This window comes from Dendronalium sp. ChiSLP03b (assembly GCF_034531165.2).
Classification (GTDB): domain Bacteria; phylum Cyanobacteriota; class Cyanobacteriia; order Cyanobacteriales; family Nostocaceae; genus Dendronalium; species Dendronalium minutum.
This window is the reverse complement of sequence record NZ_JAVRBR020000102.1, coordinates 1-51313: the sequence shown is the minus strand read 5'-3', so window position 1 is coordinate 51313 and position 51313 is coordinate 1. Positions and strand designations below refer to the sequence as shown.

The 51313-nt window shown below is 42.7% G+C and carries 37 protein-coding genes, 1 pseudogene and 1 other annotated feature; of the genes and pseudogenes, 15 read left to right on the top strand and 23 right to left on the bottom strand.

Annotated features, from left to right (window positions below):
- Positions 1-101: 101 nt before the first annotated feature.
- The 4 genes from RMY31_RS23940 to RMY31_RS23925 form a co-directional block, all read right to left on the bottom strand.
- Positions 102-1148 carry a PAS domain S-box protein gene (locus RMY31_RS23940; RefSeq protein WP_409878284.1) on the bottom strand — a complete coding sequence of 349 codons (1047 nt, stop codon included), beginning with the start codon at positions 1146-1148 and terminating at the stop codon, positions 102-104.
- A gap of 410 nt (positions 1149-1558) precedes the next feature.
- The gene (locus tag RMY31_RS23935) at positions 1559-1729 is read right to left on the bottom strand and encodes a hypothetical protein (protein WP_409878282.1); all 171 of its coding nucleotides are present in this window, start codon (positions 1727-1729) and stop codon (positions 1559-1561) included.
- A gap of 21 nt (positions 1730-1750) precedes the next feature.
- Positions 1751-2446, bottom strand: a complete 696-nt coding sequence (fabG, locus tag RMY31_RS23930; protein ID WP_409878281.1) for a 3-oxoacyl-ACP reductase FabG — start codon at positions 2444-2446, stop codon at positions 1751-1753.
- Between the two features lie 198 nt (positions 2447-2644).
- Positions 2645-2863 (bottom strand): hypothetical protein, encoded by a 219-nt coding sequence (locus RMY31_RS23925; protein WP_409878280.1) that lies wholly within the window; start codon positions 2861-2863, stop codon positions 2645-2647.
- Between the two features lie 232 nt (positions 2864-3095).
- On the opposite strand from RMY31_RS23925, the gene RMY31_RS23920 reads away from it, so the two are divergent.
- The 3 genes from RMY31_RS23920 (at position 3096) to RMY31_RS23910 (ending at position 4233) form a co-directional block, all read left to right on the top strand.
- Positions 3096-3476 (top strand): CsbD family protein, encoded by a 381-nt coding sequence (locus RMY31_RS23920; RefSeq protein ID WP_409878279.1) that lies wholly within the window; start codon positions 3096-3098, stop codon positions 3474-3476.
- A gap of 41 nt (positions 3477-3517) precedes the next feature.
- A complete protein-coding gene (locus tag RMY31_RS23915; protein WP_409878278.1) occupies positions 3518-3802 on the top strand; it encodes a hypothetical protein in 285 nt (94 codons plus the stop codon).
- A 71-nt stretch (positions 3803-3873) separates the two neighbouring features.
- Positions 3874-4233: a hypothetical protein gene (locus RMY31_RS23910; RefSeq protein ID WP_409878277.1), complete on the top strand. Its 360-nt coding sequence runs from the start codon at positions 3874-3876 to the stop codon at positions 4231-4233.
- A 162-nt stretch (positions 4234-4395) separates the two neighbouring features.
- Here the strand turns inward: RMY31_RS23910 and RMY31_RS23905 are convergent, their stop codons facing one another.
- Positions 4396-5751 (bottom strand): (Fe-S)-binding protein, encoded by a 1356-nt coding sequence (locus RMY31_RS23905; RefSeq protein WP_409878276.1) that lies wholly within the window; start codon positions 5749-5751, stop codon positions 4396-4398.
- Positions 5752-5855: 104 nt separating this feature from the next.
- On the bottom strand, positions 5856-7142 hold the full coding sequence (locus tag RMY31_RS23900; protein WP_409878275.1) for an FAD-binding oxidoreductase: 1287 nt from the start codon (positions 7140-7142) through the stop codon (positions 5856-5858).
- A gap of 896 nt (positions 7143-8038) precedes the next feature.
- On the opposite strand from RMY31_RS23900, the gene RMY31_RS23895 reads away from it, so the two are divergent.
- Both RMY31_RS23895 and RMY31_RS23890 read left to right on the top strand, forming a co-directional pair.
- Positions 8039-9250 carry a histidine kinase dimerization/phosphoacceptor domain -containing protein gene (locus RMY31_RS23895; RefSeq protein WP_409878274.1) on the top strand — a complete coding sequence of 404 codons (1212 nt, stop codon included), beginning with the start codon at positions 8039-8041 and terminating at the stop codon, positions 9248-9250.
- Positions 9251-9258: 8 nt separating this feature from the next.
- On the top strand, positions 9259-10416 hold the full coding sequence (locus RMY31_RS23890; protein WP_409878273.1) for an ATP-binding protein: 1158 nt from the start codon (positions 9259-9261) through the stop codon (positions 10414-10416).
- A 78-nt stretch (positions 10417-10494) separates the two neighbouring features.
- Here the strand turns inward: RMY31_RS23890 and RMY31_RS23885 are convergent, their stop codons facing one another.
- From RMY31_RS23885 to RMY31_RS23875, 3 genes are all read right to left on the bottom strand, one after another.
- Positions 10495-11856 carry an NAD(P)/FAD-dependent oxidoreductase gene (locus tag RMY31_RS23885; protein WP_409878272.1) on the bottom strand — a complete coding sequence of 454 codons (1362 nt, stop codon included), beginning with the start codon at positions 11854-11856 and terminating at the stop codon, positions 10495-10497.
- A gap of 349 nt (positions 11857-12205) precedes the next feature.
- A complete protein-coding gene (locus RMY31_RS23880; protein ID WP_409878270.1) occupies positions 12206-13162 on the bottom strand; it encodes a hypothetical protein in 957 nt (318 codons plus the stop codon).
- A gap of 25 nt (positions 13163-13187) precedes the next feature.
- Positions 13188-13823, bottom strand: coding sequence for a hypothetical protein (locus RMY31_RS23875; RefSeq protein WP_409878269.1), 636 nt, complete (start codon positions 13821-13823; stop codon positions 13188-13190).
- 32 nt (positions 13824-13855) lie between these two features.
- Here RMY31_RS23875 and RMY31_RS23870 point away from each other — a divergent pair, with 32 nt between their 5' ends.
- Entirely contained in the window at positions 13856-13990 is a 135-nt protein-coding gene (locus RMY31_RS23870; RefSeq protein WP_409878268.1) for a hypothetical protein, read from the top strand.
- A gap of 47 nt (positions 13991-14037) precedes the next feature.
- Here the strand turns inward: RMY31_RS23870 and RMY31_RS23865 are convergent, their stop codons facing one another.
- Positions 14038-19776, bottom strand: coding sequence for an Ig-like domain-containing protein (locus tag RMY31_RS23865; RefSeq protein WP_409878267.1), 5739 nt, complete (start codon positions 19774-19776; stop codon positions 14038-14040).
- A gap of 437 nt (positions 19777-20213) precedes the next feature.
- Here RMY31_RS23865 and RMY31_RS23860 point away from each other — a divergent pair, with 437 nt between their 5' ends.
- A complete protein-coding gene (locus RMY31_RS23860; RefSeq protein ID WP_409878265.1) occupies positions 20214-21086 on the top strand; it encodes a 6-carboxytetrahydropterin synthase in 873 nt (290 codons plus the stop codon).
- A gap of 180 nt (positions 21087-21266) precedes the next feature.
- Here RMY31_RS23860 and RMY31_RS23855 read toward each other — a convergent pair whose 3' ends face one another.
- The 8 genes from RMY31_RS23855 to RMY31_RS23820 all read right to left on the bottom strand — a co-directional run bounded on the left by RMY31_RS23855 (position 21267) and on the right by RMY31_RS23820 (position 30501).
- Complete coding sequence (locus RMY31_RS23855; RefSeq protein WP_409878264.1) at positions 21267-22064, bottom strand: pentapeptide repeat-containing protein; 798 nt, start codon at positions 22062-22064, stop codon at positions 21267-21269.
- Positions 22065-22074: 10 nt separating this feature from the next.
- Positions 22075-22713 carry a hypothetical protein gene (locus tag RMY31_RS23850; protein WP_409878263.1) on the bottom strand — a complete coding sequence of 213 codons (639 nt, stop codon included), beginning with the start codon at positions 22711-22713 and terminating at the stop codon, positions 22075-22077.
- Between the two features lie 146 nt (positions 22714-22859).
- The gene (gene xylB, locus RMY31_RS23845) at positions 22860-24326 is read right to left on the bottom strand and encodes a xylulokinase (RefSeq protein WP_409878262.1); all 1467 of its coding nucleotides are present in this window, start codon (positions 24324-24326) and stop codon (positions 22860-22862) included.
- A 124-nt stretch (positions 24327-24450) separates the two neighbouring features.
- Complete coding sequence (locus RMY31_RS23840) at positions 24451-25938, bottom strand: mannitol dehydrogenase family protein (RefSeq protein WP_409878261.1); 1488 nt, start codon at positions 25936-25938, stop codon at positions 24451-24453.
- Complete coding sequence (locus tag RMY31_RS23835; protein WP_409878260.1) at positions 25895-27052, bottom strand: ABC transporter ATP-binding protein; 1158 nt, start codon at positions 27050-27052, stop codon at positions 25895-25897. Before RMY31_RS23835 ends, RMY31_RS23840 begins: the two co-directional genes overlap by 44 nt.
- A 189-nt stretch (positions 27053-27241) precedes the next feature.
- Positions 27242-28063, bottom strand: a complete 822-nt coding sequence (locus RMY31_RS23830) for a carbohydrate ABC transporter permease (protein WP_409878259.1) — start codon at positions 28061-28063, stop codon at positions 27242-27244.
- Positions 28064-28124: 61 nt separating this feature from the next.
- Positions 28125-29048: a carbohydrate ABC transporter permease gene (locus RMY31_RS23825; RefSeq protein WP_409878258.1), complete on the bottom strand. Its 924-nt coding sequence runs from the start codon at positions 29046-29048 to the stop codon at positions 28125-28127.
- A 106-nt stretch (positions 29049-29154) separates the two neighbouring features.
- Positions 29155-30501, bottom strand: a complete 1347-nt coding sequence (locus RMY31_RS23820) for an ABC transporter substrate-binding protein (RefSeq protein WP_409878257.1) — start codon at positions 30499-30501, stop codon at positions 29155-29157.
- Between the two features lie 148 nt (positions 30502-30649).
- Here RMY31_RS23820 and RMY31_RS23815 point away from each other — a divergent pair, with 148 nt between their 5' ends.
- Positions 30650-31453, top strand: coding sequence for an SDR family NAD(P)-dependent oxidoreductase (locus RMY31_RS23815; protein WP_409878256.1), 804 nt, complete (start codon positions 30650-30652; stop codon positions 31451-31453).
- Between the two features lie 209 nt (positions 31454-31662).
- Positions 31663-32649 carry a sugar-binding transcriptional regulator gene (locus RMY31_RS23810; protein ID WP_409878255.1) on the top strand — a complete coding sequence of 329 codons (987 nt, stop codon included), beginning with the start codon at positions 31663-31665 and terminating at the stop codon, positions 32647-32649.
- A gap of 409 nt (positions 32650-33058) precedes the next feature.
- Here RMY31_RS23810 and RMY31_RS23805 read toward each other — a convergent pair.
- Positions 33059-33328, bottom strand: a pseudogene (locus RMY31_RS23805) (hypothetical protein); the annotation flags it as partial.
- Positions 33329-33564: 236 nt separating this feature from the next.
- Positions 33565-33620: a sequence feature (23S ribosomal RNA rRNA prediction is too short), on the top strand.
- 155 nt (positions 33621-33775) lie between these two features.
- Between RMY31_RS23805 and RMY31_RS23800 the strand changes: the two are divergent.
- Both RMY31_RS23800 and RMY31_RS23795 read left to right on the top strand, forming a co-directional pair.
- Complete coding sequence (locus RMY31_RS23800; protein ID WP_409878254.1) at positions 33776-34606, top strand: hypothetical protein; 831 nt, start codon at positions 33776-33778, stop codon at positions 34604-34606.
- Positions 34607-34643: 37 nt separating this feature from the next.
- The gene (locus RMY31_RS23795; RefSeq protein ID WP_409878253.1) at positions 34644-35279 is read left to right on the top strand and encodes a ThiF family adenylyltransferase; all 636 of its coding nucleotides are present in this window, start codon (positions 34644-34646) and stop codon (positions 35277-35279) included.
- Here RMY31_RS23795 and RMY31_RS23790 read toward each other — a convergent pair.
- The 3 genes from RMY31_RS23790 to RMY31_RS23780 form a co-directional block, all read right to left on the bottom strand.
- Positions 35242-36537, bottom strand: coding sequence for a flavin monoamine oxidase family protein (locus RMY31_RS23790; RefSeq protein ID WP_409878252.1), 1296 nt, complete (start codon positions 36535-36537; stop codon positions 35242-35244). The genes RMY31_RS23795 and RMY31_RS23790 overlap by 38 nt on opposite strands.
- Positions 36538-36767: 230 nt before the next feature.
- Complete coding sequence (locus RMY31_RS23785; RefSeq protein WP_409878250.1) at positions 36768-41309, bottom strand: PAS domain S-box protein; 4542 nt, start codon at positions 41307-41309, stop codon at positions 36768-36770.
- Between the two features lie 238 nt (positions 41310-41547).
- Positions 41548-42360, bottom strand: coding sequence for a class I SAM-dependent methyltransferase (locus RMY31_RS23780; RefSeq protein WP_409878249.1), 813 nt, complete (start codon positions 42358-42360; stop codon positions 41548-41550).
- A 174-nt stretch (positions 42361-42534) separates the two neighbouring features.
- Here RMY31_RS23780 and RMY31_RS23775 point away from each other — a divergent pair, with 174 nt between their 5' ends.
- From RMY31_RS23775 to RMY31_RS23765, 3 genes are all read left to right on the top strand, one after another.
- Complete coding sequence (locus RMY31_RS23775; protein ID WP_409878248.1) at positions 42535-42825, top strand: Nif11-like leader peptide family natural product precursor; 291 nt, start codon at positions 42535-42537, stop codon at positions 42823-42825.
- Positions 42826-43054: 229 nt separating this feature from the next.
- A complete protein-coding gene (locus RMY31_RS23770) occupies positions 43055-43345 on the top strand; it encodes a Nif11-like leader peptide family natural product precursor (RefSeq protein WP_409878246.1) in 291 nt (96 codons plus the stop codon).
- A gap of 123 nt (positions 43346-43468) precedes the next feature.
- Positions 43469-46774: a type 2 lanthipeptide synthetase LanM family protein gene (locus tag RMY31_RS23765; RefSeq protein ID WP_409878244.1), complete on the top strand. Its 3306-nt coding sequence runs from the start codon at positions 43469-43471 to the stop codon at positions 46772-46774.
- Positions 46775-46843: 69 nt separating this feature from the next.
- On the opposite strand, the gene RMY31_RS23760 is transcribed toward RMY31_RS23765, so the two are convergent.
- The gene (locus RMY31_RS23760) at positions 46844-47026 is read right to left on the bottom strand and encodes a hypothetical protein (protein ID WP_409878243.1); all 183 of its coding nucleotides are present in this window, start codon (positions 47024-47026) and stop codon (positions 46844-46846) included.
- Between the two features lie 643 nt (positions 47027-47669).
- Here RMY31_RS23760 and RMY31_RS23755 point away from each other — a divergent pair.
- Positions 47670-50870: a GAF domain-containing protein gene (locus RMY31_RS23755; RefSeq protein ID WP_409878242.1), complete on the top strand. Its 3201-nt coding sequence runs from the start codon at positions 47670-47672 to the stop codon at positions 50868-50870.
- Positions 50871-51313 lie beyond the last annotated feature (443 nt).

The window sequence follows — 51313 nt, the reverse complement described above, 5'->3', positions numbered from 1 at the left end:
CACACGAAGTAGGGCAATAGTACTACTTTTACAATGACTCTACCATCAAAGTTTGAATGCTTACTTATATGTCACCCACTATCACTACTTTTTTTCTGCATTTAGTATTCTTGTACTATATTTAGATGCGTTCGCCCTGATCCCAAGACTGTTTGCCATGCCCGATTAACATATAAAAATTGCCCATAAACATTAACAGATTGAATCAAGACATTAGCATTTTCTAACAAATCTCGACATATTTTTTCGCTTTCTATTAGAGCTTCTTCTGCTTGCTTACGTTTGAGAAAGTAGGTAATTTGGCTACCAATAGAAACCATCATTTGCAGGAGGTTTACATCTTTTGATTGCACTTCCCGACTAAAAAAAGTCATTACTCCTAAGATGTCATTGCCATCTAGGATGGGAAAGCCAAATCCTGCGTGCAATTCTGCTTTAGCGGCGGGTTGCGATCGCCGTTGGTCGGCATCATCTAAAATATCTCTAATCCATAGAGGAGAACGTCTTGACCAAATTCGCCCAGGCAAACCAGCACCAGGAGTATACGTAGTTTGCCAAGTGATTGCTTTGAACTCTCGGACAGAAACAACTCGACTCGACCAAATTTCTACGCACCTAAGTACTATATCTACGCTGTCTTGTTGTACCGTTGCGCTTAAGTATTCATTTGGAGTCCAAAGTTCACCTAAATCCCATTCCAAGCTTTGACAAATTGCCTGTAAAACTTGTGGAATTGCCTGCTTAACATTTTGGGATTCTGATAAGATACGAGTTATGGCGTACTGGGCATTGTTACGCTGTTCTCGGCGCTGGCGAGCAGTAATATCCCGACCAATGTAAATAACTTCTTCTAAATCTCTTCCCTTTTTCTGAATCACCGAACAAGAAAAAGCAACTAATATTTTTTCTCTTGTCTTTGTTCTACAAACTACCTCTATATCTTGGGATTGTTGCTGCAATATAGTATGTTGATAAAATATTTGGGAAGTTAAATCATTATCATCAAATATTAGAGAAATTGGCTGATTAATTAATTCTTCTTCAGTAAAGCCAAATAATCTCTGAGCAGCAAGATTAACTTTTTTAATTTTTCCCGAATAACTTGTTACCAGCAATGCAGCGGCCATTGAAATGATAACTTTATCCATATAATTTTTGTATGCTATTAAGGCACTTGATAGCAGACTAGCTTTGATTGAAGCTTTGTACTAATTTGCATTTAATTTCTTTTTGAATTACTTAACACATGATTGTTCGATAAAATTTACACTTATACCGGTTATTAATTCTATGTATGTAATACGCTCTCATGGGGGTAGTCACAGATCGAAAGCTAAGAGACTAAAAAGGGAATTCCAAGAAATAAATTACCTTGCAGCATAGGTTGTTATCAGTCATCAGGAGCCAGTGGGTTGCGGAGCCAGCGCTGTGGTTTTAGCGCAGCATAGCGACGTACTCCTAGGTCGAAGCAAGCTAGCTATGCGTAGGTCTCACGCCACTTGCTCCATTTGGGGAAACCCCAAGACCCACAAGGGGTGACGCTCCTGCGTCGCTAACGCTACGCTAACGGCAGTTCCTCTTTGGGGAAACCACCATCGCTCTTAGCGTCTCCCCTTGGGAGAAGACCGGACTGCCTCACCGCAGTGGCTCCCCTTGGGAGAAGGAGCGTCACTCGAAGGGCTTTGCGTTCGCCTTTGGCGTTCCCCCCGTTGTAGCAACTGGCGTTCATCAGTCAACTGTTAACGTCTAACTAAATATTGCCGTATATCGGAATTGCTGCGCCGCGAATATCTCTAGCAACTTCAGAGGCTAAAAAGCAAATTAATTGCGCGAGGGATTCAGGTTTTACCCACTTATCAGCATTTTCTGTACCCATTGCTTCGCGGTTAGTGGGGGTATCAATCACAGCGGGAAGAACAACATTAGCAGTGATATTAGTGCCTTTAGTTTCATCAGCGATCGCTTTTGTCAAAGCCACCACACCAGCTTTAGCAGCAGAATATGCAGCTAATTGCCCAGATGGTTCTAGAGCAGCTTTGGAACTTACGGTGACAATGCGTCCATAGCCATGTTCCAACATACTTTTGAGGCTATATTTGCAAGTCAAGAAAGTTGTATTCAGGTTGATATCAAATTCGCGTTTCCAATCGGAAAAACTGTATTCGTGGGTTTTTCCCATTGAAAAACCACCTACCAGATGAATTAACACATCTACTCTTCCTATGCGGTGGATGAGATTTTCTACCGAGGCTTCCTCCTCCAGATTAGCGGGGATAAAGTGAAGTCTCTCAAAATCCGTGGGTAGAAAAGTGTTTTTGAGGCGTTCGACTTCTTTGGGATTGCGATAAGAAATTGTCACTTCTGCACCTTGGGCGAGAACCGCCGGTGTCACACCTGAACCTAGTCCACCAGTGCCGCCTGTGATTAAAACTTGTTTGCCTTTCATGAAAGATATACTCCTGAAAGCTCACTTTTCAAGATAGCGCGATGAGAGGCATCTGGTGAAAATTACCTAATTAAGAAGGGTAAAAGTTAAAGGGGAAAGCTTACAAAGTACAGCTTGTTCCCTTCTAACCTTTATCTTTACGCTTCTTAACATAGTTCTGTTAACTGATGACTCCTTTAAAGTGATACTCCTACGTCGTTAGCGCAGCGAAGCGCCATTCTTCTCCCAAGTAGCGTGAACCCTAGGCGACCGAGCGTCCGGAGAACTGTCGCGCATGGTTTCCCGACTTGTAAACGCTTTGCGGTGAGGAGGGCGCAGTCTTGGCGGTTCCCGTCGATTGCGAACCCCCGAACCCGAAGGGCTTCCCACAGGGTGGGGAGTGGCGTGAAACCCTAAGACCGCACTGGACTGACTCACCGCGCCGACTCACTGTTGACTGGGAAAGAGATATTTTTGCTAGTGGGCACATCTTTAACTAAATACATATTCTATCTGAAGGATTAACTTCAAAAAATAGAATAGCTTCTACAGATAGGTAGATTTTATCCTCCAGGTTGATTTTTATATCTGTGCTTTTAAAGTACAAATTGAGTATTACGAAATTTCGTAATAATTCCAGATTAAAACAAATAAACACACTAATACAATCATGAGTCTAAAAAATTATTGTTTGTCATTTTTTTGTGGTTTGATTGCTTTTATTTCTGTCTGGTCTGGTGCTTTTTGTAATGGCGATTTAGTTGCGATCGCAACACCCTTAGAAAATAACTATAGCCTCATTGCATTCCATAATACCTTGGGTGCAGGCACTAGCGACAAGGTCGAAGGTAAAGCCAAGCAAGCTTTAGGTTCTGCTCAACGTAATTTAGGAAAAGTAACCGGACAAGCTGAAGGTACTGCCAAACAAGCTGAAGGTAAAGCCAAGGAAGATATCGGCACTACTAAAAATGTAGTTAAAGAAACTTACAATAATGTAGAAAAGTCTACAGAAAAAGCCATTGATAACGTCAAATCTTTATTTGGAAATTAAGACAAATCAACTTTGTCCACTATGCTAATGGAGAGCCACTCGTGAAGACAAAAGAAGAATATCAAGTAGAGATGGAAGCACAAATTGCCAAACTGCAAACTAAAATTGATGAGTTGAAAGTTCAAGCTTATCTTGCTAAGGCAGATGCTAAAGATAAATATCACGAGCAAATTGAAGTTTTAAATGACAAGTCTGAAGTTGCTCGTATAAAACTTCAAGAACTCAAAGCATCTAGTGGTAATGCTTGGGAAGATATCAAAGCAGGTTTGGAAAGTGCTTGGGATGAATTACAAATTGCCTTTAAGCGTGCTTCCAATCATTTCTAGCAGGTAGTATATTCAACTACTACAATTAACTCAAATTTTCTGTTCAATTCTGATTATCTAGGAGAAAAAGCATGAGTTTTATTCGTTTCATTCAACCCATTGTCCGTCATTTGCGTTTTGTAATTGCAGCTGCTTTATGTTTAACTTTAGTAGTCTCTAATTCCTTTCCTGCTGCTGCAATTGGTAGTTCAAAAAGCTCTCCTACTGAGGGAACTACACAATTAAATAAAATTCAAAAGAAAACAGATGAAGTAGCTCGCTCTGCACCTCCTAACCTAAAAGAAGTACAATCTGAATCAGAGAGAGGCCTCAATGAAGTTCAAGGGGATGCTGATAAAAATAAAATGAAGCGCCCTGAAAATTCTCAAAATGCTACTAGTGTAATAGACAAAGTTGAAGATTACCTAGGAAAGGTAACAGGGGATAAGTAATTTTCTCTGATTGTTCAACAATTAATCTCTAACAAGTAGTTCAATACAGTTTGATGGTCAAGCTAGTTTTCTAGCTTGACCATCAATTTTTCAAATGAATTAACTCAAATCTCGCACCTAATCTCGTGCTAAAAAATTTATTGGCTAATAGCTCAAGTTCACCTATAATTTCAACTTCACACCCCGAATCGAATAATCTAACAACTCCATTGGGTGCATCACTGAAATTTCCTGACCTTGTAACCGCAAATACTTAGTAATTTGCAACGTACAACCTGGATTAGCAGAAGCAATTAAATCAGCACTAGTGTTCAACAAGTTTTGTACTTTTTGCTTACCTAATTCTTCCGCCACTTCTGGTTGCAACATATTATAGACTCCAGCACTGCCACAACACAAAGCCGCGTCTATGGGTTCTGTTAACTTTACCCCTGGAATTTGCCGCAATAGTAGACGTGGTTGCACGCTAATTTTTTGTCCATGCAATAAATGACATGCGTCCTGATAAACCAAATTCAAGGGTTTCTCTGTCAAAGGTGATAATTGCGTTGTTAATCCAACTGTTGCTAAAAACTCTTGAGCATCTCTTACCTTAGCAGCAAAATCCTTTGCCTTTTGCCGATATTCTGGGTCATCTTCTAAAATGTGACCATATTCTTTCAAAGTATGACCACAACCAGCAGCGTTGATAATTACAAAATCCACATCAGTCTTGGCAAAACTATCAATCATTTGCCTAGCTAAAGCTTTCGCCTGTTCTGTTTGTCCTTGGTGTTCGGGAAGGGCTGCACAACAACCTTGCGATCGCGGAATTACAACTTCACATCCATTTGCTGTTAAAACTCTCACCGTGGCTTCGTTTACTGGTGAAAAGAACAACCGTTGCACGCATCCCAAAATTACACCAACGCGGTAACGCTTTTGCCCTTGGGCTGGAATGACTGTAGGTAAATTACTTTGAAAAGATTCAAAAGTAACTTCTGGCAAAATTGATTCCATTGCTGCCAAACGGGGCGATATATTTTTAAGTAACCCGGTGGCGCGAAAGAATTTAGAAAAACCCAACTTTTGATAAACAAATACTGGAACCAGCAAAACTCGTAAAAGGTTGGGATAAGGAAACAGAGAAAATATCAGTTGTCGAAAAAGTTTATCTGGCAGACTACGAGGATAATTTCGTTCAACTTGGTGGCGAGTCGCAGAAATTAACTTGTCATATTGCACACCAGAAGGACAAGTCGTCACACAAGCAAGACACCCCAAACAAGAATCAAAATGTTCGGTTGTTGCCGTATTTAGAGCGATTTCACCCTCATTAATTGCATCCATTAAATAGATGCGTCCTCTAGGAGAATCCATCTCCTTGCCAATCACTCGATAACTGGGACAAGTCGAGAGACAAAAGCCACAATGCACACAACTATCAATCAACTTTGGGTCAGGTGGATGGTTAGCATCAAATCCTTTCAAATTCTTTAAACTAGCCGTATTATTAACAGAATTATCTGAAACTTGCATATTAATTCTTTTTCCCTCTTTCTTCGCGTCCTACTCTTCGATCGGCCACTTCGCGTCTATGCGTCCTTCTCTGCGAGACGCTTCGCGAACGCGGTTCGTTTAAATTAAATCCCACCCACAAACCGACCAGGACTTAAAATATTCTTGCCATCAAACTGTTCTTTAATGCGACGCATCAGTGGTAAAGCATTGCCCTTGTAACCCCAAACATCTATTTGTTGTTTAACCACCGCTGGAGCTTCGAGAATTGTTAAAAAACCATTATTAGCTTGACAGCGATCGCGTATTTGCAAAACTCGATCTTGATTCTCCAGTCGCAACCATCCCAAACCACTAGCAATGTGAATCAAACCCCATTCCGCTTGAGTCAAAACTTCCACCGCAGCAGTAGGTAACACTCCTATTTTGCAAGTAATTGCCGAATCTGTGGCAGCAGAATGCATTTGTTCTTGTAATCTCTGCCATAAATTAGCTTCATCCCCATCTGTATAAATTGCTCCAGCTAATCCCAACTTTTGCCCTACTTCTAAAAGTCGGTTTGACTGTTCTTTAACACTCTCACTAATACTTTGAAAACGAGCAATTAATCCCAGTCCTTTACCCAACCCCAAGCTAGAAATTAGTTGAGTTGATAGTAAATCGGCTGCGGTTGGTGTTAATGCCGAACCTCGGAGAGTCTCAACAGCTTGGGATATAGCCTCAGCTGTGCCAGTCAGTACCACCGTACTGGATAATTCCGGTAGTGGGTATACTCGAAAAGTTACTTGACTAATAATTCCTAATGTGCCGTATGACCCAGTAAATAACTTCATCAAGTCATATCCGGCAACATTTTTCACTACTCGTCCCCCTGCCTTGGCGATTTGTCCGTCGGCACGCACAAAAGTAATGCCCAAAAGCTGGTCGCGCACACTACCATAACGTTGTCGTAGGGAACCTGTATCGCCTGTCGCTACGATGCCGCCGATGGTTGCCGACTCAACAGCTGTAGGATCAAGAGCAAGAAATTGGCGTGAGTCTGCCAAAATTGCCTGGAGGCGAGAGAATTTCATCCCAGCTTCTACTGTCACAGTCAAATCGCCAACAGCGTGTTCAATGAGTTGGTTAATGCGTTCTGTACTGACTACGACATCAGCACCTTTGGCTAGACCACCCCAGCTGAGTTTGCTGCCACTACCACAAGGCAGAACGCGCCAGTTGTGACGGTGAGTTTCTGCTATAACAGCGGCTAGTTGCTCTTGAGTGCGGGGATAGACGATGCAACTGGGAGGATTTTTGGAAGCGATCGCTGGTTGAATATGTTTTTGTTGACTGAGTTCGAGGTTTTCCCAAAGACAGACAGCATTTTCTTCGCCGACGATAGATGCAAGACTAGAGGCGATTGCTTTCATCAGTTTATTTTTTACTCCCTACATCTAATTTACTGGTTAATCTCACCAAAAGAGTCTTGAGGTACAGGGGATTGGGGAATTAGGGACCCCCTCTGGGTAAGAAGATACGCAGAGAAGTTGCGTGCAAAGAGAAGTCATTCTCGTAGGTTTCCCTCCAAGCGAACTTCTCCTATGGTCGACGCTGCGCGAACGGGGAGTTCCCCCCGCCCTTGCAAACTTCGCGGGACGCGGCGAGGTTGTCAGTGTCAAAGTTACCAAATAAAATAAGTATCTATACTGAAGAAATAATATTAATTATGACTTAGTCTATCAGCAATCAACTATTATATTTCCAATTTTTTCTACCAAAAATGTCATTTTATCTACTATTTCTAGATTTAATTTGCCAGAGTAGCAATATCTTTTTTTTGCAAAATCCGCAATAAATAAACTTTTAATTATACAAGTGTTGGAGGAATATAATGGCAATCTTGCGGAGAAGAAATAATTTTGTATTATCCAGTTATCAATATAGGACTCATATTTGATTTCTGAAAAACAAAATTGGCTAGAAGCTTGTCATACAAAGGTTTATTTCTCAGTATACTTAGCAAGATTCAAGTACGATTCCTATATATGGGCAGCAGAGAATCACCATTTATCTCGTTTTGCCACTTTCTATACTAATTATTATATAACAGTGCTTGGATCTATCTCAAATAAATATTACTAAAAATATCACATATAAATTTATGGATTATTAGGAATTATTAGGTAACTAAATCTCTGAACATATCACATTGAAATTATCTTATTTTTTGGTAAAATATAGTTTGAATAAATAACGTAAATTTAAATAAAACTAAATAAGAATCATTATTTTATACAACATTAACGCGTCCCTTAAAAATGCAGCTATGCCAGTTTTATATTATGCCATTCAAGAATCTACTCTAACTTTTGCTCCTGATACTCCATTGATAAAAATTGTTATTTTTTGGGAGGACATAATTAAAAATACTGGCTCAGAAGACAAATCATTTCCGGCTTTGGATTCCGGTAGTTGGGAATCTTATTCAACTCAAGTTGAGGCAAACGCAAGGAGATTGATTCCTTTATCAAACTCTCTTTCCATTGGAGAAGAGCCTCCAAAAAGTCAAGCACTTCTGCCTGTTGATTGTGTATTTATTGTTGAAAAATCGCAGTTATTAGGCATACTCACGCTTACAGATCTCAAGCATTTAATCGCTTCTAAAATCAATTTAGCAACAGTAACAATTGCGGAAGTGATGAGAGAGCCTATCATCACGTTGCCAGAAAATTTTGATATTAATACAACAATGCAGATCGTGCGCCAGTATGGCTTATATCATTTACCGATAATAGATGATATGAATATATTGTTAGGAATTGTGACACCAGACAGTATTACAGCAGGATTACAAAAAGAATTATCAAATACTAGCAAGCAGTTAGAGCGTGAAATTGCACAACGCCGCTCACTAGAACTGGCATTAAAAGAAAAAGAGACTTTATTAACAGAAATTCACCATCGCGTCAAAAATAATTTACAGATTATTTCTAGTTTGTTGCGTTTAAAAGCTCGACATATTAGTGATGAACAAGCCATTGATATTTTTCAAGATAGCCAGAACCGTGTTCAAGCTATGGCAATGATCCATGAAAGCATGTCTAAATCTCACAATTTAGCAAGCATTAAGTTTGCCGATTATGTCCATAACTTAACTAATAACTTACTGACTTCTTATGGAGTTACACCCAATATAAAAATACATTTAAATATTGAGCAATTGTTCCTAAATATTAATACTGTTGTTCACTGTGGTTTAATTATCAATGAATTGATTTGCAATGCAATTAAACACGCATTTTTGTATAGAGATACAGGTAATATTTATGTGAACTTTCGTAGATTTGAGTACAATAAATATTTATTAGATGTTAGTGATGATGGAGTGGGATTTCCACAAGGATTAGAAGTACTACGAAATCAATCAATTGGGTTGCAAATAGTTTGGAGTTTAGTAGAACAATTAGAAGGAACAATTGCATTTAATAGCAACAAATTAGGAACAGTTTTTACAATTAAATTTGTCATGCAAAACTAGGGAGATAAATGATGAAAGCGAAAATCCTGGTTGTTGAAGACGAAATTATTGTTGCTTCTGACATTAAAAATTGTCTTGAAAGGTCAGGATATACTGTTCCCGCTGTTGTTTTGTATGGAGAGCAAGCCATTGAAAAGGTAGCAGAGTATCAGCCAGATTTAGTATTAATGGATATCATGCTAAAAGGTGATATTAACGGCGTAGAAGCTGCCCAGGAAATTATCAAACGCTTCAAAATTCCAGTTGTTTATTTGACTGCTCATTGTGATACAAATATTTTGCAAAAAGCAAAAAATACTCAGCCATTTGGCTATATAATTAAACCATTTGCAGAAAATCAATTAATTACTACTATTGAAATTGCCTTGAGCAAATATCAAGCAGAAATAGTGATGCGTGAAGCTTTAGAGAAAGAAAAAGAAAATAGAAATATTGAGTCTTATTTTGTCTCAATGGTTAGCCACGAATTTCGTAATCCATTGAGTAATATTTTTAATTATACTGAATTATTAACAAATAATAGTTGTCAATTAAACGAAGATAAACAAAAAGAATATATCTACCAAATTCAAAACGCTGTTAAACATCTGGATGATTTATTAAGTGATGTTTTACTAATTGGGAGAGCTGAAATTGGTAGAGATTCTTTCAATCCTTCACCATTGGATTTGGAAATTTTTTGTCAAAATTTAGTATCAGAGATTCAACTTGCTGTAAGCAATGATTACAAAATTATCTTTTCTATGCAAGGACTATGTACAATTCCAGACAATATTAATAATGTACAAAGTTCGCAGTTGTTAACTAAGAAATACAAACTACCTGGCTTGGATAAAAAACTACTGCGTCACATCCTGACAAATTTAATAACTAACGCTATTAAATATTCACCTCAAGGTAGTACAATCCGTTTTGACTTGTTTTGTGTACAGGGAGAAGCTATTTTTCGTATCCAAGATGAGGGAATTGGAATTCCAGAAGCCGATCAAGAAAATTTGTTTAGTTCCTTCCACAGAGGTAGCAACGTTGGCAAAATACCAGGACATGGTTTAGGACTGGCAATTGTCAAACATTATGTAAATTTACATGGCGGCGAAATTGCCTATGCTAGTAAGGTGGGAAGGGGGACAACATTTATCGTTAGCTTGCCATTTCAAAATAATTAGCAGGATGAAAATATTTTTCCCCTACACCCTTACACTCATATATTCATATACCCTTTTTCAAGATAGTTCTTTTGTTAACTACACATTAATTGGCTGTCTATTTTCCGCTGGTGTGTAATAACCATTAATGTTGTCGGTTCCTACTTGGGGCAGCGATTCTTGACCTGTAATTAATCTTGCTCCACGATTGCGGGTCATATAGTTCCATGCCCACTGAATCATCACTATTAATTTATTGTCAAACTCAATCAAAAAGTAGATGTGAATCAACAGCCAAAATAGCCATGCAAAGAAACCTTTCAGTTTGATAAAACCTAAATCCACAACGGCGGAGTTTTGCCCAATCATTGCTAAACTACCCCGATCGCTATAAGCAAATTGTGGCAATGTGTTACCTTTAAGCCGTTGTTGAATTAGTTCCGCTACATATTCTCCTTCTTGGGTTGCTACGGGTGCAACACCAGGTAGGGGTTTACCATTTTGATGTGAAAAGTTTGCTAAGTCACCAATTACAAAGATATTAGGATGTCCTTTAATACTTAAGTCGGGTTCGACGATGATTCTGCCTGCGCGATCGCATTCTGCACCAGTGCGTTGTGCTAAAACTTTCCCCATAGCCGAAGCTTTCACACCCGCCGCCCACAATACGGTCTTTGCGGCAATTTCTCTAACTGCATCACCTTGTTTGATGGTGATAACATCATTTTCAATATTCGTTACTAAGGTCTTTGTCTGGACAACAACACCCAATTTTTGCAAAGACTCTGCTGCTGCTTGTGATAATTCCGGTGCAAAAGGTGGCAGGATGCGATCCATGCCTTCTAAAAGTAAAATTGTGGTTTCTGAAGTATCGATGTTGCGGAAATCTTCTTTGAGGGTTTGGTATGCTAGTTCTGCGATCGCACCTGCTAATTCTACTCCGGTGGGGCCGCCACCCACGATCGCGAAGGTTAACCAAGCACGGCGTTTTTCTGGATCGGTTTCTTTTTCCGCTGCTTCAAATGCTGTAAAAATCCGGCGACGCATTTCTATAGCATCTTCTACGGTTTTCAAACCAGGAGCAAATTCTTCCCAGTCGTCTTTACCAAAATAGGAATGCTTGGCACCTGTGGCGACAATTAGCGTATCATACGGTATCGCTTCATCGCCCAAGATGACTTTTTGCGCTTCTGCATCGATATCACTCACTTCTCCTAATAAAACTTTCGTATTCTTGCTCTTACTGAGTACCGCTCGCAAGGGTGAAGAAATATCAGCGGGTGATAGCGTACCTGTAGCAACTTGGTACAAAAGTGGTTGAAACAGGTGAAAGTTACGTTTATCGATGAGAGTAACGTTTACCGAGGCCTTAGCTAGTGCTTTTGCAGTGTACAGTCCACCAAAGCCACCACCAACAATCACAACCTGATGGGGTGGGTTATTATTAAGTGCATCTACCATAAGAAGTATTTCCTTGGGTCTCCGGGGGTACTGTAACTATTCTTAACAAATTTGTATCGAGAATGTCACATTTTTTTCTGTTCATTTTGGACAGATGAAAAAATAGTTAAAGTCGTTACAACTACTGTATAAATAATTTATTATTAGTATAATATATTACTCAAAAATTTAATATTTATACGGTAATATTTGTGGGCGATCGCTTGATGTTGAGAAACTGGACGATTAGCGCAAAATTGAACTTCAAGACAGGATCTTAGGATTAGCTAAATTTGAGCATTTTAATAAGTCCTGCGATCGCTTCTATTTTAAAGACTAAAGATGTAGGGTAGGCGATACTTACCACTATTTAGATATTTAGGGGTAATGACAACTGAATTCCAGCAGCGAGTCTTCTTTGCTTAGCTTCAGCTTTTAACCTTTTATCTGCTTTGTTAACATTCTCAATAACTGGTATGGGTTCGGCTTTATGCGTAGGCATATATAAATCCAAAGCTTTATCAACAGCTTCCACAGGATGAACATCATGATAGCGAATTTGGTTAGCTGCTAGTTTGCTCAAAACTGAATACTCTATTAAAGGACGTGTATCGTAATAGTCTCTAATAGCAGCATGTTGAGAAAGCTGATTTTGTCGCTTAATTTCTCTTGCCTTAAGTCCTTGTAGACATTTATTTAATGCATCGTTAGTGTCTGCAAAAATCCTTCTAGAAGCACTGTGTTTTTGCTGCCACCGTTGTACAGCAGACATCAACTCTCTATGATCTTCAAGTTTTAAAATCTGTCTCACAGTAAATCGCTGTTTATGTGCAGCAAATTCCTGTTCAAAATCATTAGGGATAGGAGAACCAGAGTTAGTCTTCCAACCAGTTTTTTGGTGAATAAAAACCCGCATTCCAAGATGTTGAATTAGCCTTAACGCCTGTTGAGCCTTAACGTTGCCTCCTGGCTGTCTTGGCTTTGACCACTTGGCATAATACTCAACTACAGCAGCACAAAACCCATCTTCTACAATATCTCGCCCTTGTCCATCTGAATACCCTGCAAGGGTCAACCTCATACCTGCAAAAGGTTGAAGGCATGGAAGCAGATTATTATTATTAGGATCAGATGCTCTGACTTTTTTAATTAGTTTACTTACAGATTCTTGAACTTTACCCACAAATCTAGCTAAACCACGGTGAGACATTCCTGATTCTCCGGTGGTTTTGACTGTAAAGTATTCAGCACCATCTTGATCTACACCACGTAATAAGTCTTTGGAAAAATTCTGCTCATTACCAGACTTTTTCAATAGTTGTCCCACAAAACACTCCTTTGGATAAAGATAATTAAGAATTTACTGGAAGATGTTTGCCGTTGAATTGTGAAATTGACTTGGCTGGCGTATCAGTTGATAGGGGTAATTCAGCACTTTTTTCAAACTGTTTCGGTTCTAGTAAAAAATACTCTGAATCTTCTAGTTTTGCTAATCTTCCTTCTTTTACACCCCGGTTTAACTCTGCAAGCAGAGAATTTCTAGCTCTGGCTAACTCGTCAGGCGAACAAGTTTCAAAAATGATGTCGGTCAATCGATCGATATGTAATCCTCTTGGATGATTAGCCAAAATCTGTCTAGCAATTGTGACGTATCCTCTAGTTCTTTTGTACTGAGGACGCTTCATGTCTTTTGGAAGACGAAATTTTTGTAAAGATTGACTTTTGGTTGGATGACCATGACTGACTGAAACATCAGCATCAGATACATTTTCTACATCTTCGAGGTATTGCTGGTAATCTTTAGCACTTAGATCCTTGTCATGAGTTGCCATCAAGCTATCAATAGTTGACTGGATTTTCTTGGCTAAAGCCTCCATGATAGATGCGTCTATTTGAGCCTTCACAGCAATTTCTCTGAGTCTAGCTGCATCTTGCTCAGTCTCAGCAAGTTTGTTTTTTAACAATGAGAGAAGCAGATTATTATCCATAATGATAACTATTATACATAGATTATATAATCTTGCAAGATTCCAAGAAAAACTCGAATCAAATTCTCAAGCAACCAAGAATTCACAAGAAAAAAGCGATCGCCCCTCTTGCCTCAGTAGCAGTAGTGCGATCGCTCTTTTATAAACTAGTGTTCGACTTTAGCTAAACTTGAAAGATTTTTAGATTTGTTGTAGCAAAGTTTAGTAAAAATAATTACTTTAGATCCTCCAGTATCAGTGTAGAATCTGCCGATCGCCCAAATTCTTCTGGTGCATATTGCAGATGAACTTCCGCACCAGGCCAGAGGAATGTACCGGGAGTCACAGAACGGACTAAGTAATGCAGGCTGTAAACTCCTGGTTCGAGGTGGTCGGCGTAGGCGATAATGCGATCGCGGTAAATTGTTTTAAATCCTAGTTGCCAACTATCTGCTTTTGCTTGCAAGGCGGCTGTAGTAGTTTGGAAACTCGCGTCTACCGCTTCCAAGCCTGCTGGTAAAGGATCTTTAATTACTAGATGTTCCACGGGGCGATCGGCGATAATTTCTAAACCAATATCAAACACTTGTCCTGATGCTAAAGTCAATGGTTTATCAAAAGCGTAAAGACCAGTTTTTTGCAGAACTTTCTCTTCATTAACTTTGCTAATTTCCCTTGTGACTCGTAAACCGTTAAATCTACCCGGTTGATTTCCCTGCAAGCGATAATTGTAGGCAGCTAAGTAATGCAGAGTACCCTTACCAGATTTTTGCAGCGTTAAATCGTGACGGCCGCGGGGTAATTTATTCATTGGTACATTCGCATTTAAACTGGGATTTTGGTAGCCACTAAAACGATTTTCTGCCAACTTTTTACCAGCTAATTGCACTGTGGCAACAAAATTAGGTGGTGTGGGTTGTAGTTGACTATATTCGACCAAAGCTGTTAATGCTTGGGCATTATCATAGTTAGTTTGCCATGTGCCATTTCGTCGCAGTGCCAAAAGACTTTGGAATAATTTATCTACCACTTCTGGTTTACTTTGTTTGGCAATAAATAACCGTAATGCTTGCGCTTGTGCTGTAGTAGATGAACTCATCCATCCCCAACTATCAGGTAAACTTACAACTGCTGTGCGACCAGTTTCATAAATATTTTTTTGTAACTGGTTAAACATTTGCTGTGACTTATCTTGCCATTCTGGGAATTGAGATAAGTATCGCGCCAGTTTAATTTGAGTCACTAAATCAAAGTTGTTGCGCTGTTGATAAATATCTGTTAGGAAACTATTGCGTTTGTCTCCCAGTTCTGCTAAAGCCATCAATGTGTTGAGTTGCAGTTGAGTTTTACACAATTGTTGTTTGCAAAAGTCGTATTGTCCGGGATTTGCTAAAACTTTTTGCAAATATCCCTTCAGGCGAGACAACATTCCAGAATCAACCAAACCAGGGAACACTTGACTAACTTTAGCTAAAGATTCAGCAGCGTAGGGAGAAATCCAAGGGTCAGATTTTTCTTGTCCTGGGAAAGCTGCGAAACCGCCATCTGCTAGTTGAAGTTTTTGCAATTTTTCAATTGCTTGATTTGCTTTTTGATTGGGATTAAAGTCTGTAAAGGTCTGACTATATTTTTGTGCCAAAGTTTGCAAATTGCTAGCAATGATTAATTGACTCGCCGCAGGTTCGGTAAAAGGTAAATCATCATCTTCTAAAACTTGTTTGGCTGGTGCTTTAATTTCTGGTATTAAGGTACTCGCTAGCTGAATATCTAAACCTCCCGCTTCTGGGAAGGTGTTTTTATCAACATTCAGAGGAATTTTTACCTGCTTTTCAGTTACACCTGTTTCTACGACTTGTTCTGTAATTTCCAGCGGTTTAACTTCCAAAGGTACTTCAAAAGCATCTGCTGTGTTATTTAGCTGAGTGCTAAAGCGAACTTTCCCAACTCCTACACTATCTGCCACCATCGGAAAGCGATAAGCCTGAGTTGCTGATTCAGCCTTGGTTTGCAAAGAAGTAGCTATAGGGTTATTCTGGGCAAACTTCACGTTACCGCTAACTTCGCTATTAATTGTGAGATTTCCCGTATTTCCAGTGTTGTTGGTGACAGATAAACCGCCGAGGATGCGATCGCCTGGACGGGCAAACTGTGGCAATATAGCATTAGTCAGCAGTGGTTTAGTAGTAACGAACGTTGCATCGCCATTGCCAAAACGCAGATTTCCATCGGTGGCGACAGCCATCACCCGCCATGTAGTTAAGTCATCCGGTAGTTTGAAGGTAATCTGTGCATTACCATTAGCATCAGTCAGGACTGAACCGTTGTAGTAAGCTAAAGCTTGGAAATCTGTACGGACGCGAGTATTTGCTGCACCCGTTGATAAACCCCCACCATAACCCCAACCTTTGGGTTTCGCTATATCTTGAGGTTGTATCACCACATCTGGACGGTTATCGCTAAAGCGGGTAGCTATTGGCTGTTCGGCGTAGACTGTATCAACCAAATTTGGCGGCCGATAGCCAGAAAGTTGCAACACTGCCTCATTCACCACCATAACTGTAAACTGCCCTTTGGTGGGATTACCTCGATTGTCTTTTAATTCTAGTTGTACAGTTTCCTCTCCACCGGGTTCTAGTGATGCTTGCACTGGCTGAACTTGCAGTTTTAAATACTTATCCTCTAAGTTCACTTTAAAAGGTGCAAAGCCAATGCGTACCAAGTTATCTAAACTTCCCGGTTCCACCTGATTTAAAGGCGCACCTTGTCTTACCAACACAGCTTGCACTGCTGCATTAGGTAACATTTCCGGTGTTACTTGAAACTGAATTTGGGGTGCGCCTCCCTTGACTTTGGTAATCTGCTGATAAAGGGGTTTATCTTTAATCACAGCAAAGTACAATTCTGCATCGGGATAGGGAGATTGAATCAGTGCAGTGACAGTTTCACCTGGTTTAAACTCTGTTTTATCTAGTTTAATTTCTAGGATATCTTGCTCTCGCGAACCCCAATATACTGGATTTTCTCCAGTTGCCCAAATTTGCAAATCTGTAGCGCTTAATTCATCTTTAGCATCGCTAAAATTAGCTCGAATCCGATAAGAACCTGACTCTGGTGGTGTAAGATTTACAGATTGCGGACTGCTGCCAGACTGAATTTCTGTTTGTGCAACGGTCTTGTATTCAACTTGATTTTTCGGAGTCCGGCTACCTTCCACAACTTGCGTCACACTGCTGTATTTTATCTGTTGTAATTCCAGACGCACGCGTTGATTTTTTATTGGTTTTCCTGTAGGTTCAGTAACAATAATTTCAATTGGCAAAGCTTTACCCGCATCAGCAATGAAATTACTTTTTAATCCAATCAGACGATTACTTGGTAAAGCGGTAAAAGTTTTAGAATTTGCCACAGACAGATTAGAAACATCTGCAACTTGTACATCCACCCGATAAGTCATTGGATATGGCAAATCTTTAGCTACTGCGATCGTTTGCTCACTTTTACCATTAGTATCTAACTGGGCATTAGTTTGGAATACATCACTAGGGACCGAAGGACTTTCTTCCGGCCAAAACCATTGTCTACCAAAAGTAAATTCCTCCCAACCTTTGGGAATAAAATTAGTCTGCTGACGAGTCACAAAATATTTTGCTTCTCCACCTTCCACAGGTGCGCCAAAGAGATAATTACTTGTAGCTTTAGCTTCAACTTGTTCGTTAACAAAGGCAAATTCTTTATCTAAGTTGAGTTCAACTTTAAAATTGGGTGGCTTAAACTCAGCTACACGAAATTCACCTGAAATCTCTTGCCCATTCTTTCCTTTACCCTGAATTGTATAGTAGCCTAAACGTTGAGTAGTCTTGATTGGTACTTCCAGGGAAAACGTACCAAATTCATTTGTAGTTTGTGTACCTAAATCAGTCTTTTGTCCGTCGGGATTGACTAAAGTTAATTGATAAACAGCATTTTTATCTTGCTGCATCTTGCTATTTTGTAAGTATTCAGTAAAACCAGTGAACCAAGCTTTTTCACCTGGTTGATACAACTGTCTATCTGAGAAAATTACCCCACGTGATTCTGGTTTACCGTCTTGCCAACCTGCATCAATACCGTAGCCATAAACACCGCTATATTCCTCAGTTCGGGCAAATGCCCAATCTTGATTTTCACGGGCAATTACTAACAATTCTGGTGATTTGACAAACCTTGGATTGCCAGCAAAACATTGCTGTAAATTTTCGCGATTAACCCTTAAAGTTCCGTTATCATCAGTTTTCCCTGATGCACAAGGTGAGGTTTCAGTACGAGATTTAGCTTCTAATTTTGATTGATAGATTTCAACAGTAGCAGCTTTGACTGGCGAACCATCTGCAAGATGATTGACGCGAATTAATCCTGAATCAGGAAACCACTGTGAAAATACACCTAAATTTGTCAATTGAACCAAGCCATAAGTCGTAGGTTCCCGCCACAGTGTTTTACCATTCTCCTGATATTTATTTGTGCGCGCCTGTACTCCATAAGCTAACATTCCTGTAGCTGTACCAAGTTTTTCTCGCAGAGGCACAGTCAGATTAATTGACTGATTTTTCTTAGCCGATACCTTAAAACTTTGCCACTTACTCAGTTTCGGTAATAAATCATTATCATTTCCCTGGGGATAAGCAGAATTAAAATAAACTAAATCTGTCGGTTGTACTACTTTATATGCAGCTTTGTATTTGGATTCTGGCAGATTTACCGTATTAATATTTAGCTGTAAGTCTTTACCCGCAGGGAAAATATGCAAATCAGATGGCACCCAAATATCTCCAGCTAAATCTCCAGTTTCATACTTTACTGTGACAGGCTTACCCAAAGTCTGTCCAAACTTATCTTTCAGATTTGCACCAATAGTAATTGTATAAGTCTTAGCTGGTTCTAGTGCATAAGGATTAATAGTGACAACTCTATCTTCATCGTTTACTTGGATAATTCGTGAAATATCTTTTGGTGCAGGATTGATTTGAATATTTTCTCTGGCTGAATCTGCTACTAAAATATTATTAAATTCTAGTTGGGGACTGCCTTTTATAAATCGTCCATAGGTTCCACCTGAATCTGGCTGTCCATAAAAATTAATTTTCTGAAATGCTAAGGGTGAATAAGTTGTTAATTTACTGGTAACTTCTTTATCTGTGGGCAAATTGCCATCAGCAGGAAGAACTCCTGGAGAAAACGTTAAGCGATAACGAGTTGCTTTTTCGAGATTTTGCTGCGGGATAAGATTATAAATCCAATTCCGTGCTGAAGAATCAAATTTTTCTAAAGGGTCTTCACTGTTTTCTAATGGTTTCTCTTCTTTGGATAATTCAATATTGAAACGTACACCTTTATTTTTATTTTCTGGAATTAACTGTAGATGTTCTTGTACGGAAGCTAAATTTAATTCTACATTTGATGTGAATTGCAATTTTTGCTGTAAATCAATGGGTTCAGCATCAGCTTTCTCAATCGGATTAATTCCAGATAAATCAGTTATTTTAATAGGTTCAGTATTGAAAGTCCAGACTAAATCTTTATCTAAACGATGATTTTTTAAGTCTGCCAAACCTGTTTTCAGAGTCACTTGAAATCTGGTAGCATTTGGCAGTGCTTTATCAGCTTGAAAGCCTATCATACGCGGCGTTAAAAAGCGAAATTGACCGGTTAAAAGTGGCCAAAGTGCAAATTTTTGTAATAGCTTTTGCTGTTCTGGACTGTCAAGACTTTCAACTGGTATTAAAGCTTCTTTAAAGCGGATGCGAATTTGGTTAAGAGGTTTAGCATCCCCAATGGGACTAATTTGTTCAATCCAGTCGGGTAGCTTTGGTGGCGTGAGTGGCGAAACAGCTGGTAGTTGTTCTTTTCCTGAGGAAATGCCAAAAAAATTACACCCTGCTATCCCTAATACAATTGTGAGGGTAAGCAGAGATTGTATTAAAATTCTAATAATCATGTTTAGGTAAGAGAAACTTTAAAAATACTGAAAGACCCAAATGAGCGCCTGATTAGAGAAGTAGGTAATCTGATTTTTCCGTAATTATTTAGAATTGCTATATTTTTATTTATATAGATAACTATTCCAGCATAAGTATTCCGAAAATGACTATAATTCTTAACAAATAAGAATTATTTACTTTTGAAAAATAATTTATCTAGATATAATTACTTTCACTTACGAAAGTCAGCTCAGTAGAAATATTTGACAAAAAACGCAGAACATGGTTTTGCAGCGGAGAGCATCCAAACTGAAAAAGGGATTGGGGGGCTGGGAATTAGGAAGAATTTCTCCTTCTGCTGTCTTGCCCTAGCCAAATGACAAACAACCGAGGAATTAGTTTATGCTGGAAGTAGCGAAAGTTTAAGAAATTTTAAATTCTGTTGCCATAACTCATGCAATGCATTGTTAATCGCCGCGCTCAATTTTCGGCAAGCCACCGTTATTGGTTGTCAGAACTGAGTGAAGCCGAGAATATTGAAAAATTTGGTGCTTGCTCTAGATTTCCCGGACACGGACATAATTATGTCTTATTTATCTCCATAGCTGGAGAATTGGATAAATATGGCATGGTGCTGAACTTGTCAGACGTGAAACAGGTAATCAAACGTGAAGTTACCAGCCAACTAGACTTTTCTTATCTCAACGATGTGTGGGCAGAATTTCAAGAAACTCTACCCACCACTGAGAATATTGCACGGGTGATTTGGCAACGGTTAGCACCCCACTTGCCTTTAGTCCGCGTGCAGTTGTTTGAACATCCTGAACTTTGGGCAGATTATACGGGAAACGCAATGGAAGCCTACCTCACCATCAGCACTCACTTTAGCGCCGCCCATCGGCTGGCTCATCCTGACCTCAGTAACGAGGAGAATACAGAGATTTACGGTAAATGTGCCCGTCCCCACGGTCACGGACACAACTACCATTTAGAAGTCACTGTCAAAGGAGAAATCGATCCGCGCACAGGGATGATTGTCGATTTAGGTGCTTTGAATCAGGCGATAGAAGATTATGTAGTGGAGCCGTTCGATCACACCTTCTTAAACAAAGACATTCCTCACTTTGCTCAAGTCGTGCCCACTGCTGAGAATATTGCACTTTACATTAGTAATTTACTGCGATCGCCCATCCAAGAATTGGGAGCTAAGCTTTACAAAGTTAAACTGATTGAAAGTCCGAATAACTCTTGTGAAATTTACTGTACGGAGTCAGAATCAAACTCAGTCAATGTAGCTGCAAGTCAGCCGATATTAGCACGGGTTTAGATAATTTTGGATTTTGCGAAAAGTTTGCTCAACGGGGGAAACCCCCGCACGCAACTTTTCAAGACGGATTTTGGATTCAAATAAACCTAGAAACTCAAATTCAATCTGATTACAGGCGCAAGGTCTTGCGCCTCTTCATTACGAATTACGAATTACGAATTACGAATTACGAATTACGAATTACTTGAGGTCAGGCATAATCGTATCTTGAAGATTTACACCGATGAGGTTAGCGCCTCTGAGATTAGCGCCTCTAAGATTAGCGCCTCTAAGATCGGCCCCAGCTAAATTTGCCCCGCTGAGATTAGTCCAACTCAAGTTAGCACCTCTCAAGTCAGCTTCACTGAGGTTAGCCCGCAACAAATATGCACTACTCAAGTGAGCCTGACTTAAATTAGCTTTATACAGATCAGTTTTGTAAAGGTAAGCTCCCATCAAATCTGCCGCGCAAAGCTTTGCTTCACTAAGGTCACTCCCAATCAAGTTAGCTGCGATGAGGTTGGCAAAACAGAGATTAGTCCGGCAAAGCTTTGTTGTGCCCAAATCGGCATCTCTTAAGTTAGCACTGCTCAAATCAGTCCCAATCAGGTTAGCATCAGCAATAACAGCGCCTTTGAGATTCGCTTCACTCAAATCAGCTCCAATCAGATTGGCATGAGTTAGATTTGCCTGTGTAAGGGTAGCACCGCTCAAGTTGGCAATACTAAAATTAGCCGCGCTGAGATTAGCTTCAATGAGGATTGCTCTATAAAGGTTAGCGCCACCGAGGTCAGCACCGCTAAGATTGGCTCGTACGAGTAAAGAATTACTTAGATCCACCCTATTCAAGTTTACCCCTTGGAGGTTTGCACCTCTGAGGTTATCACCTTGCAAATTTGCGGCACTCAGGTCTGGTTCAATCTGGGGATTTTTCTTTCTCCACTCAATCCATGTGACTGCACCAGCTTTCAGTAAAGCTAGATGCTCTCGATTTGCCATTTTCTCTCCTTTATTCGTTGCGCCCTTGGTGATTTACCCGACCAGCTACACTTTCAATCGCCGTTAACGCTCCCGCTGCACCAGCAAGAATATCGCGTTCTTGTCCGCCTAAGTACAGCCGTCCAAAGCTGCCTACAGCTTGTACCTCAAGGATATTAATCGCTGCTGCTTTCTCTGCTTCATTGGCAGCCAGTGCGGCGTAAGCAGCAGGCTCAACTTCTAATACATACAGCGTTTGTCCTGCTAATAGTAGCTGTCCGCGTCGCGTGCGATTAATGAGTTGTGTTTGGTAAGCATCAATGTTGCGGATAATTTGGGTAGAAACAACACGCGGTTTCAGACATTCCTCTTTTCGGACTCCTAATGTTGCCAAAATCGCTTGACCAGCAGCTCGCGTTTCCCCTTGAGAGGCAGAATGAACTTCTAATAGACCGTACAGGCGTTCAACTACCAGTACTCCTGGACGGACAGAGGCAGCTTTGAGCGCGACATCGGTAATGCGATTAATTTCGATACCAGGGGAGATTTCAATCCACAGTGATGTATCTCCTGGTAATGGCAAGAAACCTTGGGCTACTGTTCCTATATATGCTGCGTGTTGAGGTTGCAGGCTGTCGAGAAATACGAAACTGCGTAGTTCTATTCCCAAAGTTTAGCTCTCCAGTCATGAGGGTAAAAGTTATCTCTTGCAATATATGAGTTTAACCTTAACAGGACTTACGCAAAAAGATTCTTGGTAGAGGTAGGCTCTAATTTATCTAAAATATGTAATCTACTTTTGGCGATGGTGTTCTGTCAACGAACAGCTTTCAAGGTATCGTAAAGTAGCTTGTAGCGCTTAAACCCTGCTTCATACAAAGGATTTGCCTGCGGTTGTACCACATTACTATCCTGAGCGCAGATCTTAAGTGCAGCTTCTAAATTGGGGTAAGCACCAATTCCCACCATTGCCAAAATACCTGCTCCGTAAGCAGCTCCTTCTTCGGCTTTGGGAGCAATCAGTTCTGTTTGCAAAACATCTGCCAAAATTCGTAACCAGATATTAGAGCGTGCGCCTCCACCCGTTGCTAAGAGTTGATGAACGGGAGCGATCGCACTAATTACCTCCAACGCCTCGCGCAAGCTGAATGCAACCCCTTCCAACACAGCACGAGTTATATCTGGTTGTGTATGAGCTAATGACAGATTCACGAAAGCACCGCGAGTATCTGGATCGAGGTGGGGACTGCGTTCTCCTGCAAGGTGGGGCAGAAATAAAACACCACGCGCTCCAGACTGCGATCGCTCTGCCATATCCATCAGCTCGGTGTAAGATATATGCGGTGCAAATGTATCTCGATACCAACGCAGAGAACCACCTGCCGCCAGCGTTACTCCCAGCAGATGATAGCCACCATCCACATGACAGAACAAATGTACCCGACTTTGGGGATCGGGAATTGGGCGATCGCACGGTGCAAAGATAACTCCCGATGTGCCAATACTCAAACTACCTCGGTTTAGGTTGCTCGATGAGATGCCTAAACCGATGGCTGCTGCTGCATTGTCACCTCCGCCTGCGACCACAGGTAATCCCACAGGTAAACCCACGCGGGCGGCTATTTCTGATTTTAGCCGACCAGCGATCGCGGTCGATTCTATGACTGGAGGGAACAATGCTGGGTTGATATCAAGAGCATGGAGAATATCTGTATCCCATTGCTGATTTGCTAGATTGAGACAGCCAACACCAGACGCATCAGATGGTTCTGTGACCGTCGAGCCAGTTAGCACGTATCCTAAATAATCTTTGGGCAAAAGAATCTGCCACAACCGAGTATAGGCTTGTGGTTCTTCAGTCCGCAACCATAGGAGCTTTGGCAGTTGAAAGCCAGTAATTGCCGGATTTCCAGTGCGCTGGATTAATTCTTGATGGGGAATAGTCGCTTCAATCTCAGCAACAGCTTTACCCGTGCGTTGGTCGTTCCACAAAATTGCTGGTCTAATTGCTTTGCCTTGGGTATCGAGAGGAACCATACCATGCATTTGTCCAGATAAACCGAGGGCAATTGCTTGGTGTCCGTTTAGCTGTTGAGTAACATCTAACAGAGCATCTAAACTGGCTTCGACCCAATCCGATGAGTTTTGTTCCGTCCAACCGGGTTGTGGAGTTAATAGGGGATAGCTTCTGGTTGCTTGAGCGATAATTTGCCCTTGCAGGTCAATTGCGATCGCTCTTACTCCTCCTGTACCCAAGTCTAAGCCAACTACGATATCTATCAATTGTCCCTCCCAAGTTACGATCGGCAAGGCCCTATATATTTTCTCTCTGCGATCTCTGTGCCTCTGTGGTTCGATAAATTAAACCACAGAGGACACAGAGAAAAGAGGTTGGTTAAGTTTCCTGTCAGAATCGGGCTAATGTTTCTTTAGCTCCAAACTCATACAATCTGCGTAAATGGTTCGTAACTGCATCGACAAAAGGTGACGACTGTGATAAATCGCCAAAAATCTCAGTGAGGTTGAGCAATGGTTTGGCATCGGAATCACTAGAACGAGCTAGTTGAGTCAAAGTACCTGCTATTGGATCGTCAATGGCAATGGCTTTACCTTGGTCATCGTTTCCATTCAGATAACGGAACCAAGCAGCAACCGTTAGGCTCATGTAATCAATTGCCCCACCTTGGCGTAGCGCGTCACGAACTGAGCCTAAAACAAATTTTGGCATTTTGGCGGAGCTATTGAGGCAAAGACGCGGCAGTTGATCCCGAATCTTAGGATTGGCAAAGCGTTCAATTAAGGTCTTTTTATAATTATCTAAATCAATCCCTGGTACAGATTGGAGTGTGGGCGTGACTTCTGCCATCAAATTATCGACGGCTTGCCGGATTAATGGATCTGCCATCACCTCATGAACGTAGGTGTAACCTGCCAAAGAGCCGAGATAGCCAATTAACAAGTGACTGGCGTTCAATAGCCGGATTTTCATCATCTCGTAGGGATGAACATCGCTGGTCATTTGTACGCCAACTGATTCCCAATCGGGTCTACCCGCACAGAAATTGTCTTCGACTACCCACTGAAGAAACGGTTCGGCAACAACTGGAAAGGCATCATCAATATTAAACTGTTCCGCCACCATTTTGATATCGGCTGCGGTTGTGGCAGGAGTAATGCGATCGACCATGCAGTTAGGAAAGGCTACCTGTTCGGCTACCCAATGTCCTAATTCTGGGTTTTGCATTTCGGCAAATGCAGTTAACATTTTACGGGCAATGTTGCCGTTACCTTGCAAGTTGTCGCAGGACAATATAGTAAATGGTACAATTCCCTGTTGACGGCGGCGATCGAGGGCTGCTGTTAAAAAGCCATATACGCCAATTGGTTCATCAGGATGCTGCAAATCGTACTGAATTGTTGTGTGATTGGCATCAAATTCACCGCTACCTTCAATATAGTAGTAACCACCTTCGGTAATGGTGAGGGTGACAATGCGGCATTTGGGATCTGCTAAGGTGTCAATTACTGCCTGACGGTTATCTGGGGCAAACAGATATTCTGTAATTGCTCCAATCACACGAGCGCGATCGCCTGCTGGTGACTTTTCCACTAAGGTATACAAACAATCTTGCGAATTCAGTGCATCCCGCATTCGTTTGTCGAATTCCAGTAGCCCAACTCCGCAGATTCCCCATTCACTACCGGGATTTTGATGAAAGTAATTATCCAGGTATAACGCTTGATGTGCGCGATGGAACCCACCCACACCGATATGGACAATGCCGTTAGTAATTTGATGGCGATCGTAATTAGGTACTCGGACGTTATTTCCTAAACGAGATAGGGATGCTTTATTCAGCTTGATTGCTGAGCCTTGGCTGATATTGCTGTTCATGGGATTCATTAAGGGTTAGGTGGTGACGACGAGCTTTGGGAATGGTTTCACCGTCTCGATCGAACAAATGGCAAAGCTCACCGTTAATGTGAATAGGAACGTAATCATGCAATTGGGCGGGATTATCTCCGTCTGTCTGCACGATGATGGTATCACCACCTGCAATCTTGATGTAGAGATAGGTTTCTCCGCCCAATCGTTCTACAACTAGTACTTCACCATTGACACTTGGGTTACTGCCATCGAGCCGCAGATGTTCGGGGCGAATTCCTAATGTTGCTCTATCTCCAACCGACAGGGTTTTGGGCTGCACTGGAATCATTACGGTTGCATCACCAGGGAGTCTGACTGTTGTTCCAGAGTCATTGACAGTTGACACCGTGACCGGGATAAAGTTCATTTTCGGTGAACCAATAAATCCGGCGACGAATAGATTGCGGGGATGGTGGTACAGTTCCAAGGGAGAACCCACTTGTTCGATGATGCCGCCTTGCAATACCACAATTTTGTCAGCGAGGGTCATTGCCTCAACTTGATCGTGAGTGACGTAAATCATCGTGGCTTGCAGGCTGTCGTGTAAGCTAGCAAGCTCGATCCGCATTTGCACCCGCAAAGAAGCATCCAGGTTAGACAGTGGCTCATCAAACAAAAATACTTTGGGATTACGCACCAAAGCGCGACCAATTGCCACCCGCTGCCGTTGTCCTCCCGATAATTCTTTGGGCTTCCGGTTCAAGAGTGGCTCTAATTGCAGGATGCGGGCGACTTCACGCGCTCTTTCATACCGCTGGGCTTTCGGCATACCTGCAAGCCGGAGGCTAAACGCCATATTCTCTGCCACTGTCATGTGGGGATATAAGGCGTAAGTTTGAAACACCATTGCCAATCCGCGTTTATCGGGTGGTATGTCATTGACTTTCTGCCCATCGATGAGCAAATCGCCGGAAGAGATTTCTTCTAGTCCAGCTATCATGCGGAGTAAGGTTGATTTTCCGCAACCGGAGGGGCCGACGAAAACAACAAACTCGCGATCGCCCACATCGAGATCGATGCCTTTGATGATCTCTGTGTCGGCGTAGGTTTTATGGATATTTCTTAAAGCAACTGTTGACATAAATTGTTTCCATTAAAGGGTTTCAGTTTTTTTCTCGCGTAGAGAGGAGTGTGGTTTAAGAACTTCTGTGTTGATTTAGGATTTCCAAGAAATGAATTACGAACCACAGAGACGCAGAGAACACAGAGAGAGGAGAAATGGAGGGGATTTTTGCGTTTGTTTTGGGATATTTTTTTATTTGGAACTGCCTTATTTCACTGCACCGAAGGTCAGACCTCGGACTAATTGCCGTTGACTCAGCCAACCAAAGATGAGAATTGGTGCGATCGCCAGTGTTGATGCTGCTGAAAGTTTTGCCCAGAATAATCCTTGAGGGCTGGAAAACGAAGCAATAAAGGCTGTAAGTGGTGCTGCATCTGCTGTTGTTAAATTCAGGCTCCAAAATGCTTCGTTCCATGACAAAATAATCGAGAGCAAGGCAGTGGATGCAATTCCAGGCAGTGCTAGCGGCAGCAATACATGAATAAGTTCTTGCTGAGTGGTTGCTCCATCCATGCGATCGGCTTCGAGAATATCTTTAGGAACTTCTTTGAAGAAGCTGTAGATCATCCAGACGACAATCGGCAAATTAATTAAGGTATAAATGATAATCAAACCGATGCGGGTATCTAGTAAGCCAAAGTTACGACACAAAATGTAAATTGGAACTAGTACGCCGACAGGTGGCAGCATTTTCGTAGACAGCATCCACAGCAGAGTTCCCTTGGTGCGTTTTGTGGGGAAGAATGCCATTGCGTAAGCGGCAGGTACAGCAAGAAGTAGCGCGAGTATAGTTGCTCCGAGGGAAATCGCTACGCTGTTAAACGCATAATTAAAATAATTTGCCCGGTTTTGGATGGCAACATAGTTTTCCAATGTTGGTTGGAAAAATAACTGAGGAGGAGTGGAAACTGCTGCAACTTCCGTTTTGAAACTGGTGAGAAACATCCAGAAGATTGGGAAAAACAAGATGCAAGCCACAAGCCAGCCAAGCAATGTCCATAGCCAGCGCTTCGAGGTTTTACGTGCCATAATGCTAATTCGTAATTCGTAATTAGGTTTGCGTTGGTAGCTTGATTTTGGAGACTTGGCGTTAGGTATCCAAATTACGAGCAACACTACGCATCAAGAAGATTGCCACGATATTGGCAAGGATAACGGCAATTAATCCACCAGCTGACGCGCCGCCGACATCAAATTCCAGCAAGGCTTTCAAGAAGATGTAATAGGCGAGGTTAGTGGTTGCTAGTCCTGGCCCGCCGCCTGTGGTAACAAAGATTTCTGCAAAGATAGTAAGGAAGAAAATTGTCTCAATCATGGCGACCACAGAAATGGCGCGGCTAAGATGAGGTAGCATGACGAAACGAAATAGAGCGATCGCATTTGCACCATCCATCCGCGCTGCTTCTAACTGGTCGCGATCGAGTGACTGAATGGCGGTCAATAAAATTAGCAACGCAAAGGGCAGCCATTCCCAGGAGACAATAATGATGATGGAAAGCAGGGGAACGCTGGTAAACCAATCAATTGCCCCCAAACCCAAGCCTCTTGTAATTTGAGCAAACAGCCCATTTACCGGATGCATCAGCATATTTTTCCAGATCAAGGCGCTGACTGTGGGCATGACGAAAAATGGAGATATCACCAATACCCGCGCAATCCCACGACCGTAAAAGTCTTGGTCAAATAGAACGGCTAGAAGTGTGCCCAGACCGATTGTGATTACTAGAACTGAAACAACTAAAACGATCGTGATGGCGATCGATGTCCATAAAGCAGAGTCACTGAGGATGAACGTGAAATTTTCAATCCCGATGAATTTGCGTGCATCTGGGTTCAGCAAGTTATACCGCTGAAAGGAAAACCATAGAGTCATCACCAGAGGCACAATCATCCACAGCAATAGGACAACGACCGAAGGTGCAACCAGGGGTAAGGTTGACACTTGTCGCCTAGTTCTTTGCCTGGCGGGTGGTGGCGTTTCGTGTTGAGGTTTTACCGCTAATGAAGAAGACATAATCTATGTGAAAGTTTTGTGGGTAACTACTCTGTGTTCTCTGCGCCTCTGTGGTTAAATAAATTAATTTTTCACCACAGAGACACAGAGACACAGAGAAATCTTTTTACTCGATATAACCTGTGTGTTTCATGAAGCGTTCAGTGGATCTCTGCGATCGCTGCAACGCTTGGTCTACTGAAGTCCGATTAGTCAATGCTGCTGCCAAGGTTTGCCCGACTGAAGTACCAATCGCCTGAAATTCTGGAATATCAACGTATTGAACTCCCTTATACGGAGTTGGTTCTGCGGATGGACGGGTAACATCAGCAGATTGGATTGCTCTCAACACGATTTGGGCAAAGGGTGCAGCTTTACGATAGTTGGGATTTTCATAGGTGGAAGTCCGAGTTCCTGGTGGTACAGCAACCCAGCCATTTTCTTTGGCAACTAGTTGGATGTATTCTTTGGAGGTTGCCCAAGCAACAAACCTCTGAGCGGCTTCCGGTGATTTGGAGGTTTTTGGAACAGCTAGCGCCCAAGCCCAGAGCCAATTTGAGCCATTGGGATATTTTTCAATTGGCGCACGGGCAAAGCCCACTTTGTTATACACTTGGGATTCTTTGGGATTGGATAACAGTCCTGCGGCAACGGTTGCATCTACCCACATACCGCATTTACCTGTTGAGAATAATGCTAGATTTTCATTAAATCCATTGGAACTGGCTCCTGGCGGCCCGTATTTGTTGAGCAGATCGACATAAAAAGCGATCGCTTCTTTCCAAGCAGGAGTATTAATCGTTGGTTGCCACTTCATATCAAACCACCGTCCGCCATAGGTATTGACCAACGTGGAAACAAATGCCATGTTTTCACCCCAACCGGGTTTTCCGCGCAGGCAAACTCCGTAAACTCCATTGGCTGGATTATGAATTTTGCTTGCCCATTCTCTGATTTGGGGATAGGTTGGCTGTTCGGGAACTGTAATCCCGGCTTTCTCAAACAAATCTTTTCGATAGTACAGCATGGAACTTTCCCCATAAAATGGCACAGCATAAAGTTTGCCATTGTTGGAAAGTCCTTCGCGTATGGGTTTGAGCAGGTCATTCACGTCGTAGTTTGCGCCTAGATTCAAAGGTCTTAACCAATCCCGCCTAGCCCAGATTGGTGTTTCATAAGAACCGATCGTCAGGACATCGAATTGACCACCTTGGCTAGCAATATCTGTAGTTGTGCGTTGGCGCAAGACATTCTCTTCTAGCACCACCCATCGCAGTTGAATATCACGATTAGCTTCCTCGAACTTGCGAGAAAGCCCTTGCATAACTACCATGTCGCCATTATTAACAGTGGCGATCGTCAGTGTAGTTTTCTCTGCGGCTTGCGATTGCGGCGAACAGGCATGTAGAAGTTGCACCAGCATCACTCCAGCGAGAAATGCAACCAGCACTTTAGCGAAGCGGGGGATACGCATCGCATGACTCCTTTCAAATAAAAAACCTAACTACTTAAATTTTTGATTTTATGCTCTAATTTTGGGCAAAAGCTCAATAATAGAAATCATACCAATCTCATTTCCATCACTGGCATTTGCAACAATTCTTCAATAAAAGGTTGAAAATATGACAGCGAAAGCAACTTATCAGTTTGCAGGCAAGACCATCCTGATTACTGGCGGTGCAGGAGATATTGGCAAAGCAACTGCACATCGTTTTGCTGCTAATGGCGCAGGCGTAGCCCTACTAGATTTGAATGAACCGAAAATGGCAGAAGTGGCTAAGGAACTCAAAAGTTACAACGTTCCAGTCGGCACCTTTCGCTGTGATGTTACGGCTTTTGATGATGTTGCCAAAGCCTTTACTGGTGCTGTAGAGCAGCTTGGGCGGATTGACTATGTATTTAATAATGCGGGCTATCAAGGAGCATTTGCCAAAACAGACGAATATCCTGAGGATGATTTTCAAAAGGTTATCAATATTAACGTTGTTGGCGTTTTCCATATTCTCAAAGCTGCTGCACAGCACCTACGCGATGTCGGTGGAGGTGCGATCGTTAATATGGCAAGCTATGCAGGGGTAGTTGGGCCGCCAAATATGTTGGCATACGCCGCTTCCAAGTTTGCGGTGATTGGAATGACTCAGACAGCAGCAAAAGACTTGGCTCCTTACGGCATTCGGGTGAATGCGCTTTCACCTGCGCTCATTGGCCCTGGTTTTATGTGGACGCGGCAAACAGAACTGCAAGCAGCAGTGGGGTCGCAGTACTTTGATGCCGATCCTAAGGTGGTTGAGCAACAGATGATTAATTCAGTGCCAATGCGCCGTTTAGGCAGTTTGGAAGAGGTGGCGAATGGAGTTGCATTTTTGATGAGCGAAGAGGCAAGCTACATTACTGGGTTTAACTTGGAGGTTACTGGTGGTCAATGAAGAGAGCAGGGGAAGAAGAGGAGCGGGGGGAGCAGGGGAAGTAAACCCTATTTAGGCATTAACTCTTTCTTAAGCACTACCTCAAGAGCTTCAAGAGCCTAAGAGCAGCCCTTCTTTAGCCAATATCGGGCAAAAAGTATGCCTTTGGGCATATATTCAAAATTATGCAATTATTCTTTTGGTAGATACATAGTTCTTAAAGGTAGGATATGGGACAACCTTTCTTGGAACAGCGCGATGCCAGCAAAGCTGGCTTGCCACTGAGGGCGCGCAAATTAGACCTAGCCGCTCGTGCTGCTTGGCTCTATTACATCGCTGGCAATACACAAGAAGAAATTGCAGCAAAGCTCAATGTGTCCCGGCAAGCTGCACAACGCCTAGTGGCACTGGCGGTCAGTGAAAAATTGATTAAATTTCGGCTCGATCATCCTCTAAGTGAATGCATTGCTTTGGCTGAATCGTTAAGAGATCGGTTTGGTCTGTCACTTTGTGAAGTAGTACCAACTGACGCAGGCAGCGGTGATACATTTAATGGAATTGGTGTATGTGCTGCCACCCACTTAGAAGCTTACCTGCTCGCGAAAACTCCAACCATACTGGCGTTATCTTCAGGTCGCACATTGCGAGCAATGGTAGAACAGATACCCTCAATGAATCAACCCCAGCATAAAATTGTTTCAATCATTGGGAACATGTCCCACTGTGGGCGTGCAGGTCGCCACGAAGTAGTCATGCATTTATCCGATCGCGTCGGTTCCCAAGCTTACCCAGTACCGACTCCGGTTGTGACGACTAGCATTGAAGAACGAGAACTCTTGCAGACACAGCGATCGTTTATCGCCGTCAAAACTCTTGCAGAACAAGCCAGAGCAACGTTTGTTGGAATTAGTCACATTGCCTGGAATGCCCCGTTACATCAAGACGGCTTCATCAATGACGATGAGGTGGCTGAATTGATTGAACTTGGAGCAGTAGGAGAAATTGCAGGTTGGGCTTACGATCGTTATGGAGTGTTGCTACAACAGGGAACGAACAGCCGGGTTGCCAGTGTAGCGCTCGAACAACCAGCTCATCGACTGATTATTGGTGTGGCAGGCGGTGTGAAAAAGGCGGAGGCTATTTTAGCTGCTCTGCATGGCAAGTTAATTACAGGACTAATTACTGATGAAGCAGCTGCCCAAGCGATTATTGGTTAAATTTAGTACTAGGTTGCCTTCAAAGCCTTTTGCTATAAGCGCGATCGCTGTCATGAGTGCGAGAATTACGCTAATGAGTTAGCACACATGTAAATTGAGAAAGTAATCTGCCGTTTGCTTGCGGAAAACACCAAAATGAGAAAGCAATTAGGCATATTGAGAAAGCATTTAAGCATTTTGCTTACTAAATCAACTCGATCTATATTCCAGATGCAGCGATCGCCATAACCGATCGCAAAAATCTAAAATTCAAACTGGCTGCGATCGCTGTTTAGTTAAGGGATGGCTTTGGCTCAATCTATTTACTGTCAAGTTTGGATCGAACAATACTGTGACAGTATTGTTTCAGGCTACACCGAACGATGTGTAGTCGAAGATAATAGTTCTGCTACAATCCAAATCATCTATCTGGAACTTGATATTTACGTGTCAATCTAACGTAATAATCTAGCATCCTGAGAGCAATTGGTTTTTGTGATTTGATAATAGTTTGAAATTCCAGGTGTAAAATTCGATTTTCCGTTTGTAGGAATGTAACTGAGTCAGCGTGTGTGGGTTCGATGCTCAATTCGGTTTTTAAAATTTCAATTTTTCGCGGTTCTTGATTTAATAACCAACGGGTAAAATCAAGAGGGTATTTTTCTGCGAGTATTTTACAAAGGTTGTCATATTCTGCCATCAAAAGGATTGAGCTTGAATTTATTCGTTATTTTATATGCGATTGGCTGTTGAACGATATATGAAAAACCGCGATCGCTCTACTGCAAAATCTCTGTTTTCATCTCTGCCACTTTTGTAGTATCATGTAGTATATAACCCTGCGTGCCCCAACTTGTGGAGCCTACATACTAGTACGAGAGGAAAGGTAACACTGCCAAATGCAGTGGGCGTGTGTGAACGGGGAGTACGAAGAACCTGGAAAGTGGGCTTAGAAGTAGCCATCTTTGAAAGAGTGTGTAACAACTCACCAGCGGAGTCCCTCTAGTAACTGAGAACACGCAATGCTCCACCAACTTGCACGTAGAATTTTAATTCGTAATTCGTAATTCGTAATTAAAAAAGTTAGATTTTATCTGGGTTTGTGAGGTCGCATCTGTAGCCTGATTTTGAAAAATTGGTATTATTTATGGCTGACATCCGTAAGCTAATCAACCAAATTGCGCTCGCAGAAGCACAGTTGTGCGCTACCCAATTCCTTGCGCCTTGTGTCAAAGGTGGACGAGTTCGCACACGGGTAGCAGGGATGGTCTACACCTTCACGCCAAAGCCTAGTAAATTTGAAGGTTGGGGCATCTTTCAGCCTGTGGATGAGAAGACAGCAAAGGTTGTGGAAGAAGCAGACTTGCCCCAGATTGCGGAATACCTGCAACACTTTTCCCAAATCCGGCTGCGATTAACACACCAACTGCGGGGACAAACTTGGTTAGCATACCCTGTGAATGAAGCAGATATGCATCAACGGTTGAAGGTGGTTAAGCCGATCGCAGTCCATCTAGTAACCGAAGGTGTTGCCTTTGAGCAAATCATAGCCCGTTGGAATGGACAGTCATGCTGGTTTGAGGAAGTAGATCGCCGTACCGATCCGGCAATTGTTGAAACTCTGGAATCTGCAATTAAGCAACTCACTTCTGTTGAGGAATTGCAGTTCAAAGGCATGACTCCAGAAATCCGCACAGTCTATGAATTAGCAACTCGGCCTATTGACGGCTTTACTCAACCCCAACAGGATGAAAAACGACTGAGAAAAGCATTGCAGCTAGGCGGTGGTGAATTACGCCAATTCCACGATCGCGGTGATTACTGGACAGTCGATTGGACAACTGCTGATGGTTTTCGCCACAGTAGTGCGATTGCTAAAACTGACTTGACTGTTGTTAGTTCTGGCATTTGTCTGAGTGGACGCGATCGCGATTTTGATTTGCAATCCTTAGTGGGTGTGATGGAACAACAAGACTAATTAATTACGAATTACGAATTACGAATTACGAATTATTATGAGTATCTTTTTTCACGAACAGCTTTACCGCACCAATGCTGTGATGGCAAAGCTGAAGAACTATCCTATAACAATTTGTGGGGCTGGAGCATTAGGAGCTAACATTGCGGAAAACTTAGCTCGGTCTGGTTTTGACAAACTTACAGTCATCGATCGCGATCGCATTGACGAGCGTAATCTTTCCACCCAGCCTTACTACCGTTCCGATGTCGGAGCATTTAAGGCGAAAATTCTGGCAAACAATTTATATCGGGCAATTGGTACTAAAGTTGATGCCAAGACAAAGGAATTGACACCAGCAAATACAACCCAACTGCTCAAAGATAGCCAGCTAATTGTCGATGTCTTTGACAACAGCATGGCACGTCAGGCAGTGAAAGATTATGCCGAGCAATTTAGCATTCCTTGTCTTCATGCTGGGTTATCAACTGATTATGCAGAAGTGATTTGGAATGACTTTTATCGCGTTCCTTCCGATGTAAATGATGATGTTTGTGATTATCCCTTAGCACGAAACTTAGTAATGTTAACCGTTGCTGTGGCATGTGAAGCGATCGTTTCATTCATTGCTAAAGCAGAACAGCGTAACTTCACCATCACCTTGAAGGATTTGAGCGTTCAATCTCTTCTGTAGATTGCAGCTTCAGAACTTGTTGTGCAGCACGCTGTCCACTGCGGATTGCACCTTCCATATAACCACGGAACTCCACAGGGGCAGTATGTTCTCCAGCAAATAAAACTCGACCAGCAGGCAAGGTTAAATATGGGTTAAAGCGATTTAAGTCTCCTGGTCCAAAGTAGCAGTAGGCTCCTCTTATCCACTCATTAGCACTCCAGTCATAAGAGACAAAATCGATAGTGTCAAGCGCATCAGGGTAGATAGTACGTACAGCTTCCTCAGCTAAATTACGTACCGACTGAGCCAGATTTAAACTGGGAGTACCCCCACTAAAGCAGGAAAGAATCTTTCTCGTTCCCGTCTGAGCAAAAGTTGGCTCCCAAATAGCTTGATAATCACCCTCAAGCAAGACAATCCCAAAGTTAGGCTGTGACCAAAAGCGCTTGGAATATTGTAATAGCGTCTTGACTGCACTACCATATTGCAGATTAAAAATTGCTTCTTTCTGTGCCTCAACAATTGGTATCTCCAATGAAATATGACGTAACATATTCCAGGGAATTGTGGCGATCGCACTATCAGCTACAATTTCAACAAAACCTTTTGCTGTCTCGACATTGACGATCGCAGTGTTACCTGTTTGCTGAATGCGACGAACGGGATTACCAATATGAACTCGCTTTCCCAAATATTTAGCTATGGCATCGACCAGACGAGAACTACCACCACGAATTCGCATATTGACACTGCTATCACCACCAGGATAAGCAAAGAAGCCTGGGCCAATCAGTTCTGCATCTGTTGCAAATAACGAGTGGGCTTGTAACTGTGCAATTCGACTGGCAAATGGTGCAAATGCTTTTGCTTCTAACCATTCATCAAGGGACAGTAGCGGGTCTTGTTGCCGATCGACTAAGGTTTGTAACTCTGCATATAAACTATCTAAAGCGATACTTTGTGTTGAACTCAAAGAGTTACGATTGCAGAGTATGCCGTCAATCAACCAGTAAAGGTCATGAGGAAATTGGCAAGCTAAATCAAGTTTGAGGTCAAATTTGGCTATGTAGTCCTTAACAGCAGTATGGTTCTCGTCAACAAACTCAGCACCTAATTCGCCGTACTGTCCGCCGCTCATTTGAGCAGTATAAACTCGACCACCCACACGCTGTTGTGCCTCAAACACTTGGACATCACAGCCTGCTTTTACCAGTTCATAAGCTGCACTCAGTCCAGCCAGTCCCGCACCAATGACAATGGTTTTATGTGCCACCATTGAACTCCCTTTTTAACAATATAAGGAGCAATTAATTGAAGAAGTAGACAGATGTAAACTTATGTCTACATTGCAACCTGTATTATGTAATTAATTATGTTTACTTACTTAGTTAATAAACAGCTTTAACCTTTTATTGAAACAGAACATCAATCTAAGGTCAGATTTAAATGAAGTCGAACTATACCTGAAAATTGCTATAAAAGGGTATGAAATGGAGGCTTAGCCTGTTACAAATCCCCTTCAATCAGATCGAGAATTTCATCGAAGCAGAAGCAACGCACTAAATTTGTCAGTTTTTCTGCTAAGACAGAATGAGTTGGAGGAATTTGCTCTATGAGTTGGAAAATTCGCTCAGCATCAACTTCAACGGCTGCCTGATTAAGTTCTGCTATCCATTCAGTAGGCATATGTGCGATCGCACGCATATCCAAGATAGAAGAGTCCAAATTCTCTTGCTTGTTATCTATTTCATCTTCGCAGTTTTCTTGGGCGTAGAGATAACGCACCGGCAAATGTTCGGCAATCTTTTCAAAAATCACTTGCTCCCGGAATGGCTTGCGAACTAAATCATCACAACCTGCGGACAAGATACTTGCTCTTTGTTCTTCAAAGGCACTGGCAGTTAAGGCAATGATTACGGTGCGGAAATTAGGGATGGGTAAATTATCTGTACTACTTTCCCTAGCTCTAATTTCTTTGGTTGCCTCGTAGCCATTCATTACGGGCATCCGCATATCCATCCAAATCAAGTGGGGTTGCCAAGTTTGCCATAAAGCGATCGCTTCTTGCCCGTTACTAGCAGAATTCATCTCAAAACCAACGCTGCCTAAAAGTTGTAAGATTAAGTCGCGGTTTTCTTGGCGATCGTCCACTACTAGAACGCGGTAAGGTGGCTGATCTGCTGCCAACTTCAGTACACGTCCCTTAGCCAACTTTGGTGTAACTGCCAATGGTTCGGCTAAAGTTACTTGCACCTCAAAGCTAAAAGTCGATCCTTGTCCAAGGGTGCTAGTAAAGCGAATATCACCACCCAATAACCGAACAAATTGACGGCTGATAGTCAGTCCCAATCCAGTGCCCTCCTTCATTTGGATACCGCTGCTTGTCTGGACAAAAGGCTGAAACAGGTTATCCATTTCTTCAGGTGCTATCCCCCGTCCTGTGTCTTCGACTTCAAAGATTAGGGATTGGGTATTGGGTGCTGGAGATTGGAGATTGGGTACTGGGGATTGGGTACTGGGGATTGGGTACTGGGGATTGGGGATTAGGCGTAAGTCTGTAACTCGCCTTGTCCCCTTGTCCCCTTGTCCCTCCGAAGTTCGCCCGGAGGGAAACCCTCCTTGCGACTTCTCTCCTTGTCTCCCTTGTCCCTCAGTCCCCAGCCTCGCCCGCAAAGTTACTCCCCCACTCTGGGTAAACTTCACGGCGTTACCCAGCAAGTTGATAAGAACCTGACGGAGTTTGCCTTCATCTGTCTGAATGTATCGAGGGAGATCGGCAGCAATGTCAAATCTGAGAAACAATTGCTTTGCTCCTGCCCGTACTTGGAACATTGCTTGTAGTGTTTGCAATAGCAGATGCAGGTCGAAGTCTTCTGGATTAAAAACGATGTGCCCAGCTTCGATTTTTGACATTTCTAGGACATCATTAATCAAATTCAGTAAGTGTTCTCCACTACGGTTTATGGTAGCCAAAGATTCACGCTGGTTCGATTTGAGAGCAGCGTCTCGCTCCATTAACTGGGCAAAACCTAAGATAGCATTTAGCGGCGTGCGGAGTTCATGACTCATGTTAGCCAAAAAAGCACTTTTCGCTCTGTTGGCGGTTTCAGCAGCTTCTTTGGCAACTCTCAGCGCTTCTTCTGCTTGATGCCTAGCTCTACCGATCGCAATTATTTCCCCGACTAGTTTCAAGATATTAATATCTTCTTGAGTCCAGTTTTTCGTGTAGCGAACAATGTCCGCGCCAATAAACCCGACGACTTTATCAGAATGAATCATCGGTACGCCGAGTGCAGATTTAATCGACTGACTATCAAACAGTATTCTCTCAACAGCATCGACTGGCAAATCAGCAACGCGTGGGACGACGAAATTCTTGCCTGCTAGGATGGGAGACATCAGAGGGAACATTTTTAAATCGCCGCTTCTGGCATCGCTGGTTAATGGTTGAATACTAGTTGCACACCATTCATTAACCACGTAAACTACACTTGTCTCTGGGGATAGCTCAAAAATGCAGCATCTTTCGGCATGAATAAATTGGGCGATCGCACTCAGCGTAAAATCAATGGCCGTATCTAAATCTTGGTCAACAAATTGCCGCGAGATACTGCTGAGTAAACTTTCAGCTTGAGCGCGACGCTGGATAGCTTCGTCTGCCCGTTTGCGTTCTAATTCGGCACCAGTACGGGCAGCAAAGATTTTTACAATCAGTTCCCGTCCGGGATCGTGCTTCATGGGTTTGGTGTCGATGACTGCCAGATGTCCTAAAATCTCACCAAATGAATTGGTCAAGGGAACGCCGAAAAAACTCTCAGCATTCATCTTTGCTAAATATTTATCTTCAGGAAAAGCGGCTTTTAGTCCTTGGGGATAGTGGCACAGGTTGCCTTGTAAGCTACGTTGACAAGGAGTGCCGTCCACACTGTACTCTACTTTTTCGCCAAGGGCATCACCACACCAAAATGCCAAACTGCGAACTCTAGTTTTTGTTTCATCAACAAACTCGGTGACTACGGCGTACTGAACTTGCAAGACCTCAGCTAAATAACGCACGCAGGAATTGAAGAATTCATCACCTGTTTTAGCTGCGGTACCCTCGATAATCAAGCGTAAAGCCTGTTCTTGCTGCTTGCGATCTGTAATATCTGTAAAGACGGAATCCAAACAAGATTCTTCAGGGTTGAAGCGTAGTGACAGCAATAACCAAACTAAAGAACCATCTGGGCGACGCATGGGGAGTTCAAAATTGCGAACTTCTCCGACAGCTTCTAACTCCGCTAATACCTGCGCTCGATCGCTCGGATTAACATAAAATTCACTTGTGGAATGTTTGTTAATTAATTCGGTAGCAGATGGATAACCTAGGATACAAGCAGCATGTTGGTTGGCATCGATAATCAAGCCATCGTGTTTGCGGTTGCGAATAATACCTACTTGGGAGGTTTCAAAAATATTGCGATATTTGAGTTCGCTGCGGCTTAATGCTTCTTCTGCTTGCTTGCGCTTTGTGGCATCTGTACCTACAGAAAGAATTTCTATTAAATTACCTTGCTCGTCTAAAACGGGTTTATTTGCCCAGACAATCCAGACGCGATCGCCATTTTTGCAAATATTTTCATTTTCATTGAATAAATAATTTTCTGGATGTTGACAAATATCAACCATTAACCATTGCAAGTCTCGTCCCGATGTTTCAGTTTCGGGTACGATTGTGCCAACAACGTTACGTCCGATAATTTCGTCCAAGTCGAAGCCAAAAAATCTTTGACCGTAGTCATTCAAAAAGCTGATATTTGCATTGTTATCCCAACGTAGAATGATACAGTTAGCAGTTTCCACCAAATCGCGATACTGTGCTTCTCTCTCTCGAAGAACCGCTTCCGCACGTCGGCGTTCGCTAATATTCCGTACTATTGCCAAGATGTGTGGCTTACCATTGTAAGTGCAAATCGTGCCTTTAACTTCTACATCAATTAAAGTGCCATCTTTGCAGACATCAACAGCTTCCCCATAAAATTCCTCACTCTTTCGAGTTTTTTCTAGATACTTGAGAAAAACATGCAGTGAGTTTGGGTGAATATAAGCTGATGGATGTAAATTGATAAATTCTTCATAAGAGTAACCGTGCATTTGGCAAGCAGCCGGATTCACTGCAACAACTTTCTCGGTTTCTATGTCGGTAATAAATAATCCATCAGTAATCGCTTCAAAAATACCCCGATATTGAAGTTCGCTTTGTTGTAATGCTTCTTCTACTCGTTTGCGATCGCTAATATCTCGCCCCAAAACCACCAGACACTTACGTTTCCCATCCTGGTGAAACAGGGGAATTTTAATCATGTCTACACTGCTGATTGTGCCATCAAGGCGGGGAATAACTTCCTCTACGCGATAAATAGAGCCATGTTGCCAAGCTTGTTCGTCTGTTTTATCGCAATAAAGCAATGTTTCGCCATAAAAATGGCTAAACTGGGCTAATTCTGCGTCAGTTTTACCTTGATAATCAACTCCTTCTAGCTTCAAAAATTCTAGGTTAGCTTGGTTTGACACTAACCATCTTCCCTTGCCATCCTTTAAACAAATAATATCGGGTGTAGCATTAATCAGTGTCCGCAACCGTTCCTCACTTTCTCGCAGTGATTCTTGGGCTTGTTGAGCCTGCGTGATATCCCGAATTACTAATACAGCACATTGACATCGATCGCCAGTTATGCCAGCACAGCTACCGGATATTTGTAGTATGAGGGTGCGATCGCCTTGCTGCAATTCGTAGTTTGTTGTCTGATACTCTCCATTGTGGATTTTTACATCAGGGTAAGCTGACAAAGCTATCGGTTGTCCAGCAAGTGCTAAAGGTAACAACTCATTCAACTGCGAGCCGAAGATAGAACTGTGTGGCTGGTTTACTAAAGTTGCAAAATTAGAATTCCACCAATGGATGCATCCATCTTCGCCAACCCAGACTACAGCATCGGCGATCGCATCCAATGTGACTTGCATCCTAGTCAAAGTAGTTTGCAATTGCTCTAGCTGTTCAACGCTCATCAACGACTCCAGAAATTAAAAATTAAAAATTAAAAATTTTTTGATTGATTGGTGAACCCAAAGGCTAAGGTTGACCGTAGGATATGGTATTGATATCTACCGTAGGGTAGTAGCGACTTTATATAGCGATTGTATCGTTAGCCAATTACTGGGATATGTCAACTACAGTAAAACTACATATTGTCTTTATAAAGAAGATGTGGAGAGTCGCCAGTGTTTTCTAGCTGGAGCAGATGGTTTAAGACTTACGCGCAACATGAACAGCAGAAAGAAACTCCAGTTGTACGCTATCTCCAAATTTTTCTAGCTTCTCCCGCAATCCTGCAAATAGTAACTCTTTCGTTTGTGGCTCTAGTCTCTGAAAGGTACTCAAAAGCTTGAGGTAGTCATCAATGCTATAGATGACTTCACAGGCAGTTTGCTCGACAACCAACTCTTTAAAACAATTGGAGTCTAAAATCTCTTGTCCAAACCCCCTTAAAATCTCCGCTTGAATCTTTGCACCTTCATATCTAACAAGGGAGGGCACATAAGCTTGATACACTTCCTCGATCGCTTGGTAAACTTCGTATTTCGGTTCTGGGGTCAGATTCCATAGCAGGATCAAAAAACCGTTATCGCACAGTGCCGCTGCTGCCTTGGCATATCTAATCTCTGGCGGTATCCAGTGAAAGGCATTGGCAGATAGAACGGCATTGAACTGTTTTGCTTCTAGTTCCCACTCCTCAAATGAAGTATTGCAAATTGTAACTTTTGGATATCGATCGCAGTTGTGTTGTGCCAAATGACAAAAATCATGGTTTGGCTCAATACACGTCATTGAAAAACCAAATTGAGCAAAAGTCACCGTTGCATTTCCCGGGCCACAACCAACTTCAAGAATCGATGCATCTGAGTCAAGTTGTGCTAAAGCGACAGACCGAGCGATTAGTTCTTTTGGATAGGGCGCTCTTGCATTGTAATAAACATCAGCAACGGGAGAATACCAAGTCCTTCGCTGTTCCAAATCTATAGAAGCTCTGGCATTTATTTCTTGTCTAAAGTCTTGCATAAGCTAGTTTTGTCAGCTTTTGGACACCAAAAAAATTTTTTTCCAACTTTGCGAGTATCTCCCCTAGTTCTCCCCTATTTCTCTCTAAATTCATATTCAGAAAGGCAGACACCGCGCAAGACAAGTGAAAAACTTCTGCCATTTAATAAACCAACCACAAAGGAAAACACACTCATGTTACAACAAATCAAAGAACTACTCCAAAACACCCAACTACAACAAAAATTAACAGCAGCAGCTAACGAAGCAGAAGCCATCAAACTGCTAGCGATCGCAGGTGCAGAAAAGGGTTATAAATTCACGGTTGAAGGCTTGTCTCAAGTACTGACAGAGTTAACATCTATGGAATTTGGCGAACTGAGTGAAGAAGAATTACTCAGCGTCAGTGGAGGGATGATGGCTGACACCGGTCACGGCCACATGTCCTGTTGTACTGATTGTCCCGCAGGAAATGGTCAATGTTGATATTTCAAAACTAGCCAACAATATTTTTCATTGAACCTAGGTGTAAAGGAGAGAAGAAGAGGGTAAGGGTATAAGGTGGTCAACAAAAATTTTTCCAAATTGCGATTATCTCCCCTAGTTCTCCCCTATTTCTCTCTAAATTTATATTCACAAACGCAGAGAACGCCGCATAAGACAAGCAAAAAATCTCTGCCATTTAATTAAGTAAAGTAAAAGGGAAAAAACAATCATGCTACACCAAATCAAAGAACTGCTCCAAAACGCCCAACTACAACAAAAATTAACAGCAGCAGCTAACGAAGCAGAAGCCATTAAGCTGCTAGCGATCGCTGGTGCAGAAAAGGGTTATAAATTCACTGTTGAAGGCTTGTCTCAAGTACTGACAGAGTTAACATCTATGGAATTTGGCGAACTGAGTGAAGAAGAATTACTCAGCGTTAGTGGAGGGATGATGGCTGACACCGGTCACAGTCACATGTCATGTTGTACCGATTGTCCTAAAGGAAATGGTCAATGTTGATACTTCAGCACTTAGCTAACAATATTCTTCATTAAGACTGGATGTAGGAGGAAGGAGAAGAAATAACTCCTGCTTCCTACCCCTCTGCTCCCCTGTCCCTCTGCTCTACTGCAAGCTAGCATTATGAAAAATCCAGTCGTAGCTATACCAGATATCCCATTGTCTCCAGCGAATTTCACAACTATTGTTGCCAACGCTAGTTTTTTTTGGGAACGCCTCAATACAGAAAGATTTATCATTGACGTTGATTCACTGAATGAAACAGAAATTCAGCGTCGGCTCGATCGCTGGTATCACATCTTAGGAGACTGGAACACTTTACATAAACGCTTGCAGTGGGAAAGCTTAGACCTTGCTACCATTCGCCCTCGCTTAGCAAGCATCAACTGGAACCCACAAGCATCATTGCCAGCATGGGCAGAAACTTTGCAGCAGATTATGCAATTGGCAAAGGAATTTGAGCCTGCACTGGAAATAGATTTACCAATTAATCCAGAAAATCCGATTCCCTTTGAAGATATCCTACTGCCTGCGATCGCAGTTGCCAGACAACAACTTTTGACTCGGCTTGGTTCTGGGCAACTGACTGAAAAAAGCTTACCTTTATCAGTCCAGACAAAAGCTGCTTACCAAGAATTAGAGCGCAGCTTGCTACAACGATTAGCAGGAATTTGTACCAAGACGCTGAATTTTGAATTTTCTCAAGTTCGGCCGTTCGGTAAAAATCTACTCAACCTGCTAGGAGTAGCAGCAGAAAAGAGCAACAATAAAACTCACTATAATAAGTTTGTCAATCAAATCCTAGAAGATGGATTTTTGACTCTATTTAATAAATATCCAGTTCTCGGTCGTTTAGTAGCAACAGCGGTCAATTTTTGGGTAGAGTCTGCCACCGAGTTTATCCAACGTCTGGCTAAAGATAAAGCAGATATTCAGCGAATCTTTAGCTCTACAAATGATAGTTTGGGCAAAGTTGTAGAAATCCAAACTTCCCTTTCTGACCCACACAAGCGCGGGCGAACGGTCATTTTGCTCACCTTTGAGTCTGGACTAAAACTCGTATATAAACCTAAAGATTTAGGATTAGAAGTTGCTTATAACCAATTTTTAGACTGGTGCAATCAACACAGTCAGCTTTTAGATTTCAAAGTTATCCAAGTCTTGAACCGAGATAATTACGGTTGGGTAGAATATATTACACATCAACCTTGTAACGATGAAGCCGCTGTAGAACGTTTTTATCAGCGAGCTGGGATGTTGTTGTGCGTGCTTTACGCTCTGCGGGGAACAGATTGCCACCATGAAAATTTAATTGCCAGTGCCGAACATTTGGTGTTAGTTGATATGGAAACCTTGCTGCACCATGAAGCGAATCTGATAGAAAACTCACCGGATGCTTCATTTGAGACAGCAGCAGAACAGCAATTTTGGGAATCTGTGTTACGCACTGGGCTTTTACCGCGTTGGGACTTTAGTAGCGATCGCCGCATTGCCTATGATGTTAGCGGGCTGGGTAGTACAGATTCTCAAAAAGTACCTCATAAACTACCCAAATGGCTACGCATCAATACCGACGACATGCAGATGTATCATGAGTCTGTCACCATGTCCGTAGGGAAAAATGTGCCGCGCTTAGGTGAAATTGCTTTATCTGCCAGCGATTATCAAGCGCAAATTACTGCTGGTTTCGAGGTGATGTATCGCTTTTTGATGATGCATAAGGACATATTACTGGTTTTTGGAAGTCCGTTAACTGCAATGCAGAACCAGCAAGTCCGCTTTGTCTTCCGCAACACTCGCATCTACAGCGCCATCTTACAAAAAACTTTATCGCCCGATTACCTCAAACACGGTGTAGACTTTAGCATTGAATTGGATCGCCTCAGTCGTGCCTTTCTGGTTGCTCAAGACAAACCCAATGCTTTGCCGATTTTGAGTGCAGAACTGCGAGCAATGGAACAATTGGATATTCCATTTTTCACTGCGAATGCTGCCAGCGATGAATTGAGTGTGAGCGATGAGCTAGCCATTGGGCAATACTTTAAGCAACCTAGTTATCAACATGCCCTGAATCAGTTACAGGCAATGGATGAGATTGACTTAGCTCGACAAACGGCTATTATTCAAGGCTCATTCCATGCCAAGGTAGCGCAAACTCCCAGCCAAGACATTCAGCAATGGAATGCCGAATCGTTACCGTTGCTAAGTGCGGCAGAATTAATTGCCGAAGCCAAAGCGATCGCCACTAATTTGGAAACGACAGCCATACCAGATCCCGATGGCAGTGTCAACTGGATTGGCTTAGGTTACGTGCATGAAGCAGAGCGGTTCCGATTGCAAGTTTTGGGCAACAGTCTTTATGACGGCCGCAGTGGAGTTGCTTTGTTTCTCGCCGCGCTTAGTCAAGTAACTAATGATTCGCGTTCCCGCGATTTAGCATTAAGGGCGCTACAACCCTTGCGTCGGCAAATCCAAACCTTGAACTTAGAATCTCGGCAACTTATGGCTCGGCTCATGGGTATTGGTGGCGGTACGGGTTTAGGTTCGATAATTTATGGCTTGGTGAAGGTGAGCCAATTCCTCAAAGATGAGACGCTATTGCCGGATGCTCAAGCATTAGCCGAGTGGATAACACCAGAACTGATTGCTGCGGATAAAAAGTTAGATATCATGAGCGGCTCGGCAGGAGCCATTCTAGGGTTGTTGTCTCTGCATAAAGTAACAGGAAATGCAACCGTTTTAGAAAAAGCGATCGCCTGTGGAGAGCATTTGCTCGAGCAGCGAATTAGCTACGAAGATGCTCCCAAAGCTTGGCAGACCATTGGTGAAAAACCCTTGACTGGGTTCTCCCACGGAGCCGCCGGAATCGCCTACGCCTTACTGCGACTCTACGCTGTGACGCAAAATCAAGCTTATTACGAAGCAGCATTGGAAAGTATCGAGTATGAGCGCAGTGTCTTTAGTGAATCTCATGGCAACTGGCCTGATTTTCGCAGCTTAGAACCCAATCAGCCACCAAGCTTCCCGGTTGTCTGGTGTCACGGTGCAGCCGGAATTGGCTTGGCGCGCTTAGGCTGCGTCGAGCTTGTCAATATTCCTGGAATTGAACGTGAGATTGAAATTGCCCTGCAAACCACCCAGAATTATGGCTTAGAAGCTAGCGACCACCTGTGCTGTGGTAATTTAGGTCGGGCTGAGGTGCTATTAGTTGGGTCACAACGCTACTCTCGCTCTGATTGGCGTGAGATTGCCCTCCAGAATGCTACAAATGTCGTGGCTAAAGCCAAACGAACCGGAGCATATCAGATGTTCGTTAATTTGCCTAGTTCAGTATTCCACCCCAGTTTATTCCGGGGCACAGCGGGAATTGGCTATGAATTGCTACGGCTAGCTAGCGATGACCTACCTTCAGTACTGTTGTGGGAGTGAGTGTAAGCAGCAGACGCAGAGAGGCAAAGGAGAGAGCTTTGACATCCCAAAGGAGCTGACACCAACGCACTATCCTGACAGTCTGTCTACCCCATTCATTACAACTAACCGTTTGTCAGAATCAAGGTTAACACTAACAGGGCCGAGTAATGGATCGCCAAAGGTTTGGATAAGCCACTCACGAGTACCATCGGTAGAACCATCATCTACCATCACAATTTCTTTTGGCACTTCTGGAAGAACCTTAAGCACTTTAGCTACTGAGTCATAGCCGAAGCAAAGGGCGCAAATTTAATCGGGATTTGTGGATTGCTCAAGCTCTTGGGAATCTGCTCGCTGCGACTCCCTCACTCCACACAAATCCCTTCATCAGAGAAACAAAAGTTACTCCTAAACGAACATTGATTACTTTGTACAAGTTTTTGAGATGGTGTTACAAACTTAGTTTATCTCCTGTCGAGGGTTTAAGCTTGCTCGAAATTCAGTAAGGCAAGCAACAAGATAACATGTATTACAAAGCTGCCAGCGACTACAATCCTGACTTACAAAGCTTTTGGCTCTAAATTGAACTACACTACTCTCTGCTCTCCTAAACCTCTACACCTGTATTTTTGAAGAGCAGGCGCACTGACGGCGCACCACCCGCTACGAATGAAAACAAGTTAAATCCTCTTCCCTTCTGCACGGCAGTGGCTCTTGACTTGAAGAGCAAGGGGAGAAAGACATTTTCATACATGGTGGTGAAACTTGTTTGATTGGGACTGCCTTGTTTGTTCAAAAACACGAAAGTAAAAAATCGTCACATTTAGTAGAGACTTAGTTTTGGTTTGAACTTGCGATCAAAAAAATAAATCAGGGAACACTGAAAGTAGGTATTTAATTTTCTTTATACTGCATGACAATAACAAACGGTTATGAAACCTCAAACCTCCTGGATCTGCAAGAGTGCCACAAGCAGCTACAGCTTACGGTTCAGTACCAAAAAATCTTGGGGCGAATTCTGGCTAAGATTCGTGCATCTGTCAACTTAGAATCCCTGTGTTCGACTTCTTGTCAAGATATTTGTCGGCAATTGAAGATTGAACGGGTGGCAATCTACCGTTTCAACACTGACTGGAGTGGTAGTTTTATCAATCGTTTTGGCTTTGCAGAATCTCCTTGGGATGCACTGACTGCCTTTGGACAGGACTTGGTATGGCAAGATTCGCATTTGCAAGAAACCCAAGGAGGGCGATATCGCAAAAATGAGCCGTTTGCCGTGGCTGACATTTACGATGCAGGGCACGCTCGTTGTCATGTTGAGGTTTTAGAACAGTTTCAAATTCGGGCGTATGCGATCGCACCTATTTTTATTGGGGCAAAACTGTGGGGTTTGTTGGCAGCCTATCAACACTCCGCGCCTCGACAATGGTATCCTCACGAAGTCGAATTCTTCGCCCAAGCCGCCAGCCATATCGGTGTGGCGATGCAGCAGATAGAAACCCTAGAACAAACCAAACAACGTACAGCAGAACTACAAGATGCGATCGCGCGGCAACGTGCTTTGACAGAAGTGGTCGGGAATATTCGTTCGTCTGTGAACACCGAAATTATTCTGGACACCGCTTGTCAAGAACTCTGCAAACTCCTAAAGTTTGAGCGAGCGGCGATTTATCGCTTCAATGAAGACTGGAGCGGCGAATTTGTCAGCCAATTCGGCATGGTAGAGGCGCAGTGGGATAGAATCCATCCATTTGGCAAAAATCTGGTTTGGGAAGATACCCACCTCCAAGACACCAAAGGCGGGCGCTACCGCAATAACGAAAGTTTTGCTGTCAACGACATTTATCAAGTTGCTCACTCGCGCTGTCACATCGACATTTTGGAGCAATTCAAGATTCGAGCGTATGCCTTAGCGCCCATCTTCATCGGGCCGAAACTGTGGGGACTGATAGCAGCTTATCAACACTCCGGGCCGCGTCAATGGGCAAATTATGAAGTTGAGTTCCTCGGACAGGTGGGGGCACAATTAGGAGTGGCGATTCAGCAAGCCGAAAATTTAACTCAGTCGAAACAACAAGCTTCTGCCCTGCAAGATGCGATCGCTCGGCAACGGGCACTCACGGAAGTCGTCGGGAAAATCCGCTCCTCCCTAGATATTGATTTGATTCTGAAAACCACTTGCCAAGAAGTGTGTAAACTGCTGCGAGTTGAGCGAGTCGGCGTTTATCGCTTTAATCTGGACTGGAGTGGCGAATTTGTCAGTCAATTCGGCATGGTTGAATCACAGTGGGACAGTATCAGTCCATTCGGCAAAAATCTAGTTTGGGAGGATACTCACCTCCAAGAAACCAAAGGCGGACGCTACCGCAACAACGAAAATTTTGCTGTTAACGACATCTACCTAGCCGGACACTCGCGCTGTCACCTAGATATTTTGGAGCAGTTCAAGATTCGCGCCTATGTGCTAACCCCAATTTTTGTAGGACGAAATCTCTGGGGATTGCTGGCTGCCTATCAACATTCTGCCCCGCGTCAGTGGGATAGTGTGGAAGTGGAATTTTTGGGACAGGTTGCCAGTCAACTGGGAGTGGCGATGCAAAGTTCAGAAATGGTGACCCAAATCCAAACTCGCGCTGATGAACTGCACCAATCGGCTGAACAGCGGCGAATTTTATTCGATTTGGTTGTCAAAATTCGGGAGTCGTTGGATTTAGAGACAATCTTGAAAACCACAGTACAGGAAATACGGCGATCGCTCAACGCAGATCGCGTCGGCATTTTCCGTTTTGATTCTGATGTCGGTTTTTGCAGTGGTGAATTTATCGCTGAAGATGTCCTACCCAAGTTCGATTCAGCCCTCGCTGTGAAGGTGCAAGACTATTGCTTCGGCGACCAGTACGCACCGCAATACCGCCAAGGCAAGTTGCAAGTGATGTCTGATGTCAACAGCGTTGGCTCGAAGGTGCCTCATCTAGATGTAATTGAACGATTCCAAGTCAAAGCACAGATTATTGTGCCGCTAATGGAAGGTGATGAACTGTGGGGATTGCTGTGCATTCATCAATGCACCCATGCGCGTGATTGGGAAGAGGCTGAATTAGAATTTGTCACCCAAGTGGCGGCTCAACTGAGTGTAGCGCTGCGTCAAGCCAACTTATTCCAACAATCTAGTTTGCTGGGTCAAACCCGTGAAGAAGCAAATCAACTCGCCTATGCACTGAATGAACTGCGTACTGCCCAACTGCAAATCATCCACTCTGAAAAAATGGCTAGTTTGGGACAACTGGTGGCGGGAGTTGCCCACGAAATTAATAACCCAGTTAATTTCATCCACGGCAACTTAGAACATGCCCACCAATACACCCAAGAGTTGCTGCGCTGTGTGGAGCTTTATCAACATTATCATCCCGATGCCGATCCGGAAATAAAAGAGTTTTTAAAGAAAGCCGAAATAGAGTTTTTATTCGATGATTTACCTAAATTATTCCAGTCTATGAAAGTCGGCACTGAGCGCATTCGTGAAATTGTCAGCTCTTTGCGGAACTTCTCGCGGCTAGATGAAGCTGACTTCAAAGCCGCAAATATTCACGAAGGCATCGATAGTACATTGATGATTTTGCAAAACCGCTTGAAGCCTTCAGGCGATAGCCCCACGATTCATGTGAGCAAAGAATATGATACTTTACCTTTGATAGAATGCTATCCCGGTCAGTTGAATCAAGTGTTTATGAATTTGCTGTCTAATGCCATTGATGCGTTAGAAGAGCGAAACGCCCAAGCAACTCCGGAAGCGATCGCCGCCAGCCCCAGCAAAATCCGAATTTCTACCTCCCTGCTCAATAAAGATTGGATTGATATTCGCATTGCCGACAACGGACTCGGCATGAGTCAAGAGGTACTCTCTCGGCTGTTCGATCCATTTTTTACCACCAAGGTTGTTGGTAAAGGCACAGGACTGGGACTTTCTATCAGTTATCAGATTGTCACAGAGAAACACTGCGGTAAAATTTACTGTCAATCTGAACCTGGCAAAGGCACAGAGTTTGTGGTTGAGTTGCCGATTCGTCAGGCGAAACCAGGAAAACCAGTAGCTAAAGTCAAGGTGTCAGACTAGGAATAAGCAAAATGACAAAGTGATGATTTTTACAGGCTTACCTCGAAAATCATCACTTGTAGACTGATTTTAAAGATAGGCAGTCTATCTTTATTATCTTTGAGCGCTTGTTGGGATATGTAAAATATGATTTTCTCATTAGATATATGGGAGATTTCTTACCCGTTTCATGTCGATTCATCTGGTAACGAGCGCCAAAGTTAAACAGATTGCCAATCTGACAGATGAACGACGTTGGATTCTCCAGTTTTTTGGTGCTCCTTGCCAAAAATATTATCTGCTCACATGAGAGACCTGCGGAATGTAGTGGCATGGCAAGGCTAAAATAGTGCAATAAAGTTGGTACAAAATGGGGTAAGCTAATGGGGAAAGGTCGTAGAGATAAAGTGTTACTGAATACCGAACAGAGGCAAAAACTAGAATCTCTGAGTCGCAATGGATAT

Coding starts and splice junctions, on each gene's coding strand:
- RMY31_RS23835 (WP_409878260.1), bottom strand. CDS start 27,052: ATGTCAACAGTTGCTTTAAGAAATATCCATAAAACCTACGCCGACACA.
- RMY31_RS23755 (WP_409878242.1), top strand. CDS start 47,670: ATGACAATAACAAACGGTTATGAAACCTCAAACCTCCTGGATCTGCAA.
- RMY31_RS23830 (WP_409878259.1), bottom strand. CDS start 28,063: ATGGCACGTAAAACCTCGAAGCGCTGGCTATGGACATTGCTTGGCTGG.
- RMY31_RS23815 (WP_409878256.1), top strand. CDS start 30,650: ATGACAGCGAAAGCAACTTATCAGTTTGCAGGCAAGACCATCCTGATT.
- RMY31_RS23780 (WP_409878249.1), bottom strand. CDS start 42,360: ATGCAAGACTTTAGACAAGAAATAAATGCCAGAGCTTCTATAGATTTG.
- RMY31_RS23905 (WP_409878276.1), bottom strand. CDS start 5,751: ATGCAAGTTTCAGATAATTCTGTTAATAATACGGCTAGTTTAAAGAAT.
- RMY31_RS23875 (WP_409878269.1), bottom strand. CDS start 13,823: ATGGATAATAATCTGCTTCTCTCATTGTTAAAAAACAAACTTGCTGAG.
- RMY31_RS23940 (WP_409878284.1), bottom strand. CDS start 1,148: ATGGATAAAGTTATCATTTCAATGGCCGCTGCATTGCTGGTAACAAGT.
- RMY31_RS23840 (WP_409878261.1), bottom strand. CDS start 25,938: ATGAACAGCAATATCAGCCAAGGCTCAGCAATCAAGCTGAATAAAGCA.
- RMY31_RS23860 (WP_409878265.1), top strand. CDS start 20,214: ATGCAATGCATTGTTAATCGCCGCGCTCAATTTTCGGCAAGCCACCGT.
- RMY31_RS23900 (WP_409878275.1), bottom strand. CDS start 7,142: ATGAAAGCAATCGCCTCTAGTCTTGCATCTATCGTCGGCGAAGAAAAT.
- RMY31_RS23885 (WP_409878272.1), bottom strand. CDS start 11,856: ATGGTAGATGCACTTAATAATAACCCACCCCATCAGGTTGTGATTGTT.
- RMY31_RS23910 (WP_409878277.1), top strand. CDS start 3,874: ATGAGTTTTATTCGTTTCATTCAACCCATTGTCCGTCATTTGCGTTTT.
- RMY31_RS23935 (WP_409878282.1), bottom strand. CDS start 1,729: ATGAACGCCAGTTGCTACAACGGGGGGAACGCCAAAGGCGAACGCAAA.
- RMY31_RS23775 (WP_409878248.1), top strand. CDS start 42,535: ATGTTACAACAAATCAAAGAACTACTCCAAAACACCCAACTACAACAA.
- RMY31_RS23895 (WP_409878274.1), top strand. CDS start 8,039: ATGCCAGTTTTATATTATGCCATTCAAGAATCTACTCTAACTTTTGCT.
- RMY31_RS23890 (WP_409878273.1), top strand. CDS start 9,259: ATGATGAAAGCGAAAATCCTGGTTGTTGAAGACGAAATTATTGTTGCT.
- RMY31_RS23920 (WP_409878279.1), top strand. CDS start 3,096: ATGAGTCTAAAAAATTATTGTTTGTCATTTTTTTGTGGTTTGATTGCT.
- RMY31_RS23800 (WP_409878254.1), top strand. CDS start 33,776: ATGGCTGACATCCGTAAGCTAATCAACCAAATTGCGCTCGCAGAAGCA.
- RMY31_RS23865 (WP_409878267.1), bottom strand. CDS start 19,776: ATGATTATTAGAATTTTAATACAATCTCTGCTTACCCTCACAATTGTA.
- RMY31_RS23855 (WP_409878264.1), bottom strand. CDS start 22,064: ATGGCAAATCGAGAGCATCTAGCTTTACTGAAAGCTGGTGCAGTCACA.
- RMY31_RS23795 (WP_409878253.1), top strand. CDS start 34,644: ATGAGTATCTTTTTTCACGAACAGCTTTACCGCACCAATGCTGTGATG.
- RMY31_RS23790 (WP_409878252.1), bottom strand. CDS start 36,537: ATGGTGGCACATAAAACCATTGTCATTGGTGCGGGACTGGCTGGACTG.
- fabG (WP_409878281.1), bottom strand. CDS start 2,446: ATGAAAGGCAAACAAGTTTTAATCACAGGCGGCACTGGTGGACTAGGT.
- RMY31_RS23785 (WP_409878250.1), bottom strand. CDS start 41,309: ATGAGCGTTGAACAGCTAGAGCAATTGCAAACTACTTTGACTAGGATG.
- RMY31_RS23770 (WP_409878246.1), top strand. CDS start 43,055: ATGCTACACCAAATCAAAGAACTGCTCCAAAACGCCCAACTACAACAA.
- RMY31_RS23810 (WP_409878255.1), top strand. CDS start 31,663: ATGGGACAACCTTTCTTGGAACAGCGCGATGCCAGCAAAGCTGGCTTG.
- RMY31_RS23825 (WP_409878258.1), bottom strand. CDS start 29,048: ATGTCTTCTTCATTAGCGGTAAAACCTCAACACGAAACGCCACCACCC.
- RMY31_RS23820 (WP_409878257.1), bottom strand. CDS start 30,501: ATGCGTATCCCCCGCTTCGCTAAAGTGCTGGTTGCATTTCTCGCTGGA.
- RMY31_RS23765 (WP_409878244.1), top strand. CDS start 43,469: ATGAAAAATCCAGTCGTAGCTATACCAGATATCCCATTGTCTCCAGCG.